Source organism: Halanaerobium congolense (assembly GCF_004366375.1).
Classification (GTDB): domain Bacteria; phylum Bacillota; class Halanaerobiia; order Halanaerobiales; family Halanaerobiaceae; genus Halanaerobium; species Halanaerobium congolense.
This window is the reverse complement of the sequence record NZ_SOEF01000010.1, coordinates 1-57,671: the sequence shown is the minus strand read 5'-3', so window position 1 is coordinate 57,671 and position 57,671 is coordinate 1. Positions and strand designations below refer to the sequence as shown.

Here is a 57,671-nt window from a genome sequence, read left to right as displayed (position 1 = left end):
CCGCTTCTTTTTTTAGTAGAAAAGATGTTATAGGGTAGCCAAAAAAGCCCTGAATAACATACATTGCTGTTGCTAAAACAGCTATCGAAGTTAGGCCCCTTTCGGCGGCTGCTGTTGACATCAAAATAGAAGCTACTACTCCTCCAGTTAATGGTGGGGTTGCTGCTACAACATTTTCCCAGCCAAATAGAAGATTACCAATGGTCATTGTTAAAGTTATAATTCCTATTATACCAGCAAGAGCTATTACCAATGTTTTCCACTGTGCTAAAAGCTCTTTTAAGCTCATTAAAGTTCCCATATGAGTTAAAAGCAAATACATTGATAAATAAACAACTGGAGTCGCAAAAGAACTCTGAGCTACTATGTCACCCGGCAAAATTGTCCAAAAACCAATTATAAATAATACTGCTGAAACAAAAACCGATGGTATCATTGCCTTTGTTTTCATAGATACCAACTCACCAACTGCCAAAATCAACAAAACAATACTAAATGCTTGTGTTACACTAAAATCCATATTTTTCTCCTCCTAGACTACTAAATTCTGATTTGTTACTGATTATAACAAAGTTTATTTATTATGACAATAATTACAAGCTAAATAATCAGGATTTTCAATAATTAAAAATTAGCTAAATAACTACAAATTAATAAAGCTGCTGGCAATTGCCAGCAGCAGTTAAAAAGTTATTTGTTTTCTACAAATTGAATTTTGAGACCATTTGGGTCTAATACAAAGAAAAACTCAATTTTTGGATTCGGCGAAATAGGTCCACTCTGAATTACTATGTTCTTTTCTTGTACAAATTTCATTTTTTCGGCAAGCGAATCAACTTCAAATCCCAGAGATATATCTGCTCCAAGCTCTACTTCAGTCTGATTTTGATCATCAATCAGTTCGACAGCTGTTTGTCCATCTGCAGCTGCTAAAAATACAATTTTTGTCTCCGGGCCAGCCTCAAACCGCCTCTGAACCTCTAAACCAACAATATCTCGGTAAAATTCAACTGATTCTTTTAAGTTTTTAACTTTAATTGTGGTCCATAAAAAACTCAAATTACCAACTCCTTTTTTAATCTTAAATTTATTCATTTTCGAGCCTGGTATATAAATCCATAAATTCCTTTGCCATGTCTCTTAGTAAAATGGCTGTCATTAAATGATCCTGAGCGTGTGTCAGCATTAAACTGCTTTCTATTTTTTCTCCATTAGCTTCTTTTTTTATTAATTCTGTCTGTTTAAGATGAGCATTAATTAATTGATCATCTGCTTCTCGATAAATTTCTTCTGCCTTTTCTGCTTCATCATTTTTCGCATACTTAACAGCTTTTAAAAATTTTTTCTTTACATTTCCACTTAATGAAATAATTTCAATCAAATCATTTTGTAATTCCATCAATATCCTCCTAATAATCTATTATCCTAGAGCAATAAATACCATAATATAATGCAGTATTCCTCCTGCTAAGATAAAGAAATGAAAAATTTCATGAAAACCAAACATCGGTGTAATTTTTGGTTTTTTTATAATATAAAATACAGCTCCTGCAGTAAAAGATAAACCACCAGCAAACATCAAAATCAAATTAGCAGTTGGCATTGTCATAAACAGTTGGTGAAAAGCAAAAATACCAACCCAACCCATTAAAAGATAAACTATAGTATATAAAATTCTTGGAGTTTTAAAATACATAAACTTTAGGAAAAAACCTCCTAAGACCAATCCCCACTGAACTGCAATTATTGTCCACTTCAGCCAGCCTTCTAAATAAAGATAGGCCACTGGTGTGTAGGAACCAGCAATCATTACGAAAATTGCAAAATGATCTAGCTTGCGCCAGATGGAATTTTCATCATCTTCTTTTTTAAAAGCATGATACAAAGAACTGGCTAAGAATAAAAATGCTACTGAAGCACCATAAACTGCAGCTATAATTATTTTATCAGGACTCTCTAAAGCCCTAAATATTAACAGAACTAAACCAATTAAAGCCAGTATAAAACCAACAAAATGAGAATAAAATGAAACCTGCTCTTCTTTTCTCATCTTTAAACCTCCATTCTCTCTACTTTCACTTTTTGATACTTTTAATAATTATTACATTAGAAACAAAAGTATTCAGCTAAGCTTTTTACAATTTATAAATATAATTTAATTAACTTATAATTATCTCTGATAATATTATACCATTTATCGCTTAAAATATCATTAAAATGAACAAAATGTCCTTCGGACAATCTGTAATATAGTAAGGTTAAATTTTGTTGATAGCGGAAATTATGAAACTATAAATATTATCTACAACAAACCATCAGGTATAATTTCCTAGCTAATTAAAAAACTGCCAGTCCAGATAAAGAACTGACAGCATAATAATTAAAATATTTAAATAAAGACTACTCTGCTAATTCTAAAGCAATCTCCATCATATCTGTAAATGTCTTTTCTCTTTCTTCTGAGGTTGTTTCTTTGCCGGTTACTAAAGAGTCACTAACTGTGAGAATACTTAAAGCATCAACATCATATTTGGCTGCTAAAGTTAATAATTCAGCAGATTCCATTTCCACTCCTAAGACTCCATATTCTCTCCACTTTTTCCAGGCTTCATTATCATCATTGTAAAAAGAATCTGAACTTAAAATTGTACCTACTTTAACCTCAGTTCCCTGCTCTTGTGCTGCCTGATAAGCTTTTGAAAGCAGCTTAAAACTAGAAGCAGGTGCAAAATCCTTACCATCAAAACGCATTTTATTAAGATTAGAGTTACTGCAGGCTGCTTTAACCAAAATTACATCTCTAACTTTAGCTTCTTCATTAAAAGAACCACAAGAACCAACTCTAATTAAATTTTTAACTCCATAATCCCTAATTAGTTCATTAACATAAATAGACAAAGAAGGCATTCCCATACCTGTACCCTGAGTTGAAACCCTTTTTCCTTTATACGTTCCAGTAAACCCGTACATTCCTCTAACATCATTATATTGTTTAACATCTTCTAAATAATTTTCAGCGATGAATTTAGCTCTTAACGGATCCCCAGGTAATAAAATTGTTTCAGCAATTTCTCCTTTTTTAGCTCCAATATGTGTACTCATCAATATACCTCCTATTTATTTTCATTTCTACCTATTATTATAATATATGAAGAGGTAAATGACAAAAATTTATAAATAAAGAAAAAAGCCACCCGAAAGGATGGCTTAATTATCAAAATTCATATTAGTAGTTACCTAAATTTTTAAATGCATTCAGCTTTTCTTGATTCTCAGGAGATTCAAGTTTAGCCTCTTTCATAAATCTGAACATGCTATTAAACATATACAATCACCCTTTCTTATAAACTTATTATTATACTTATTATTAGTGATTTACTTATACTTATCATACTACTTACATTATACATCTTTTAAATCACTTGTCAAGATTTTTCGGAAGATTGTTACCTATGCACTTTTTGACCCTTAAGGTTCATTCATTATAATATTTTACCAAAGATGGTGAACACTATCTCTGATGTATTCATTATAAATTTCATCTACTCTTTCCATTACTTTCTCAGAAAGATCATCAGCTTCAGAAGCTGCAGCATTATCTCTTACCTGCCACGGCTTTTTACCACCTGGAATCACACAGCTAACAGCATCATTCATTAAAATCCATTTAAGAGCAAATTGGGCCATTGTTAAACCTTCGGGTTTGATCTTTTCTAATTCTTCCACTGCTTTTAATCCCAGCTCAAAGTCCACACCTGAAAAGGTTTCTCCTTTGTCAAATGCCTCGCCATGACGGTTAAAATTTCGGTGGTCATCTTCAGCAAAAGTTGAATCTTGAGAAAATTTACCTGTCAATAATCCACTTGCAAGTGGTACTCTGCAGATAATTCCTACATTTTTTTCTTTTGCCTTAGCTAAAAATTCATCCCCGGGTTTATGTCTGAACATATTGTATATAATCTGTACAGTAGCCAAATTATCATATTCCAGTGCCTTTAAAGCTTCTTCTACTTTTTCTACACTAACACCATAGTTTTTAATTTTTCCAGCCATAACCATCTCTTCTAAAGCATCGAATACTTCTTCCTGGTAATATACTTCTGTTGGCGGACAGTGCAGCTGCAGTAAATCAATAGTATTTACATCCAAATTCTGAAGGCTGCGGTCCACAAATCTATTTAGATTTTCTTTATTATAACCTTCAGCTATATGAGGATCAAGTCTTCTTCCTGCTTTAGTGGCAATATATATCTTTTGGTTAGTTTCTTTTTTTAGTTTAGCCATTAAACGCTCACTGCGGCCATCACCATATACATCAGCAGTATCGAAAAAGTTAATTCCCTGATTTACTGCTTCTCTCAAAGCTGCCATTGACTGCTTATCATCAACATCGCCCCAGGAACCACCAATTGCCCAGCCACCAAAAGAAACTTCAGAAACTTTAAAACCCGTTTTACCTAGTTTTCGAAATTTCATTATATTTTCCCCCTTAATCATGTAACTAAAGATTTTAAGTGTTTATGTGAAAATTCATAATCTTTATTACTATTATACATTATTTAGGGGAGAATTAAAATATTTGTCTAGATAGAGAGCTTTACTTTTTTATTTTAATTTGCTTAAGTCAAAGGGAGTTTCCTGATATACATAATAATTTAACCAGTTAAAAAACAAGAGATTAGCATGACTGTGCCAGCGCATTAATATTTCTTTATCTGGATCATCATCTCTGAAATAATTTTTAGGAACTTTAATATCCATTCCTTTTTCCAGATCTCTAAAATATTCATCTGCCAAACTTTCTCGATCATATTCTGAATGACCGGTAGCAAATATTTGTCTACCATTTCTGCTTTCTAATAAATATATTCCCGCTTCTTTTGACTCTGATAAAATATTTAACGCTTCTACTTCTTCTATATCTTCTTTTCTTATTTCAGTATGCCTTGAATGAGGAACATAAAACAGATCATCAAAGCCCCTCATCAATTTTATATGTTTTTTATTTTTATAATGCTCAAAAATCCCAAACATTTTTTCTGATAGCGGATATTTTCCCACACCATAATGATGATATAGAGCTGCCTGACTTCCCCAGCAAATATGGAAGGTAGAGTAAACATTATGCAGGCTCCAATCCATAATCTGCTGCAGTTCCTCCCAGTAATCTACTTCCTCAAATTCAAAAGTTTCAACTGGAGCTCCGGTAATTATCATTCCATCATATTTATTTTCCTTAATCTCATCAAATGTATTATAAAACTTAATTAAATGTTCTTCTGCTGTATTTTTTGAAGTATGAGTTACCGGATGCATCAGATCAACATCTACCTGTAGTGGTGTATTCGAAATCAAACGTAGAATTTGCGTTTCAGTCTTTATTTTAGTAGGCATTAAATTCAAAATTAAAATCTTCAAAGACCTTATATCCTGATGAGTTGCTCTAGATTCTTTCATTACAAAAATATTCTCATTTTCTAGTGTCTCTACTGCTGGTAAATCATTTTGAATTTTAACTGGCAATTTTATCACTCCAATCTATGCTTGAGCAGTTTTTAATGCCTGATTTAAGTCATTTTTAATATCATCAATATTTTCAATTCCAATTGAAAGTCTGATTAATTCCGGCGAAATTCCCGTCTTAATTAAGTCTTCTTCACTTAACTGCTGATGGGTTGTACTTGCCGGATGAATAGCTAAAGATTTAGTATCACCAACATTAGCCAGATGTAAAATAAGTTCTAATTTATTAATAAATTTCTCAGCCGCCTTTTTACCTCCTTTAATACCAAAGGCAACCATACCTCCATAACCATTGCTAAGATATTTTTTTGCATTCTGATGTGATTTATGACTTTCTAAGCCAGGATAACTGACCCATTCAACTCTTTCATCCGCTTCTAAAAATTCAGCAACTGCTTGAGCATTCTTGGAATGCTGTTTCATTCTTAAAGCTAATGTTTCCAGGCCGGTGATGGTTAAAAACGAATTAAACGGACTGGGAGAACTACCTAAATCTCTTAGAAGCTGAACTCTGGCCTTTGTAATAAAGGCAGCTTTACCAAATTCTTCTTGAAATTTAACCCCATGATAACTTGGATCAGGTTCAATTAATTCGGGAAATCTACCAGTATCCCAGTCAAAATTACCACTATCAACTATAATTCCACCAATCGAATTACCATGCCCGGAAATGTACTTTGTCGTCGAGTGTACAACTATATCTGCCCCAAATTCAAAAGGATTACAAATATAAGGTGAAGCAAAAGTATTGTCAACAATTAATGGTATTCCTGCCTGATGTGCTATTTCTGCCAACCTTTCAAAATCTGGCACAGCTAAAGAAGGGTTACCAATAGTCTCAATGTAGAGAGCTTTTGTTCGTTCATTAATTGCAGCTTTAAATGATTCAGGATCTTCAGAATCAACAAAACTAACATCTATCCCCATATTTTTGAATCTATGTTTAAATAAATTATGAGTTCCACCATAAATAGAGCTGCCGCTTACTATGTGGTCTCCATTATTACAGATAGTTAGTAGTGCAATTACTTCAGCTGCCTGGCCTGAAGATACTGCTAAAGCTCCCACTCCTCCCTCAAGTTCTGTAATTCTCTTTTCCAGCACTGTATTACTTGGATTTTGAATTCTACTATAAATATCTCCTTCTTCTTTTAAAGCAAATAAATCTGCTGCATGTTCAGTGCTGTCAAATAAGTAAGATGTGGTCTGATAAATAGGAACTGCCGCTGATTTCCTGTTTTTGTCTGCCTCATAACCTGCATGTAGTGCTAAAGTTTCAAATTTTAATTTCATTAAATTTTCCTCCTCTAATTTTTGCTGCTCAAAATTTAATTTAACTAATAATTATAAATAATTTTGCCAATACAGCTGCTCAAAAACAATAAAATCATTGCTAAATAAAAAACCCCACTTCCTAAGTAAATATAGGAGTGGGTAATTTACTTGCTCCTTATCTCTCAGAAATCTTTCTGTTGGAATTAGCACCGGGCAAAATTAACTGCTGGTTGCTGGGCTTCAAAGGGCCAATCCCTCCACCACTCTTGATAAGTTTTATTGTTTTTTATAACTTTAACATAGATTAGTAATCCTGTCAAGAAAATAATTTTCTTTAATTATACAATTTAACTCTAATTAAGAATAAAAAATCATTATTTAATTGTAAAATTTATTTCTTTTTTCGCTGACGTGAACTTTTAATACCTAAAGATTTTCTGTATTTTGCAACAGTTCTTCTAGAAATATCTAATTCATATTTTTTAGCAAATATTTCAGCTAATTTACTGTCACTAAGTGGATGTGAGCTATCTTCAGCCTCAATTTCTTCACTCAACATTGCTTTGATACTAACTGATGAAACACCGTCAATACCACTGTTAAAAAAGAATTTCAAACTAAAAACTCCATGAGGTGTTTGTAAATATTTAGCAGTCGTAGCTCGGCTGACAGTGGATTCGTGCATTTCAATTTCTTCAGCAACTTCTTCCATTGTTAAAACCTTTAAATTTTTTAAACCATTTTCAAAAAAATCCATCTGCTTTTTTAAAATTGCTTGAGCAATTTTTCTAATTGTATTCTTTCTCTGTTCAATACTTTTGATCAGCCAAACAGCAGCCTGATATTTTTCCTTTAAATAATCACTAATCATATCATCATCTTGATTTTTTAATAAATTATAATAGTAAGAACTGATAGTAACAGTAGGATAAGCGGTATTTTTTTCTTCGATATAAAATTTTCCATCTTCTTTTTTTACAATTAAATCAGGATCAATATATTCAGCTTTACAGGAAGCAAAACTGCTGTCATAGTTTATATCTAATTTTTGAATTCTTTGATAAACTTCTGCTATTTCTTCTTTATTAAAACCTTCGGCAGCAAAAATTTCAGCAATCATTTCTAAATCTGTGGTTAGCTCACCTGACTCATTTAAACTGCCTACAATAAATTTCCCAAGTTCAATTTCATCATCACTGAGAACCTCAAAAAGCTGATTTTCTAAATATTCGCAAAAATCCGGCTGATAAGCAACAAAATTTTCATATTCTATATCTTGCTTCTGAACAGAATTAAAACTTGATTCCCTATAATTCATATCCCTTTGTGACTCCATCATCTCAAGTAAAGGATTTTCTTTCATTTCGTCTTCGATATAGTCTTTGAGCTCTAAAGCGCTATATTGAAGAATTTCAATAGACATCTGCAGCTGAGTTGTCATCACCAACTCTTGCTTTTGCTCAATATTTAAACTAAGATCTAACTTCATAAATTACTCTCCTTTAATCACCTAATTATAAGGCTTTATATATTATATATTAAATAATACTTCTACAAAACCTTTTTTTATAATGAATTTAATAACTAAATAACTTAGATAATAAATTTAAGAAATATTATATTCTTTGTTTTTAATAATTAAGAATTATGATAAGATTAATTTAGTCTATTTAAATTAATCAACTTCTATACCCTACTAACATTATAATATTTTTTTAGTCAATAAAAAAGTGGTGAATTAAAATTATGAAAGTTTTTATTTTGGAATATTTTTTAAGTAAAAAAAGAAATAGTATTTTTAAAGAATCTTTTTACAGAGAAGGGAAGTTTATGCTGGATTCTTTAATCAAATCCTTTACTAAGATTGAAGATCTACAGCTGTCTATTTTTATTGCTCAAGAAAATATAGATTTGATTGACCATCAAAATCATGATATAGAAATTATTGTTTCAGATGAGGGCTCATGTGATTCTTATTTTGAAAAACTGTTGGATTTAGATTTAAGCCAAAGTGATTATTTTTTAGTTATTGCTCCGGAAACAGATAATTTGCTTTATCAGATAACTAAAATTATGGAAACAAAAAATATTAATAATTTAGGCTGCAGCTCAAATTGCATTAAAAAAGCAGCCAACAAATGGCTGCTATATCAAAATTTTAAAGACACTGATATTAAAATACCTGAAAGTTATCAAATTAAAAATAACAAGCTTGATTTAAGAAAAGATTTTTTTCCAGCTGTTATCAAAGCCAAATATAGTGCGGGTTCAGAACTTAAAATTATCAAATCAAAAAAAGAATTTTCAAACTTAAATCTTAGTAATTATAAAGGACAGATTATCCAAAAAATTATAACAGGAACACCGGGAAGCTTGTCTCTCGCTGCTAATTCAACAAATTTAAGAATATTAAGCATCAATAAACAGCTGATTAGAGCTGATGATTTTTCTTATTTTGGCTCCATAATTAATCATAGGTTCCCTAATCAACATAAGTTAAAAGAGCTTGCTAATTTAGTCAAAAAGAAATATTCAAACTTAAATGGTTATTTTGGCATAGATTTCATCTGCAATCAAAAAGGATTTTATCTGCTGGAAATCAATCCAAGGTTAAGTTCTTCTTTTATTGGTTTAGCAGAAATATCTGAACCGGCAGAAATAATACTTAATTTAGCTGAAAAGAAAAATTTTATAGGGTCGAATCTCCTTTCCTCAAAAGAGTTCACTTTTTATTTAGATTAAGCTCCGGAAATTCATTATAAAACTCAACTTCATCCGAACTATAATCTAATTTATCAAGCCATTTAGTGATATTGATATTATCAATAAAAAGTTCTTCTTCTGCAGCTTCAACTAGTGGAATCAGAACAAAAGCTCTTTTTCTAATTTCAGGATGAGGAATTATTAAATCCTGGCTCTGATACTCTAAGTTATCATAAAACAAAATATCAATATCGATAGTTCTCGGACCCCATTTTTTTGTTCTAACTCTTCCCAATTCACTTTCTATCTGCAGTATTTTTTCTAGAAGTTTTTCTGGCCCTAATTCTGTTTTTAAACAGACAACTGCATTAATAAAATCAGCCTGTTCTTCATAACCATAAGCTTTTGTTAAATATAATGATGAAGTCTTTTTGATATTAATTTTAGCTTCACTGGATAATTTTATAACTGCCTTTTTTAAATATTCAACTTTGGGCTCAATATTTGAGCCCAGGCCTAAATACACAGTTTTCATTTATATTACCTCAGTTCTTTTTCTGCTCATTTTTACAGCTGCATTGGCTAAGGCGCCTTCAATTGGTACAGCTGGCTTTTTGATTTTTATTTCTATCAGTTCTAATTTAGGAAATTCAATAAATAAATTCTTAATTATATTATAGGCCGCGCTTTCTAAAAGATCATATTTTTTAGCTAGAAAAACTTCTTTAATTTTATAATATATTTCAGCATAATTAACAGTCTGCTCTAAATTATCATTTACTGCAGCCTTACTGTAATCAAGTTCGGCCTTAAAGTTAAGAATAAATCGCTGCCCCAATTCTTTTTCTGAATCTAAAACTCCATGATAGGCAAAAAAAACCATTTCGTTCAATTCAATAATATCTTTACCGGCCATGATTGCCCTCCCATTTTACGGCATCTGTCATAACAGCCACTTTTTTTATTTCAGCTACATCGTGGACTCTTACAATATTAGCACCCTTAAGAATTGAAGTTGAAACAGTAGCTGCTGTCCCAAATAATCTTTCATTTACCTCATTTTTATTAACAACAAATTTTATTAATGATTTACGAGAAGTTCCAATCAAAATAGGGTAATTTAATTCTTTAAAGCTTTCCAATCTGTTTAAAATTTGCAGATTGTGAACTTGTTTTTTCCCAAAACCAATACCTGGATCAATAATGATGTCTTCATCCTTAACCCCTGCTTCTTTTGCAATCTTTATTCCATCCCACAGATATTTTTTAACTTCAAAAATCAGATTTTGATAACTGGGATTATCCTGCATATTTTCAGGTCTGCCCTGAATATGCATAATAATTACCGGGGCCTCAAATTCAGCTGCTGTTGCTGCCATCTTTTCATCAAAACGAAGGCCGCTTATATCATTTACTATAGAAGCTCCTGCCTCCAAAGCTGCCCGCATGACCGAGCTTTTATAACTGTCAATAGAAATTGGTACTGTAGTAACTTTTAAAATTTCCTTTAAAACTGGAATTAATCTCTTTTTTTCTTCTGCAGCTGAGACCCTTTCAGAATAAGGACGGCTCGATTCCGCACCAATATCAATTATATCAGCACCTGCTGTTTCCATTTCTTCTGCTCTTTTGAGTGCTGAATCTAAATCATTATATTTACCTCCATCTGAAAAAGAATCAGGAGTCAAATTTAAAATCCCCATAATCAATGTTTTTCTGCTGTAGTCTAAATCCCCACGATTTGTTTTAATTATTTTCCTTTTTGTCATGGCTGCAACACCTCTTTATTTATTTTTTCTTAACTCAAAAAGTGACCTCCCTAATTCTTTTAAGGAAAGAGAATTCACCTGATTAAGCTCTTCAACCCAATTCTTATTAAATATTCCTATGCCGTTGTATGCTCCAATTAAAGCACCTGTAATCGCTGCTGTAGAATCAGTATCTCCCCCAAGATCAACTGCCGCAGCAAAAGCTTTGGCTGCATTATCCGGAAAAAGTTTAAAAACAGCAAAAGCTGCCGGCACTGATTCATAACTATTGATACCTGTTCCCATCACCTCAGCAATAAAATCTAAAGCTTCAGTCTTATTTAGATCAGCAATATATTCAAGTAAAAATTTTGTTCTCTGATAACTTGAAGGCTGAAAAGTCTGGAGTCCATATTTTTCTCCCTGCTCCATATAATCTAAGGCTGCAGCAAAAATTTGTTCTAAATCACCACCGGCTAAGGCGGCAGCTAATGCGGCATAGAAACCGGCAGCAGCTGAAATTGCAGCATCAGAAAAATGGGAGTAATATGCTAATTCTTCAATTTTTTCTAAATTAGATTTCTGTTCTTCTAAAGGTAAGAAATAGGCTAAAACTGCTGCCTTAAGAGCTAAACCATTTGAAAAGCCTGCTCTTTCTGAAATTGTAAATTTTTCATTACGCATTATTTTAGTCACCGCTCTACCTGTACTGGGACCAATTACTCCCTTTGTTATTAATTTCTGTTCATCAATAAATTGGCCCAAGCTGCTGAAATAATCTTCTTTATTTATCTTGCCTTTGTTCTCTACTAAATATCTGCCCAGATGACTGGCCAAAATTGTATCATCTGTGATCTCAGCTTTTTTTAAATCTCTTCTTAAAAAATGAAAATCAGGAATCTCTACAAAAAAGTTATTATTCAAATCATAGCCCGAATTCTTTTTATGTTTTTTTACATCTGCGCGATTCAGCATCTCAAAAGGCATTCCATGTGCATCTCCAAGAGCAAGTCCAATTAATAAAGCATCAATTTTATCATAGTCAGACATAATTCACACCTCAATTTTAGTTTTATCTAGCTAAAATTATATTCAAAACAACAGATTAAAGTTAGTATTTTTTAATTTAAAGTTTTTATTTAAAAGATCAACCTGATTATTTTTGAGTAAAAATTCAAAGTCTTTGACTGCTTCTGTCTTAATAATTAAACTTTTTAATTCAGGCTGACTCTGCTGATAAAGTATTGGAAAATAGTTATCTAAAAGTTCTGCCTGAACTGCAGTTTCAGCTTTTATTTTTAAATCTTTAGCTATTATTTTTTGTTTAATTAAACAAAAGTTATTAACTCTTAATCTCTGGCCTAGTTCTAAAGCAATACTATCTGAGCTGACATCCCAGGAATGAGGGAGGGGGTCAAATTGCTTATAATAAGCAAGCGGCAAAAAAATATTGATCTTTTTTTTAAAGTTGAAATCTGTTGAAAAAAAAGAAAAGTCATCAAAGTAATCAGAAATTAAATATGAATTTAGTTCCATTGCTGCAATTGCTGCAAAGTGAGAACTGCTTGCCTTTAATTGAAAATTACTGTCATAGCTGCGAACTAAATCAGCAGCCTTTCCCCCACCGGCTGCAATTATAAATTTGTGATTTTCAACCATTTTTAAGGCCTTAATAATCTGCTTGAGTTCTTTTTGCTTTTCTTTATTAATAAAACTACCACCAATTTTTAGTACTGTTAAATCAGTCATTAGCTAACTCCTTTAATTTAGTTAAATCAGTCTTGGTTAATTTTTTAAGCAGAAGAAAGGCAGCTGCAGTAGTAGTTAAAGTATTATCCTTCAGTACTGGTATCAACTCTTCTAAGCTTATAAAATTAAAATCACTTCTCATTTTTAAATCATTCTCAAAGAGAGCAGCTTCCCTATTCATCATCAAAGGTATTTTATAATCTAGTGAAAACCTTGAATAAAGCTGCAGTAATTTAGAATAAATTAATGATATTTCCTGATTGTAAATATAATCAGCAATTAACTGCAGTTGACCAGCAGAAATAGAATTAAGATCAAGACTAATCATCCTTGCAATTCTTGCCGCAGCTGCTTTTTTAGTTTTTTCACCATTATCAGCTGGACTGACAGAATAGTCAGCTGGAGTTATGATATCTAAAAACAGGTGAAGATCTGCGGTAGAAGCAAAATACTCATTTATAACATCTACCATCTGCCCCTGATAAGGAATATTTTTAGTTAAATTACTCAAATTGCTTCTTAACAGCCCTAGATAAATAAGTTCCGCCTCTTTTAATCTCTCTACATCAGTTCGACCACGGGCTGCAATTTGATGGTTTTTAACCGGAATCAAATCAATAGTACTGCTGCCTAAATCAAATAAAACAAAATCAGATTTAAATTCGGCAGCAAAGGCAGCGGAAACTGACCAATTTGCTGCAGCAAGTTCCAGCAGTCTATCGAAATTATTAGCTATCTCTAGAGGATTAAAAAGCTGAGCCTGGTTATTGAAAAAGAAGAGTTTTTTATTGGTAAAATTATTTTTAAATAAATCTACAATAAAATTGATTCCTTCAATTTTTGTAGAAAATCTATCTGCTAGTTCTGCAGTCATAGTTACAGCAAAATAATCTGCCTCAGCTAAATTATGATATATTTCCTGTATAATAGCTTTGGGATTCAGGTTTTGATCCCACATCGGGAAAAATTTACTGACTGATTTAATGGTTTCCAGCTTTTGTTTTTGTTGATTATAAATAATTTTTGTTGCTTTGATATTAGCACCACCAATATCCCAGCCTATAATTTTATATTTTTCCATATCCAATAACCTCAGATCTATTTTTAATAATTTTTCTAATTATTTTTTCTAACTAATTTTGGAGCTTCTGATAAAGCTGATTAATTAATCCAGAATTAATTTTAGAACTGCGGTCATTATTTTCGCAGACTGCACCTCTAAACCCAACAATATCAGGCTTTATTTCTTTTAAAAGTCCTAAATCATCGAAGCTTAAAGAACCGGCAAGTGCACTAAAAACTTCTGCTTTTTTTGCCTGCTGACAAAAGTCTTTAAGTTCAGCCGGCTTTAAAAAATCAAATAAACTTCTGCCGTCTTTATTAATTGTATCAATCATAATCCCGTCTATTTCAGTTTTAAAAGCTAATTCATTTAATAAAAAAGGATTGAAACTATTAATTTCTTTATAATCTCCATAAGCTGCTGCAATCAGCTTAGCTGAAGTACCACTTAGTCTTATTGCATTTTTTGCCTCGTTAATAATTTTTACAGCTGTTTCAAAATCATTAAAATTATAAAAGCCTAATTTTATAAAATTAGGCTTTAAATTAGCAAGGCCAAAGGTAATCTGTGAACTTAAACCTGGTAGTCCAGGCAGATCTCCTCCAGCTGCACTAATAACTCTATTTGGAGATCTTTCTATAATCTCCTTAATCACTCCAGGAAAATTTGCTCCCAGTGAACCTTCCGCAGGATTTTTAATATCTAAAATATCAAATTTGCTATTTTTTACAATTAAAGCTTCTTCCACACTTTTGATGCTGATTAATAATTTCAATTTAACAGCCTCCATCTGAGTCCAACCACTCTTCAGTACTCGTATTATTACAGCTTACAATATAATCCTCATTTATATAATCATTTTCAGCTTTTTCAATTTCTTTTTTTATTTCTCCTATTGTCCCACTGCGTTCAGCATAAACTTCATAACTATGAATTCCCTCATAATTTGTTTGTTTAGCTAAAAAATAGTCATCATCACTTAAAAAATCAAATTCTTTAATTGTCAGAGCTACCATTTCTCGAACAACATCTTCTACAAAGCGCGGATTTAAATGGGCCTTTCTGACAATTTCTAATTCATCAACTCTTTTTAAAAGATCTAAAACTTTACTGCTCATTGAATTTTCTACTATATCTACTAGTTTTTCGGCTTTAATTTTTTTATCACTGCCAATCATTAAAATACCGGTTCCCCGTTGGTTATGTGAAGGCATTGGAATATATTTAAATACCTTTTCCAGCTGTTCTTTTGTAAAACCTTCTTTTTCTAATTTTTCTTCTGCATATTCTTTTATCATCTGTTGGGCACAGGGACAAACTGTCATTCCATTTGTCTCAACTCCAACTAGATGTCTACTTCCATTTTTAGTACTCACTGCTCGCCCCATTATTGTATTTATTTTTTGTGTTTTTTTCTTAGATACTGGTGCCATTTCTTCTACAGGATATTTGGCTTTTATTCTAACTTCTGCTCGATGAGCATGCTGTCTTTTTCTGGCCATTTCTGCCATATAAGTTGCAAAATCTTCTATAACCATCACTTTTTTCTGAATTGTCTCATCTATGATCTGAGTAATGGTTTCATCAAATCTTGACATATGTGCTCCTTTTTGCTGGGGCAGTAAATCTACAAAAATATCAATTGTTGAATAAAATAAGTTTTCTTTTCCATTATTTTTTATTCTAATAATTTTTTGTATATTTTTTACTCCAACTCTATTTAAACCTACAACTAATTGAGGCTTTTCTTTTTGAACATCTCTTTTAAATTGATCCATTTTTTATTCCCCCCCAGTTTGCCCAATTATTTATAATCTTCTTACCAGAAATTAAAATTGTTAAAAATATAACTGCTGCTATAAAATCTGCTGTGGTACCAGGATTAATTTTTTTATCTTTAGAACGTAAATAGTCATCAAATTTTCTTATTTCCTTTTCTCTTAACTGCCTATCTTTAATATTTTTTAGTTTTTCTAGTAAATTATTAGTTTTTTGAGAAATTACAGCTGCAAAATCATAACCCCATTTTCTAGCAATTAAGCTATCAGGATATTCTGCTAAAATTTCTAAATAACTCTGAATTACTGCATCTTCAATCCTGGTAAATTTATTCTGGTTTTTTTTGAAAACCGGATAGGCAAAATCAAATGTCAGCCCAAAATTACTGACATATTCTGCTGCAATTTGATCTCTGCTTTGAGCTAGTTCCATTGCCTGATAAAGAGTCAGATCCACTTGATCCTTAATATCTCCTTCTTCAACCTTATCCAAGTTTCCTGCTTTTGAATGATTAATTGCTTGATAAGCAAGTTCTGCATCCTTTTTGCTTAGTTTCTTTAAGACTGCACTGACTTCCTGCTGCAGAATTTTTCTTAATTCTTCTTCACTTTTTCCACTAATTAAATTTTTTTGTCTCAAACTAACATAAGCTGCTGCCAGGGGAGAAGTTAAAAGCAAAATACCCAAATTAGTATTTGTTCTAATAAAAGAATGGGTTTCTTTGACCCCTTTTAAAATTATTTCTCCCACTAATTTATGCTCCAGATTTAAAAATGCTGGAAAAACAGCAGCTGAACTATATAAAAAATGATGATAATTTAAATCCTTAAAACTTTTATTTGGATAAACATTTCCTGGCTTAGCTGTACTGGCCTCCAACAGAGATGCAATTTGAACTGCCTGTGCTATTTCTATATCACTTAAAGGCATATTCTCCCCCCAAAAAGTCAAGTCTAAATCATTAAATCAACAATTCTATCAGCTATATTAAATTCTGTTACCTGCTGTAAACCATACCAGCCGGGAATACTATTTACTTCAATAATATATGCGTTCTTATAACTACCATTCTCCAAAACTATATCAATTCCTGTGTAATCTAAATTGAGAATTTCTGCTGTTTTTAAAGCCATATCTTTAATATTTTGCGGCAGCTCAATTTTTTTGCTAAAAGCTCCTCGAGCCACATTAGTTTTCCAGCTGGCTCCACACCTTTCAGAAGCTGCAATGATCTCACCTTTACAGACAAAAACTCTAATATCACTTTGTCCGTGCTCAATATATTTCTGCAGATAAAAAACAAAATTATTCTCATCCCAGGCTCTTAAAACTCTATAGGCTGTATCCTCATCTTTTAAACGCACTATTCCCTTGCCGAGAGAACCAAAAATAGGCTTTAAAATCACATCTCCCCATTTTTCACAGTATTCTAAGGCCTGCCTAAAATCTTCAGTCACAAATGTTTCTGGAGTTGGCAGGCCGTGATCAGCCAAAATAAATTGAGTATAGTATTTATCAACTGTTTTTTCAATAACAGAAGGTTTATTAATTATTTTTTTACCAAGAGCAGCCATTCTATTTAAAATATCCATCCTTAAAATTATCTGTTCAAGACTGCCCCCGGGAATTACTCTGACAAAAATATAGTCAAAATCATCTAATATCTTGTCTCTAGATTTCAGCTGAAAGTTAGATGCAATCCCTGCTCCAAGTTCTGTGATTGGGACTCTTTCTGCCTTAATATTTTTTCTATTTAATGATCTTTTTAATTCTTCAATATGCCATCCGTCATCTGATGCAAGAATTACTGCCTGCAATAAATTCCCTCCTATGCTTTTTATATTTTTTTAAGCATTTTCTAAATCATTTATTGCTCAAAAAATGATTTTTCAAGTATCTTATAATTAATTTTACCTGCCTTATAAGTTTTTCCACTTTTTCTATTATTTATTATAACACGCGCAGGGCTAAAAAGCATGGGGTCAATATCATAGAAATTATTATATCTCTTATAAAGATTTAAAAAACTTTCTCCATAATCTTCTGAGGCAGATGCAGGAATATCTACTAAAATTTCTTCTATTTCACTATCTTCACAGTAAACCTGATAATATGCAGTTCCACCGTATAAGACTGCATCATTTGTTCTGCCAATAGCTTTTAAAGTATTATCAGCCGTTGGTGAAATAGGACAAATTCCCCAGGCTGATTCTATTTTTTCTAAATCAAAATCTAATTCATGCATTTTATGCATTCCGGTTTCAATAATTCGGGCACTTATTTGAATCGAACCAACCAATGATTCTGTTGGCGCTGTTAAAATATAGCTGTTGCTGCATGGGGTACACATTTCATCTGCAATATACTTAGCAGTTTTCTCATCTGGAAGTTGGGAACTTTCTAAAACAATTACTGCCGGCGAGTTTCTGCTTTCATGATATCCATTATACTCATCAAATAATTTTTCCTTCGCAGCTAAAATTCTACCCGGGCCAGAAGCCATGGCAAAAAAATCATTCTTTTCAACTTTCCAACCCGCATATTGAGAAAGCATACAGGCTTCTAAAGGATGATCAATTTCCACCTTAACTGCAGGAATCAGATAATCATTAATTTCATAATCAATAAAATCTACTTCTCCTAATCCCCCCAGACAGATTTCGGAAAAGAATGCCCCAGCTCGATAGCCACCCCCAACATCAATCCCACCATCAATCACAACTATTCCATCATTATAATGAACCACATCTATATTTAATAAGATTTTTTCATTGATCATTTCTTTAACCAGCATCACTGCATTTTTGTTGAGGTCTAATCTTTTTTCCATATTAAAATTTCCCCTTTCCCTAATTCAGTATTGTCACCGGTATATCTCATATATTCTGAATTAAAAAACTGATCAGAAATTTCAATTTGATAATCATGCTGAAGATGCTTAAATGCAATATTTAAGAAATTAGGGAAATAGCTTATATTATAGCTAAAAGTAGGCAGAATTTCTAAGTCACTAAAGGTAATAATTGTTCCTCTTTTCATACCTGCTCCTGCTCTTTTTCCACATTTACCAAAAACATAGACAGAGCCAGCTATCATTTGAGCACCCAGCATGTCTCCACAATCACCTTTAATAACAATCTCGCCCCTGCGCATCTTATTAGCTACAAAGTTGCCTGCATTGCCTCCAATATAGATTAAACCCCTATTCATCCCGAGTTTATCACCTCTAAAAGCAGCACCGACATAATTACCAGCATCACCATTTACAGTTATTATACCCCCGGTCATTTCTGCTCCCAGCCAATCTCCTGCATCACCTTTAATTTCTATTTTGCCCCCACTCATCTCTGAACCAACATGCATTCCAATATCTCCATTTACTATAATTGTGCCTGAATTCATAGCAGCACCTAAATATTTAAAATTAGATAAGTCACCATCAATTTCAATCACTTCTGCTGGCTCTCCTTTAATTTCAAAAAAGTCCTGCAGTTGATAAATTTCTTTTCCGGCCCTAATTTCCAGCTCTTTTATCTCAGCCAATGTCATTTTTTTAATCAAATCTGCTCGTATATTTTCTACCTCCACAGGAATTTTACCAATCAGTTCTTTTCCTTTTTTGATTAAGGCTGGATTTTCTTTTTTTAATTTAAGTTTTAGTTTAGTCATCCAGATCACCTCGTAAAATTTCCTTGAGATAAAAGTTTTCTGTTCCAAGATCTCCACCATAATTACCTGCCGTTATTTTAACAACTCCATCTACAGCAGCTGCTTTGATTCCAACTCTCATAGCCTCTGCAGTTGCTTCCACACTTAAACCATCTATTACTATTTCTAAAACTGAACCAACATTCTCCACTAAATTTGACTCTGTTTGTGCTTTAATTGTTGGACAGTATTTAGTATTAGTGGCAGCATTTAAAAATGAATACTTTGATTGAACTTTACTGCCACTGCTGACAATCCCCCCTGGGAAAGGCATAACAACCCCTTCTATTTTCCGCATTGCTTCGACTGCATTCTCCGCAGCATTTAAAGCAGTTTTAGAATCTTCTGCTGTTATAATTATATTGCCTCCACCTATACCTTTTTGAACCCCAAAGCTTTCTTCGATTAAGAATTCGCCCCCCATTATTGGAATTCTCCAGAATCTACGCTCATCGTAAAGCTTTGAAATCTGAAAGCCATCTCCAAAATAACGAATATTTCCACCAACTTTTATCATTTTTTCTGAATCAAGCCCATTAAAACAGGCTGTAGTTGCTGCAGTCATAATTGTTTGACCAATTCTTTTCCGCATCTCTTTTAAAAGTGATTTTTCTTTCATTGTAAAAAATAGTAAGCTGACTCCAGGCCTACCGTCTAAAGTTTCAGCTGGACTTAATTTCTTTTCGATTCCAGCTTCAATCCCACACTCAATGATTGAAGTTGCAAATCCTGTTGCCTCTCTGGCTGCAGTATCAACCCATTTTTCATTATCTGCTGTTACTATAACTCTGGTTCCATACATGGTAAAAGCTTCAGCAAAAGTATCTTCTATTTCTATTCCTTGGTAACGCATGGAATCACCTCAATTTTATCGTAATAATGATCGGTAACTGGATAATTATCTATTGAAATACTGTAGTACTTCTGGAAGTCCTCTCTAATTAACTCAATAATATTTTGATCATATTCGGGTTTTGTAACTAAGGTTTTACCAATTTCTAAGTTATCTAATAGTTCTCCTGCTTTAACAATCATTTTTCCTGATTTGAAAACATAGGCAGGATGAGCAAAAACTTCTGCAATATCATTATCTTCAATATTATTATAGATGGTTATATCTGCATCTGCTCCAACTCCCAGATGGCCTTTGTTTTTTAGTCCAAGTGCTTTAGCTGGCCCCGACCGACTAATTACTGCTATTTCACTCAAACTATATTCTCTATCCAGTGATGATAAATCCGTATACTCATCAAATTTATCATTTAAGTCTGAGATATAATCTTTCCTATAATTTTTATCCATCAGCAATTTTATAATCCAGGGATAAGCAGTAAAAGGACCTGCATTTGGATGATCTGTTGTCAAAAATACCTTCCAGGGATCTTCAATTTTTAAGAATAACTCCATTCCAGTTGCCCACTGAATATCATTAACTAAATTCTTTTTTTTATAGTTCATCGGCACAATTCCTGATCCAGTTTCCATTTCGACATCTGTATTAACCCATTTGTTTCCTGATAATTTATGCAGATTATATTCTAAAATACCGTCTGCAGTCATAGTTGTAGCTTCGCCAAATACAAGCTGGCCGATATCTACTGTTAATTTTGACTGTCTATTTATTTCAGCTGCAATTTCATCTGTAGCCATAGCAAATTTTATTTTTGAATCTTCATTTTTGCCATAACTGCTGAATTGAACATGGGTTATGTGCAGTCTATAATCTTCTAAAAGCTTCATCGTATTGATGGCTGTCTTGTAATTACCAGCTGAACCAAGATCATTTGTATGAAGATGAATCGGATGTGGTAGTTCAAGATCATCTGCAGCTTTAGCTAAAGCGAGCAATATCTCTTTCGGGCTCAAATCAAAATGGGTTCCTTTTTCATCAATCCCCCTCATCCTTTTGCCTTCTTTCCAGGCTTCAACTCCACCTGGATTAACAACTTTTAAGCCAAAAGCTCCTGTTACATTTATCAACCAGGCCAGATAATCTTTTAAAGCCTGCTGGTTATTTTCACTAATAAATTTTAAAACAAAATAGTTGTTGCCGCTTAATACCAAAAATCCTTTATCTATATAGGGTAGATCACCAAATTCTTCATGAATATGTTTGGCCTTCATTGGTGGACCCGCAGCTTCCATTACTGTTGTGTAACCCATTAAGCTGTAGCGATAACCTGTTACATAACTAGATGGAACTGTAGAACCAACACCCGAACGAAGTTTACCCTTACGAGCAACATTATCACGTCTGTGATCTTCAGGTCTTAAAACACGACCAGAGTTTACCTTAGGTCCGGCAATATGAGAATGAATGTCCACCCCACCTGCCATTACAATTTTTCCATTTAAATCGATTTCTTCTAAATCATCAGCAGCTTTTAGTTCTTTTACAACCTCAGGCTTTGGCTCAGCAGCAATTTTTCCATTTTCAATCCAAATATCTTCTTTAACCCCATCTTTATTATTTGTGGGATCATAGATTACTGCATTTTTAAGTCTAAGCATTTTCTATCAGCTCCCCTATTTGTGCTACTGCAGCTGCATCATCCGGCCACTCATCTTCTAAAAAAGATCTCAAATGCAGAGGAACATGATCCATTCGATAAACTGTTCCCGAAGCAGTAATCCCTTTCAAAGCTGAGGGTATTACGACATCTGCAAAATCACTGGTAAAATTCCAGTGTGGGTCAAGAATAATTGTTGGTATATCTTTTAAATGGGCAGCAGCTTTTTTTGGTAAATTACCTGCCGGGTCTGAAGCAATTATAAAAGCAGCATCTACCTCTTTATTAGCCAATAAATCTACTGCAGTATATTCTCCCGGATTATAGCGGGGATAGGCCTTACTGAAATTAACAGCGAAAGGATATCCTGTCTGCCAGGCCATAGTTATTTCACTACCAGCTACATTCCCGTGTCCGCGCATCGGCATCATTACAAATCGCCGCTGGTGATCATTATTTAAGTCTCTAATTAAACTCATCGCTGCCCAGGTGTTCATGTATTTAGCACCGGTCATAGTTAAACCCATACCGTAAAAAATACTTCCATAACGAGCATTTTTTAATTTTTCTGCAGCTGCTTCAATTTCTGCCAATTCTAAACCAGCAACTTTACCAGCTTCAGTTTCAGGTTTTTTACCCTGAATTATTAATCTTAATGCCATTAATAACTCAAAATCTTTTCCGGGTTCCACTCTAATAAATTGATCAGCCATTTTAGCTGTAGGTGTCTTACGAACATCAAAAACAATTACTTCTCGATCTGAACGATTTTTCTTAAAAAGCCCTTCTGAAAGCATAGTGTATCTCTTAGAATGATTTGGATGAGCTTCAACTGGATTTGCCCCCCAAAAAACCATTAGATCAGATCTATTTTTTATTTCACCTAAAGTTGCTGTTATCATACCAACAAGCTGTTTGGCCATTGTTCCAGGGCCATGGCAGACTGAAGATGTACTATCAATATTTGCTCCAGATAATTCAGCCAATTTAACCGCATTTTTTTGAGCTTCAGCAGTAGTACTGCTCAAACCATAAATTAATGGATTTTTACTATTTTTTAAAATTTCTGCTGCTTTCTCAATAACTTCCTGATAGGTACTTTCTTCTCCATTAATCATTGGACTTGTTCTGTCTTTTAAAGCATGCTCATATTTTTTTCTGGAAATTGCACAGGCATTTTTGAGTTCTTCAATTTTATTATCTTTTACTTTAACTTCAATATTATCACAGAGTGCACCACAAAAAGTACAGGTTATGTTTTTAAAGGTTTTTAATTCTGTCAATTAGTCTGCGCCTCCTTTCGAATAAGTTTTACCACATTGCTTTTGGAATTAGGCATCCCGGTCCCGCCAGTATCAGTTCCAATTAAACTATTAGCGATACGGCCATAAGGCATAAATACTATATCCTCTTCTAAATCAGCTGCTTTACAACTTACTTCGACACTACCGGCCTCACTTTCTAAAATAACAGTTTCTCCTTCTTCAATGTTCATTCGCTGGAGCACATTTTTACTAACTTCAACATAAGAAGTTTCTTTTTTATAATTATCACTTTTTTTGCCAGAGACTGAAGCCATTCCCTGCTTTATTGTTCTACCAGTTATTAAAATAAAATTATTATCAGACAAAATTAATCCTCTCCTTTCTTAGAAACAAATTCAATATATCTTAAATAAAATATTTTTTAAACTCAGAAAAAACCAAATTTTTTATTGATAAATAATCATTTTTGTTTTTAGATTTAATAATTAAACTAAAAACAGGATCATCTTTTTTAAAAAATTCCCCTTTTTTCGGTAAATCTTTAATTTCAATTTTAGATTCGGCAAGTATTCTAGGGGGGATTTCTTGTTTTATTATTTTAAAAATTTCAGACAAAGTTTTTTTTAACTTAAAATTATGGTCAGTATAATAAATTACCTTAGCAGAAAGTCCTAAATCTCTTTTTAAATATTTTTTTAAATAATCAGCTGCTAATTCATTTTTTAAATAAATGTTGAGAAGTTCTTCTCGATAAATATCCTTTATTAATTCTACAGCAGCTGTAAAACGTGGATTTAATTCTATAAAAAATATACCCTGCTCATTTTTAATATAATCAATTCCATTAATTCCCTGCAGTGAATATTTTTTAACAAGCTCATTAATAAAAGTGCTGATAATGTTTCTTGATTTCACATCTTCTTTGGTCAAAATATTTCCTGCATATTTAAAACTATTTTTAAACTTAGGATTTACAGCATCCGCTTTTAATTCTTGGGTAAAAGAAAGTATTCTCGCTTTTTTACCATCTGCAGCAAATTGACAGGATCTATTATTTCCTTTAATAAATTCTTCGGCAAAAAAGCTTCCGTTTGCAGTAAAATTATCTTTTAAAACTTTTTCTTTGGCAGTTCCAGCTTTAATTAATTTTAAATCTAAACCACCACCACTTTGATATGGTTTTATTATCAAATCTTTATCAATTTTATCTGAAAAATAGTAAAAATCGTTTTTATTCAAAAATAAATCAGGGGTTTTAAATCCAGCTTTTTCAGCCAGCTTAAATAAATTTTTTAAAGTCTCTTTTTGATTTAATTTCGAAATTACTGCAGCTGAATTACCCCTGAGTCTTAGATTTTTAATTTTTTCTAGTTGGTAAAGCAGTTCAGGATGATTATCCCAAGCTGAAGCATAAATTAAATCATATTCTTGATTCTGATTTTGTCTTAGAAATTTTTTAACAGCTTCAAATAACACCTCGGTTTTAAAATTATGCTTATTTTCTTTGAGCGAATAAGAATAATCGACAATTTCTTTTAAATCAAGATCCCCAAAATAATCAAAGGAATAAATTTTTAAATTTTTCAAAGTCGAAAAACAGTCTGCTGCGGCTCTGGTTGAGAATGATGTTAAAATTAGATTTATATTTTTATAGTTTTTCATTTAATTTATATACTTCCACAGCATTTAAACTTAGATCGTTTGTTTTGAATAATTCTGCAACAGCTTTTTTATGAAGTTTCATCTTCAAACTACCAATGCCTAAGGCACCAAAAACTTTTATACCATCAATTGTATCACCATCTGCAGGTGGCTCGATCCCCTCTATACCAGCTGGACTAACAGCATTAATATCAGCCATAACTTTTATTGAATCCTCATTTTTCCACATTTCACGACTAATAAAATTAATCCCGGGAGGTCCTGCTGATAGAATTACTTCTTTATTTTTCATAGCTTTTATAAAATCTGCATCAGTTTTTGCTTCAACTCCCTTTATTTTTTCTAGATCATATTCTTCTTTTATCATTTCAGCTTTTTTATCAGCTTTTTCTTGACTGCGGGAAGTTATAGTTACTGAAGCACCCTCCATTGCAAAAAGAGCGGCGGCTCTAACACCAACTGGTCCAGTACCTGCTAAAATCAATACTTCACAACCAGCTAAATCTATTTCTTCTTTTACCTTTAAAACTGAGGCTGCAGCAGTCGTATTTGATCCATTTGAGTCCAGCATTACAGAAACGCGAAAATTTGCAAAAAATACATCCTCTACCGCTTCCATAATCTTTTCACCTTTTTCAACATCTGATCCACCAATAAAAACCGCGGTGTTTTTCATTTTTTTAGGTGAGCGGGTAAATATAGCTCCATAGATAATATCTTCTACTTCTTCTTTAGTAATTTTCGAATGAATTATTAAATTATCTGCACCCGCATCATAGGCTACTACCTGATCAAAAGTACTTGCTCTTTTATCAGTATCTAACTGAATTAATAATTTTTTCATTTTTCCACCCCTATATAATTTGTGAAGACAGTGGATTATCCACTGTCTTCAACAAACATTTATTTAATTAGACTAGTGTTGTATTTTATTAAACAGTATCCTTCCAATTACAGTGCTTATGCTTCTTAACATACATACAAACTGCACAGTCTTTACAGTAGCGTGCTGGTGCAACTACTGAACCAGGATCTAATGCAATAATGTTAGTCATTAAAGTAGCAGTAACTGGCTCACTTGTCAATAGACATGGGAAATCAGCAAGACGCATTAAGGATGAGAATTTAACAGAAATTGAACAAGCTGGATAAGCATAGTCCTGTGTATTTTGAAGTACATAGCTTTCTTCAATTGGACTAAAGTCAATATCTATACCCTTAACTTTACAGCCGGCACCTATTGGCTGATCATCAATAATCTTGTCACCACGGTGAATCATATCCATAAAGTCAACATTATGGAGCTCTGCTGCCTGACCTCTAGCTGGATTTAAATTAACATAATTGTGGAATCTCTTTGTTAAGAGATCTATAATCATTGGGGCTGTAAATCCTTCATCCCATAACATTGAACTAACTGCTGCAGCTGTTGAACCTGTTGCAACACTTAAAATATCATAGAGGCTGTCATAACCTTTATCTAATCCTCTTTCAAGAGTATTCTTCATTACATTAGATACAACTTCTACTATTTCCATGGTAACATCATCTTTAAGCATGTTAAATGTTGATTGGGCGATATGGTGACCAACATCACCAACACAATAAGCAGGAACTACAACAATATTAGCTGGATGAACTCCAGCTTCTTTAGCTGCTAAAACAAATGGTTTCATCCATTCTTTGTAGCGCTTCATGTATTCTCTGCAGTCAAATGAATCCATATCTGCATCTTCCATTAATTTAACCTGTGCATCTACAGGAGTATCATAAAGCATCTGCATTGTTTTTACTTCAGCTTCTGCTGCTTCTGCTGCTGTCTTACCTGCTTCTACAGCTTCAGTAAAGGCGCCACCAATACCATAAGAAGTATTCATACCCCATGATTTTGCTGCAAGTATTGTTTTTTTGTAGTCACCATCAATATCAGTATTTTTTAATACTTCATTGACAACATTACTAACTGAGCCAGGGCTGAAAGCAAAGTCTACTACACAAGTTGGTCCATACATTCCACCATACCTGCGCATTGATTCTCTAGCAATTAAAGCCTCATCATTTTTTAACTGCTCCATAAACTTCTCTGCTGCTTTGCGGAAATCTGGATCTTCTTCATATAAGATTTCTAGAATTGGAGGTGTTTGATAATGTTCTACAAAAGGGTCATCTTTTGGTGCTATTGTATCTGTTAAATCTTTAAGTATTTCATAATGAGCTTTCACTGACTCAACATGTAAGTCTATAACTTCTTTTGACTGGCCTTCAATAGCTTTCATATTCTTAACTGCATCTACATAAGGCTTAGCATCACTAATTGTGAACTTTGCCCCTCTTTTTTCTTTAAATACACCAACATCAGCCATTTGAGCCGCTACTGCCTCATCAATCATCTTTTTTGCAATTTTTTTATTAGCTGCCATAAAACATCCTCCTTTTAGTTTTAAAATAATCTTTTTCAAAATTTTGTTTAAACTTTCATTCTAAAATGCCCAAAAAAATCTACTCTACGATTTTCCTCCCCCCCTTTTTTATTATTAAAAATTAAAACAAACAAAAATGGAGATAGTAACATATTTCTAATTTCAAGATTTAGAAATAAATTCAATTAAATAAATGTTATAAAACAGCCTTAATTAACGAAAGCTTTAAATTTCATATGTTTTATCTCCATCTATATTATAATGCATAAATTATACCAATGAGCTTGTTTTATATTAAAAAAACTAAGCCTATTCTGACGGGGATATTAAGTTTTATTAATTGTGAATATTTAAACAATTAAAATTATTTATTAAATATATGTATAGTTTTAATACAGTGTTTATATTTTATACACTTTTTGTAATTTCAGCTCCATTATTTGCCGCTTTTGTGATATGAATTTCGTTTATCTTTTCTGATAATTTTTCCTGTAATTTTAGTTTAATTTTTTTAGCTTTTTCTTTATTTTCTACTAAACCATACAAGGCAGGCCCCCAGGAACTCTGACCACGAGCCAAAACACCCTCATTAACCATAAGATCAATGATTTCTTGAGCATGTTTTGAGCTGTACTTCCCTCCTTGAGCTTTGGAAAAATATTCAGATACATTATCTTCTATTATATTTAAGTGACTGCTGAATTTATCTATATTATTTTCTTCGACAGCTGGTAACATTCCTAAAAGCAGATGATGTGCATTTTCCGCACATTTTTGTACTGACATTTTTTCAATTTCATTAAATGCTTTAATTTCCTTTTTTCCTGCTATTTTTTCTTTTTTAAAATGAGGAATTATTATTAAAAATCTCCATTCAGATGGTAATTTATTCTGATAGACTATTGGAGGTAAATATTGATCATTATTTTTATCTGAAATTGGTCTACCAGCATCAACAATAAATCCTCCCTGATAAAAAGCACCAAATCCTATTGCTGAGCGGCTGTGTTTACGGTCAACTATCTGAGCCAGTTCTTTAGGCTCTAACTTTAAGTCATATAGTTTATTTATCCCTTCGGCTACTGCCAAGCCAAACTGAGTCCCTGAGCCCAGTCCATAATGGGCAGGAAGCAATGATTCTATTATTATTCTAACACCTTGATTTTTAGTTAATAATTTTCTTTTCTTTAAATCAGATAAAAATTTTTCAATAATAAGTTTCTTTTTTTCTTTTTTTAAACCTTCAACTTCTAATTTACTGTTTTTTTCAACTTTGATTAAAGTATATGGTTCTACAATTGCTGCTCCAGAACCACCATAAATTCTACCTAAATCTCCATTTAAATCTAATTGACCAAAATGAATTCTAGCTGGAGTTTTAATTTGAATCAAGAATACCACTCCTATTGTATTGTAATTATTATTTTAAATATTTCTTTCAAGGAATTTTAAAAGCTCTTGAGTATTTTTGTCTCCTGTTTTATTTATCACTTTTCGATTTTGATTAATAAACTGCACCAAATCATTTTTTGTTTTTGTAATTCCTATTCTAGAAGCTATCACAGCCGCTTCTACTAATAAATTATTTGCTCTGTTAAAACCAATATATTTTCGGTTTTCTTCAGCTTTAGTGATCTCTACCTTAACCAAATATTTTTCTGCTTGTTCTTCAATATTTATTAGTTTAAATTGATAATAGCTACAGCAGTCAGTTAAATAATATAAATTTCTTTTTTCTATTTTTGAAAAATCTATTTTTGCTGATCCTAATGCAGCTTTTAGTAAATATTCTGCTTTATCAACTACATTTATAATGCCAGAATCTTTATTTTTTAAATTAGAAAAAGTATGACTTTTTTTATAAAGATTAAATACCGCTTTTTGCTGTATAAATTCTACTCCTACTGCTGCAAAATGGGGTTCATTATCCTTATTAACTGTGCTGACCACCGTTTCAATTATCATTTTTTTTCTCCTTAAATTTTTCTGATTTAAAATTAGAATTTAAATATCCCCAATCAAGTTCATCTTCCTGTCTATAATTTTTAGATAAATTTAAGGCTGTATAAGCTTTCTGTAATTCTTTACCTAAATAAAAAGCATGTGAAGGCTCATTAGTATTTTTTAGTTCAAAAAATAGCTCACTGATATCTCTGCCTCTGTATTCTTCTTCTGCATTAAAAATATTTATTGCTTTTCCATCATTTAAAATTCTATAATTACTGTCTGTAATTGAGTTTTTAATTTCTTTAACTTCTTCCCTGGTATAATTCCTATCTTTTCTATCTTTAAGATTAAGCAGCAAATTAGACAAGTTATTGGGTAAACTGTTTTCTTGCTCGGCGTGTGAAATAATTTTAAGTGCTAAGTCTAATTCTTTTACTGCTCCGCGGGTTTTAAAAGAAGCTTCAGTAATTAAGAGATATTCAATATTTAATTCCACCGCTAAAGCTGCTGCAATAAAATTTAGACCTGTACTATCACAATCACTTAATTCAATTAAATTTCCAACTCCCATCATCATTTCCTGTTTTAATTTTTTGTCTTTAGCTAAACTCAAGTACCTAAAAAGCGATTCACTAAAACCAAAATTAATTGGATCTAAAATTGGATCTACTATATAATTTTTAATCCCCTTTTTCTTAACTTTTTTTATATTTTTATATAATGATTTTAGATTTCCTGATTCCGGATCTGGAATAATTACAGGTAAATAATTTACCTCATAATTTAAAACTTCAAGATTATGACTATTAATACTTAATAAATAATCAATTCCTGTTTTGGAAGCTCTAATTATTTCATCTTGGTCAAAAGTATCTATACTAAGCTGATAATTTTTTTCTTTTAATGAATAAATCACTTCTTCTAGATGGGGAAATTCTCTTCCATTCACACACCCTAGATCAATTATATCGGCTCCATTCTGATGATAGTAATCAGCTATTTTTATTATTTCATCTAAATCCATTAGAGAAGCTTCATTTATTTCTGCAATGATTTTATGGCCTCTTTTTTCTTGTTCAAAATCAATTTTTGCTGTTTTTTTTCCAAAAAATTCTGGTAAATCTATTATCTCATCAGGCCCTTTTTGAAATTCAAGCAGTTCGTTTTTTAATTCTTTATTAATTATTTCTATTTCTGCTTGAGAACGTCCCGGCAAAATTATTTCTAAATTTTCTGCAGAACTATGAATTTCAGCTTTTTTTAAATTTCTGATGATAAAACTGCTGTCCATTAAAGCAGCAACTGTTATTGGCATTTTTAAAATTTGATAATCAAAATCTAAATTTAACCTTGCCAATGTTTTTTTTAAAGAGGAATATGCCAGCTTACCAGTTAAAAAAATTTTTTTAGGCATGATTTCACCTCTTTTGGCTCAGAAATAACACTTGTATCAGCTAGTTGTGATAATTTTTCTGTATTTTTTAAATCAATTTCTCTAGGAAAAACATCAACTTCTTTACCAGGAGCAGCTGAAACAAGATTTTGATCAATATCGGTTGGTAAAACTACAACTGGCAGTTTTGTTTTACCGGCATGGGCCAGCAAATTACTCACCAGAGTATCGGAAATGCCTAATACAAATTTGGCAGTGGTATTAGAAGTCGTAGGAGCTGAAACTAATACATCATAATAACCTTTATAAATTTTACCGATAATTGGAGAACTGGCAGAGTTATCTTTGTAAATTTGACAGCCCAAATTTTCTAAACGCTGATAGAATTTATAAATTTTTAAAACTTCCAAACCGGCCTTACTTAGATAGATATCAATTTTTAATTTACTATTTTCTGCAAGAAGTTCTTCAATCTGATCAATGCTTTCCCGAAGCAGATGACCGGCTCCTGTAATACACCAGGCAATTTGATACAAGATATCATCAGCTTCAATTAATCTTACTTCTTTTTCGCCGAGTGAACCGTTGTGAAATGCTGAAGCAATTAAAACTCCAGAAAATTGTAACCGCTTTAATTTTTTAATATCTCTATAATCTTTAACTCCCCCACCGGTAATCAGATTTAATTCTGGAAATTCGATTTTGAGCTCTCTAATATATTTTGAGATACCTGAAGCTGTACCAACATTGGCCAAATCAAGTATAATAAAATTTTGAAAACCTAATTTTTTTATTTCATTTACTATATTTTTCAAAGTTTTATTCTGCCATTTTTGAATATTATGGATCAAACTACCTGTTTTTAAGTCCATACTAATAATAATTTTAGCTTTATAATCTTTTAATTCATTTAAAAAAGACAAATTTTTAATTGTTTCAGTTGCTATAACTGCATAATCCAGAAACTCTTCTAAATAAGGAATTGGAGAATTATTTCTATCAAATGCTGCATCAAGAATTATTTCCAGATCAGGATACTCATTTTTAATTTTTTTAATCATTTTTATATTATTAGTATCTCCTAAAATTGCATCTAAATCAGCAATATAAATTTTTCTTATGCCTAATTTTTCATAAAATGCAGCTGCAACAGCTAAAGGGGTGATTTCTCCATCTTTTAAAATTCTGCTTTCAACTGCTTGATACTCATTTCTTTTCCCTGCCACTGCCCTGACTACAATAGAATCTTTAATATCGATTACTGCAACTGCGTCCATTTTTTCACTTCCTTTCTATATTATATTTATTTAATTTATTATATAAAGTAGCCCGACTGATATTTAATATCTCTGCAGCCTTTGATATATTATAATTACTTTTTTCTAAAGCATTAATAACTGCAGTTTTTTCAGCAGCTTCCAAACTCATTAAATCTAGTTTTTTTTCTTTAGTATTTTGTGAGTTTATTAATTCTCGCGGCAGATGTTTTGGTTTAATTACCTCATCATCTAAAGCAAAAGTTATAATTCCTTCAATCATATTTTCTAGTTCTCTAACATTTCCAGGCCAGTTATATTCTAAAAAATATTTTTTGCTTATTTTTGCAACCTTTTTAACTGGAATCCCAAATTTTTGACAGTGAATTTTTATAAAATTATTTACTAAAAGCATTATGTCATCTCTTCTATCTTTTAAGTTTGGGATGGGAATTCTAATAACATTGAGTCGATAATATAAATCCTCTCTAAATTCTCCTTTTTTGACTTTATCAATTAACTTTGACTTTGTTGCAGTTATTATTCTGACATCTATTGGCAGTGCATGTGTACCACCAATTCTTGTTACTTCTCGTTCCTGAATTACCCGCAGTAAATTCTGCTGAGCAGAAAGTGTCATCTCTTCTATCTCATCTAAAAATATTGTACCTCCATTTGCTAATTCAAATTTACCTGGGCGTCCACCTCTTCGAGCTCCGGTAAAGGCACCTTCTTCATATCCAAAAAACTCGCTTTCCACCAAATCTTTGGGGACAGCTCCTACATTCACTGCCACAAAAGGACTGTTTTTACGGTGATTATAGTTGTGAATTGCCTGGGCAAACATTTCTTTACCTGTACCGCTTTCTCCGGCCAGCATTACTGTTGAATCATTTCTAGCTGCAATTTGGGCCACTTCAATTGCTTTTTTCATATTTTTAGAATTTGTTATGATATCAGCAAAAGAATATCGGGCTTTGGATCCTGTTTTAGGAGCTGATTTGTCATTCTTACTTTTTAAAATTTTATCAGCAGGTATTTTATCTGTTAAAGTAAAGGCAAATAATTTAATAATCATTTCTAACAAATTATTATCCAATTCAGCTGTATAAAAAGCAGCTATACAGCCCTTTAAGTTGTTGTATTGGTCTAAAATTGGATAAGCTGTTGAATTATAGGCTGTTAGATATTTAAAATAATGTTCTTCAGCTTTAACAGTAGCCGGTTGATTAGAATAAAGGGTTAAACCAGCTGCATTTGTCCCCAAATAAAACTCACTAAAATTTTCACCTTTTTTTAAGTTTACAAACTCATTAAGATGATTTTTAGCAGAGAGAACATAACCTTCTTTATCTGTTATAAAAAAAACTGCAGAAATCTCACCAATGTTTTCTCTAAACTCTGAAAATATTCTATCAAATTTATCGTTAAAATCTTTATTTTTGCTTATTCTTAGTTCTATTTCATTTCTATTTAATAAAACTTTGTTTTTAAAGTTATTAGTTTTTAAACCATAGTTACTGCTTCTATTCCACGATTCTTTAATAACTTCTCTCAGAGGAGTATATTTTCGATCAATATTTGTGATTAGACTTTGAAGATCTGAATTATCTGCTGTCATCTAATCCTCCTTTCCTACATATATTTGAATTATGCTATCTATATAATTCTCTAAATATAATTTTTATCCTTCTTAAAAAGAAAAAACTTCGCAAATAATTGAAGTTTTAAGGCAAAATTGATTTTCATATGGATTCACTTAGTCTTTTCACTTTGAGTTTGAGTATTCTCTTAACAGATTCCTTAATTCTTTTTTTTGTAATTTCTCCATTTTTAACAGCTGCAGTTACTGCTGCTAATGCTTCTTTTTGCAGATCATAGCTGTGAGAAATTAAAACAATGTCACTGCCAGCTTTTATTGATCTAACTGCTCCCTGAACTGTACCAAAGTTTTTTGTAATTGCCCCCATTTCCATATCATCAGTGATAATTAAGCCCCTGAAGTCTAATTCTTCTCGTAATAGATCAGTCAAAACTGCTTTAGATAAAGTTGCCGGAATTCCAGCTTCAGTTTCAATAGCGGGAAAATATATATGAGCAGCCATTATTACTTCCACTCCGACTTCTATTGCTTTTTTAAACGGGTATAATTCTACCGCATCAAGTCGGGCTCGAGAGTGATTGATTACTGGAAGAGCAGTGTGAGAATCAGTTACAGTATCACCATGACCAGGAAAGTGTTTCGCAGCTGCTATAATTCCTTCAGATTGGAGTCCTTTAATATAAGCTGCTCCCATTTTGGCAACAAGTTCTGGTTCTGCTCCAAATGATCGCTCTCCAATCACCGGATTATTTGGATTATTATTTACATCCAGTACTGGCGCCAAATTAAGATTTACTCCTACACCTTTTAATTCCCTGGCAGTTACTGCAGCAGTTTTTCTTGTTCTTTCTTGATTACCAGCAGCTCCTAAAATTTGATTAGCCGGAAAATAACTTAAATCTTTAATTCTCCTTACTTTACCACCTTCCTGATCTACAGCTATAAAAAGTGGTATCCCGGCACCATTGTTTAAGGCCAGCTCCTGTAAATCTTTAGATAATTTTTGCAGCTGCTCTAAATTTTCTATATTTCTAGTAAAATAAATTACTCCTCCTACGTGATAATTTTCAAGTAAATCTTTAATTTGTGAATCAATAGTTTGAGAATGAAATCCTACTAGAAAAAGCTGGCCCACTTGTTCTGCTAAAGTCATATTTTCTAGTTTATAGTCTATTAAATAATCTGCACCTGAATTAAAAAATGTAATTAAGTTAAAAGTTTTAGAGGGAGACTCTGCTCCAATAAAAGCAGAACATGAAAGAACCATTAGTATGACTAAGATAGTTAAAAATATAGTTTTTGGCATCATTAATCAGATCCTCTGTTAGTCAATTTTAAATTGTTCTACACTTTCTCGGGTGTTTTTTAAATAATTACTAATCTTGCTGAAATCATTTTTAGCAAAGGCCACAAATAAAATATCAACCGCTGTCAACTGTGCGATTCTTGAAGTTATAGCACCAAGTCTTAAGTTCTTTTCGCTACCAGCTACCTGCAGTTTTATATCAGCAATTCTATTTAAAGGATTATCTCCGTATTTGCTGATAGCAATTGTTTCTGCACCTCTTTTTTTAGCAGTTTTCAAAGCCTCATAAACTTCTAAACTCTGACCACTATAAGAAATCGCTATTGCTAAATCTGTATTTTCCATATTGGCAGCTGAAGATAGTTGGGCATGTGTATCTGAATAGTAAATAACTGTCTTTTTTATCCTCATTAACTTATATTCTAAATCCTTTGCCACCAGTCCTGATGCTCCAATACCAAAAATATAAATATTGTCTGCTTTTTCAACTGCAGCTACTGCCCTTTTTAGTTCATCTACTGATAATAGCTTAATAGTATTTTCAATAACTTTAATATTATCATAGGCGAGTTTATCCATTATCTCTTCAATCTCATCGTCAACAGCTATATCATCATAAATTTTTGTCCTGCTTTGGTTATCATAATCCTGGATATCTTTAATTAAAGATATCTTGAAATCTTGATAGCCTTCGTACTTTAATTTTTTACAAAACCTAACTACTGATGCAGGACTGCTGTCAGCCGCCTGAGCAAGTTCTTTAACCGATAAATTGCTGATTTCCATTTTATGATCTAAAATATAATTCGCTATCTTTTCTTCTGTTGTGGTGAAATCATTAAACATTTCTTTTATTTTCAAAATAACCTTCATTATTAATCACCTTTTATTTTAAATTTAAATTTCTCTCCTTCTTTTATTTTTTCAATAAGCACTGCTGCTTTTCCTGCATCAGCCACAACATTTATTCTTTTATCAGCAGGATAGTCTTTTTTTAAAATATGAAGATCACCTTCATATCTCTGATATTTATAGTTATCATTTGTTACTGCATATTTAAATCTTTCACTAGTATTTTCAGCTTTTATTTTATTTTTTTTATTTTTTCTGGCGGTTTCAGAACGAACAATATATTCTCCGGGATCCTGTCGATTCTGATGTGTTAATTTTAATAACTTCTTTTCTACAGGAAGCAGCTCCTTAACAATTTCGATTGGAATAATCGTTATTTCATTATTTACAGCAGAAAAATCTTCTAATTCCTTTGAAGACGCCATACTATCTCCAATATATACTTTATCAATTCCAAGTTTAAATAAATCTTGGGCAGCAACCAAGGGAGATAAATATCTGTGTTTTTCTAAAGTTGGCAGGCCTGCTTTTATTGGTGCTCTTTTTTTATATTCAGCAGGAACAAAAGCAGATATTTTTAAATTATATTTTTTTAATAAGCTATTTTTTCTGATTAATAATTCTTCTGCTAAACCTGTTTCTTCTCGGGGATAATAATTATGAGATACTTCAATATTTTTTAAATCAGCACCATTAGCCGTTATTGATTTTAAGTCTGCTTCAGTTAAAGTACTGGCATTGAGATTCAGTTTGAACTTATTATTCTGACTTAATTCAGCAATTTCTTGATTTGCAAAACCAAAATCAAGCCGCAATTGATCAATTTTATATTTATTTAAATAAGGACATTTGTCCGCCCCTAATCAAGTTCGACTAACAAAAGAGTTTGATATAAGATATAGTTAAGGGGGGACAATCAATGCCTAAAACTGAACTTGATCGTGTAAAAGTTAAAACTTTAGATAGTCAATTTGAATACATTCTTAAAGAACTATTTGAATATTCACCGCGTGAAGCAAAAGCAATTGTAGAAGCTGCTAATGAAGTTTACCAACTTAAACATTATGATCCATCATATCATGAAAGTAAAGATAAAATAGTTAAGACTGTAATCTCTAAGAAAGCAAAACACGGTCCAGTTCTAGAAGATTTACCAAAGGTTCAGGTAACCCTGACTAAATCAATAACCAAAGAGGATAAAAAACTCTTTAGAATAGAGAATAAATCAGCTCTCAGAAGAGTTAAAATACTGAGAATGACAGAAGAATCACTCGATCAGAGTGGTCTTTTAACCCAGGAAGATCTGGCTGATATTCTGCAGGTATCCCCCAGAACTATCAGACGTGATATCAAAAAACTTAAAGATCAGGATCTTAATGTCCCAACCCGAGGTACATATCAGGATATAGGACCCGGAGTATCTCATAAAACTAAGATAATCAAACTGTATCTTGAATATAATACCTACTCTGAAATACAGAGGAAAACCAGGCATTCTCCTGGAGCAATTAAGCGATATATCAATGATTTTGGTCGTGTATTGCTGGCAATAAAGAATAAGCTTTCAATTAAAGAAACAGCTCATATAGTTGGTATTTCAGAAAGACTGGTTAAAGAATATACCGAACTGTATTTTAAATATAACAGCTCTGAATATAAAGAGCGTATTGCTGATATAGTTAACATAGCTGAGAAAAAAGCTTCAGTAAAAACTGAGGCAAAAAAGGGGGTCATCAAATGAGACAGGACCCTTTTGCTAACCTGGATAAAAAGACATTCAGGCAGGCTATCATTGAACTTTTAGAGAGTGAATATAAACTACTTGGCAGCCATAAAATACTGGAACTAATAGCTGATGATATAGTAGAACTGGAGTATAAATATCATCCCCGTAAAAAGACCAATCAATTTGGCAGTTTAAGCTGGGTTGCTACTTCCGAGCAAAACAGTAAGCCAAAACTGGGTCAAAAACGTGAAGAATATAAACAGGAAGTTATTGAACTTCCCTATGTTACCGAGGAAGATATAGAACTTAAAAGACAGAATGTATCCAAAACAGAACATGATATGATCCGTATTGCCAGACTGACCAAAGCAGCTAAAAAACAGGGTGCTATGTTAACTGTTGAGGAACTGGCAGCAATAATGAACCGTTCTACAGTAACGATTTCAAAGCGTATTGGTGAATACCATAATAGTCATGATGATGTGTTACCTCTTAAAGGTTATATACTGGATATGGGTCGTGGAACCACTCACAAAAAAGCAATAATAGAGCTTTATGAGCAAAAGGTTCAGCCACCTGATATAGCCAGAAAAACAAATCATTCATTAAATGCTGTTGATAGATATATCAAGGACTATGAACGCGTTAAATTCCTTATCAGATGCGGTATAAGCACAACCCAGATCAAACATATGACAGGCCGAGGAGCTTCTGTTATCAAACAATACAGGAAGCTGATAGAAAAATATCATCCTGAATATTTTGATTCTGATAACAATAAATAATAGATCAATTTGAAATACTAAGAATCAGGAAGAATAGGACCGGACAAATGTCCTAAATGTAAATTTAGTTTTTCGAAATATTTTTTAGAAATATCTGCTGTAAGATTAAAGTCCAACTTGTTAATTTTTAAAATTAATTCTTTAATTTCTTCAAAAAAGCTTTCATTAGTCTCCGGTATATGGAGGGATAAAAAAACATTTTTTATTCCTAATTTTTTTGCTTTTTCTAAATAACGAAAATTATCTTCTAAACTTATATCTAAACCTGCATAAACTGAGATACCTAACATAATATTAACTCCTTTTTTAGAATTTGAATACAAAGGCTCCCCTAGTTTATTAGAGGAGCCATCAAAAAAATTACTATTCTAATTGAGCAACTTCTTCATCTTTGATAAAGAAGTGTGTAACCACAAATCCACCTATATATGCAATAACAAGTCCCATGAAATAGCTGAGCATTGAGCCCGGCTGCATCAATGGAATAGCTGTAATTCCAGAAGGACCCCAGGCACCTGCCATCACATTTTGCAGCATAACAAAAGCACCACCGAATCCTGCACCTAAGCCAGCTGTTATAAATGGTTTACCAAGTGGCAAAGTAACACCATAAATTAAGGGTTCACCAATTCCTAAAATACCGGCAGGCAGAGCCCCAGATATAATCTGTTTTAGTTTCATATTATCGGTCTTTTTAGCTTTGAGATAGATTGCTATTGCAGCACCAACCTGTCCTGCTCCTGCCATTGCTAAAACTGGGAATAAAGAAACTCCACCCATATTTTCCAATTGAATAGCATACAAAGGAATCAAACCGTGATGCAGTCCCAGTAAAACCATTGGTAAAAAGACAGCTGCCAGCACATAACCAGATATTACACTAACAATTGGATTTTCAGAAGCTACCAGCAGAGTTAAGCCTCCAACTAACCAGTCAGAGATAACACCTGACAAAGGCATGATTACAAAGATCATTGCCAAAGCCATAATCAGCATTGTCACTACAGGAGTCACAATTAGGTCTAAAACATCCGGCACAGTTTTTCTAACTCTTTTTTCAATTATTGATAACAAATAAACCCCAACAATTACTCCAATAATTCCACCTTTACCGGTTAATAAAATTGAATTCAATGCTACATCTGGATCATACATTCCAAATATTTTTGAAATCTCGGTGATCTGACTCATTATAGTTAAAGCACCTAACATTCCACCTAAACCTTCTGTAGCACCAAACTGTTTAGCAGCATTGATACCAGTAAAAATTGCTAGATAACCAAGAAATGATCCTCCAAGAAGCGATAATATTAATTGAGCTGAGTTCCAAAAATCACTTATTGCCAAACTACCTGTATTTTGTAAATTAGTTATTAAACCAGCAAAACCATTAAATATACCAGCTGCAATAATAGCTGGAATCAAAGGAATAAATATTTTAACTATAGTTTTTAATCCCTTTTTAAAGCTGCTTTGTTTTTGTCCACCTTTGACAGCTTCTTTATTTTTCTTCCAATCTCCTCCAACTTCTAAATTTGATGAAACATTGTAATCACTTTTAAGTATATCCAGACATTTTTTTGCTTTACCAGGGCCAACAACTATCTGCAGAGTTTCATCTTCAACAACACCCATAACTCCTTCAACAGCTTTTAATTCTTTTATATCAATTTGAGAATTATCTTTTATATCAATTCTTAATCTTGTCATACAGTTTGAAGCTGCTTGAATGTTTTCTTTTCCACCTAAGTTCTGTACAATTTTTTTAACAAGATCTTGATTATTCATTGTACTCCTCTTCATTAATATACTTATAATATTTAAATATAAATTTATAGAAATGTGTTTATTTAATATATTATTAGTTTATTAATTTACTTTTTATTAAAAATTAAATAATTACTTATTATTTTGAATAGCTTCAGCTAAACGTCCCTCATATTTTTCTAATTCTATTCTTGCTTTATCTTTTTCCAAACCACTATTAAGCATCATGATTGCAAGTTTTACATTATAATCAGTTTTTTCTAAATATTCTTCTGCTGTTTTATAACTCACCTCACTTACTTCCATAATCATATTTTTAGCTCTTTCAGCTAATTTATTGTTTTTTACCTGAAGGTCAACCATATAATTCTTATAAACTTTTCCTAATTTAATCATTACAGCTGTACTAAGCATATTCAATACCATTTTTTGAGCAGTACCAGCCTTCATTCTAGTAGAACCAGTTACAACTTCCGGGCCAACAACTGGAGCAATTGAAATATCAGCAACTTCTGCAATTTTTGAATCAGGATTACAGCTTAAAGCAGCAGTTTCAGATCCCAAAGATTTTGCATATTCCAATCCTCCTACTACATAAGGAGTAGTTCCACTTGCAGCAATTCCAACTAAAAAATCTTTCTTACTAAATTTTATATTTTTAAGATGTTTTATTGCTTCTTCTTTGCTATCCTCAGCATTTTCAATTGAGTTTCTAATTGCTTCTTCTCCACCTGCAATTAAACCCTGCACCAACTCATTACTTACACCATAAGTAGGAGGACATTCAGAAGCATCTAAAATTCCCAACCTTCCACTTGTTCCCGCACCCATGTAAATAAGCCTACCACCATTTTTTAAAGCATCTGTAATAGAATCAACAGCTTTTGCAATTTTATTTTTTTCTTTTTCTACTGCGAAAGCCACTTTTTTATCTTCATTATTAATAATTTCTATCATTTCTTGAGTGCTTACTCTGTCAATATTTTTTGAATTCTCGTTTATCGATTCTGTAACTAAATTGTTCAAATTATTTTTCATATTATAACCTCTATTCAAAATATTCATTCATTTCTTAATTATAATTCTAACATTTATGAAATTATATTTCAAGTATTTTTTAAAATTATGAAAAATAATTTCATAAAAGCTAATAAAAATCCCCTTGCTGGAAGATAGATCAATAATTTAATCTACCCACCATAAGGGGATAATTATATAAGGAGTTCGAATTTTTTCTATTTTTAATTAAACAATCAAATATTCTCTTTTTATTCCCTGATGATAGGGAGCTTTTTCTTTAATGTAGTTAAATAAAGATTTAGCTTCTTTGTTTTTGCCTTTAGCTATTAATGATAAGCCCATTAAATATTTGCAGTGAATTTTATTTTTTTCTTCTAAATCGGCATCAAAAACAAGAAAATTCGGTAATGAAACTGCAAAATAATCAATTTCTACTTCATCAAAGAAATGTTTTTCTCCATAATCATAGAGTGCATTAAACTTAGACTTTGCCTCTTTTTCTTCTCCAAGTTCTCTTAATGCAAGCCCCTGATAGAATATCATATGAGCGGGTTGATCATTATAATAAAGGGTATCTGACATATCTTCAGAGCCTGCTGCTGCTTTTTTGAAATACTCCTCTGCTTTATCATTTTGACCAAGTTCTCTATAGACAACAGCTGTATAATAATCAAGATCATTTTCTTTTGCTATTGGAAGTTTTCCTTCACCTAAATTCTTGGGGTAAGTTCTGGCAGCATTAATTAAATCAAGTGCTTTTTGATATTTACCAGATTCTATTTTTTCTTTAGCAAGTTCTAAGTTAGCAAACTTATATTGAGAAGTAACCTTCCCCTCTCCACCTTCCCAGGGATTAAAATTACGTTCAGACAATAGCTTTAATGCGTCTTTATGATTACCAAGATTATTTTCTAAGGTGATATATTCTGTATAGAGATCATCTCTTTCTTTAACAATCTCAAATTTATCATCCAAAAATTCTTTTCTTTTTTGATTTGAATATCCTAATTTTTTATATAGCTGATCTAGTTCAAATAAAACTCTGCTGTCTTTTGGGTTAAGTTTATAGGCTCTTTCTAAAAGTTTTTTGCTTTTTTCTTTTTTTGATAATTTATTGTAATAAGCCAGCGCGAGATTTCGATGTACTGTCGGAAATGAACTATCGATTTCAGCAGATTTTTCCCATAGTTTAACTGCTTTTTGATACTGCTTTTTATCATATAATAAGTTACCGAGATAATAAGGTGCTTTTGAGTCTTGGGGATTTTTATTTATAGCTGACTGCAGCACATTTATTGAAGTTAATTTATTTGGAAAACAATAGTCAGAATTTGCTGCTGCTGCTTTTCTAAAATATTTTTTAGCCTTAGTTTTATTTTTCATTTTTAAATAATAATAAGCTAAATAATAATAAATCATCGGGTATATTGTAAACTCATCATCTTGATTATTTGACAAATAAATTTCTAAAATGTCTACTGCTTCTTGGTATAAAAAGGCATTACCATAATCAACAGCTAATTCTAAAAAGTTATGCTGGTCATTTCTTAAAACCTCTACCATTTCTTGCTTTAATTCTGCTGCAGTTTGACTTTGACCGGTGTTTTCTTTGATAAAATATAGTTCACTTCTAGCAGCAAAATCTAATTTATCAATTTTTAGAGTTTCTTCTGCCAAATTTTCAGCTTTTGTGAACTTCTTCAGTTTTCTTAAAATAGCTGTTTTTAAATTTCTGGATTTAGGACTGTGATAGTTTTTTATTATAGACTTCTCGATATATTCTAAAGCATCTACAATTTCACCTTTTCTATAAGCTAAAGCTGCAAGTTCATAATAACCTCGATCGTGAAATTCACCAGACCAAATTGCTTTATGAAAAGCTGAAAAAGCCTGATCATATTGTTCCTGGTATTTTAAAGATAAGCCTAAATTATAATATGCTTCACTATCATAGGGGTTCGGATTTTTTTCAGTTAACCTCTCAACAGCTCTTCTAAAATGTTTCTCACTTTCAGCAAAAAGCCCTCTTCTCATTAATAATCTTCCATAAGCATTATTAATTCTAATATCATCGCGATCTCTTTTTAATCCTTCTAGATAATATGGATCTGGATCATAAGTAGCATGTCTGTACTGCTCTAAATGAAAAGCTGTTAAATATAGTTCTTCATTTGTTTGTACTGCTTCTGGTTTTTCGGCAGCCTCTGCTGGATCAGGTGTCTTTAATAAACTCTCTGCAGCAGGTGAGTATGATAATAAAAGAGAGCCAGAGCTATCTAATACTTTTAAAGTATAATCTGATTCATTCAATTTTTTATCTATCTTTAACTCCTGGCTGTAGATATCTAGTGGATCTATATTAACTGTTTCGTTTAATATGATTTGATCAGCTTCTTTTAAAATAACTTTCACATCATTGTATTTAGAAGTTGCATAGATAGAAATCTCTGCTTTATCATTTTTAAACTCTAAATTAATCAAGAAATCTTTGCTTGCATTTTTTACCTGTTCCAAACCTTTATAAGGTAAGAAATACTGTTTAAATGTCTTTTCTTCGTGAGGCTGAATCCAGGTAAAATCAGGCTGATTATCTGTATAAACACCTGTCATAAGCTCGATATATTCACCACTACCGTAATCACTTAAATTCTGATACCACCTCTGGCCAAAATCTCCGGTTCCCCAGGTCCACTGTTTTTTGCCGGGAGATATATGATGATTTGCTACATGCAGTATTCCAGCCTCTTCCGAGTAATCATAACCTCCGACAAAATTATAGTCAGAATGGTAGGCCATGTAAGAAGTAGGCACAGGAATATTTTTATATTTAGAAATATCTACCCCAGCAGAATAATCTACTTTATAATATTCTCCTGTTGCAATTGGAAATTTTGAAACATCTCTTTTCCCATGGTCAAAAACCGCATTAACATCCGGCGGAAAAATTGATTTGTAATCTTCATTGACAGCAACAGCTGGATTGGCCCACCAAAGAAATGTCTGTGGAAGTTCAGTTTTGTTATAAAGTTGGCCAATTATTTCTAAATAGGCCTTATCAGGGTAGAGCTTAAAACCAGCCATTCCTTTTGTCCCATACATCCTATCAATTTCACTGACCCAGACAACTGCACTACCATCATCATTGGTTTCATATGAATATTCTGCAGGACTATAAGTTGAAGGACGGTGATGCTGGGGCCAGTTGAACTCAATCCCTCCTGCAATCCAGGGGCCTGTAAGGCCAACTAGAGCTGGTTTAATCACAGGATTATAGTAGACAAAATCGTAGCCATTTGTTTTATCATAAGCCCTCTGAATTCTGCCACCTAATTCTGGTAGAATTTCTATTTTTAAATAATCATTTTCTAAATAAATCATCTTATATTCTTTCATGATTTTATCATCATAAATTTTTTCAGTAACTGGAAGAGGATAAACTTTACCTGAACTCCCCTGATAAACCCTTTTATCTAGAAACATTGGGTTTTTATCAGCATTTCCTACAGGGTATGTTTCAATTTCTACTATTTCCTCCCACACTTTCACACTAGATTTTTCAGACAAGTTTATCATCCTTTCTATAAATTTGCATTATTTATTTGATTATTAAATCTATCGAAAAATTATATTCAGCACCAGGATCAATAATATTAACTTTTTTATTTTTTAAGGCAAGATTAATAGAATCATAATAGCCATCTGTTGGTTCAAAGGCAAAGTTATAATCTCCCATAAATCCGCCTTCGGTCAGCCAGAAGCCAAGATAAGGTAATTTTTCTGCATCATATTTAATTATAAATTTTGCAGCTTGAGCAGGATAATAGGCAGAAATTTTTCCATTATGAATTTCCCCAGAACCATAATATTTTTCTGACAAGATACCGCCTCTATTATTCACTCGATTTAGTTTATATTTATCTCCATATTTATCGTTTGTAATTGGAAAATTATGTTCAGTCCCTTTTTCACCTAAATAATTACTTTCCTGTACATTTATAACTTTCTTTAAATCAAACGGGAAATTCAACTCTAAATTTTCCTCATAATTTAACAGACAATGCAGAGTCCAGATAGCAGGGAAAGCAGTTTTTAAATTATTTTTGATTTTATAATTAAGACTTATCTTATTTTTATGCAGTTCTATTGTTTTATGATAATCATATTTAAAAAATGGACTATGGTAATCTAAAATTATTTTTCCTTCTTTAATCTGATAATCAAACTCTGCTGACCAAATTTCCCCGTGATCAGGATAGACATATTTCTGAGAATTAATTAATAATTTAGATTGATCAACATTTGGAAAACAGTCATCAAAACCGGAACAATCATAAGCTGCAAAGTCAGCTCCAAATTCTGCTTTTTGGTATTTATCTGCTTTATTTTGAAAAATAAATTCAAAATCCTTTTTCTTACTAAAAATAGAAGCTATTTTTGATCCTACTTTTGGAAGAATTATAATTGAAAGATATTCATTTTCAACTTCAACTGCAGCTGTATTTTTAAATTTAAATTCTTTAAATTCCATCTGATAACTCCTTTAAATAGACTACTTACTGCGCTGTTTAAGGATATCTAAGTAAATCGCAATTAATAAAACTGACCCTCTAACAACATACTGATAAAATGTTGCCACATTCAGCAGATTTAAAGCATTAGAGATCATTCCCATAATCAAAACTCCAACAACTACCCCACTCATTGTTGCTATACCACCGTTTAGAGAAACACCACCAAGTACACAGGCAGAGATTACATCAAGCTCCAGTCCCTGAGCTGCATTTGGCTGACCACTTGTCATTCTTGAAGCCAAAATAACACCTGCAAAACCAGCCATAAAACCCTGGGCAGTAAAGATAATAATTTTTGTTAGATCAACATTTATACCAGCAAGTTCAGCAGCTTTGGTATTTCCACCGATAGCTAAGGTGTTTTTACCAAAAACAGTATTATTTAATAAAATACCGAACAAAACAAAAAAGGTTACCATGATTACAATTGGTGTCGGGATACCAAAAATCATACTGTTTCCAAGAGTAAAAAATCCAGCTTGAGAAATACCGACTGCTCTACCATTAGAAAATATAAAAGCCATTCCTCTAAAAATCATCTGAGTTGCAAGAGTTGTGATTAAAGCATTTAATCCTAATTTAGCAATTGAAAATCCATTAATCAGACCAACTAAACCACCAGCTAAAACTCCAACTAAAATTCCAATACCAACATTTCCGGTATTATTGATTATCACGGCTGCAGTAATACCTGAAAATGCTACAGTAGAACTTACAGATAAATCAAAATCTCCACTTGCTAATGCAAACATCATTGTATTAGCAATTAAACCAATTGTTACAACTGAAAGTGCAAGCCCAACCATGTTACGCCAGGTGAAAAAATATGGAACAAAAATTGAGAGTAAAACAAACATAATTAAAAATATCAAAATAATGCTGTAATTAGTATATAAATATTTAATTTTACTTTTTGTAGTATCTGACATGATATAATATCCTCCTATCCATAATTAAGAAACTGGTAATGCCATTGATAATATTTTTTCTTCTGTAAATTCTTCTCGATCTAATATTCCAATTATTTCTCCAGATCTCATAACAACCAGTCTATCGGAAACTCCCATTACCTCTGGTAAATCACTGGAAATAAATAAAATCCCCTTACCTTCTGAAGCTAAATTATACATTATTTTATAAATTTCATATTTTGCCCCAACATCAATTCCACGGGTCGGCTCATCCATTAAAAATACATCAATGTCTTCACTTAACCACCTAGATAAAATTACTTTCTGCTGATTACCACCAGATAAATTTACAGCAAGTTGGTTTCGAGAAGGTGTTTTTATATCTAAATCGTTGATAAACTTATCTGCTGTTTCCTTCTCAGCTTTCTTATCTAAAAAGAAATTATATTTCAAATGATGTCTGCGGCTGCTGACATTTATATTTTCGCTAACAGATCTAATTCCAATTATCCCCTCATCTTTTCGATCTTCAGGTAGTAAGCAAATTTTATTTCTAATAGATTCTTTGGGGCTGTTTAAGGAGACTTCCTGACCCCTAACTTCTATCTTTCCGGCTTCTATATTTTCTAAACCATAGAGCAGTTTAAAGAGTTCAGTTCTACCTGCTCCAACAAGGCCAAAAATCCCAACTACTTCTCCTTCTTGGACAGTTAAATTAATATTTCTTTTAACTCCTTTACCCCTGATATTTTCTATTCTAAATATTTCTTTTCCTTTTACTCTTTCTTCATAGCCATAAATATCATTTAATTCTCTGCCAACCATTTTCTTAACAATTAAATCATGATTAACCTCTTCCATTTTTCTAAATGTCTCGATATGCTTTCCATCTCTAAAAACTGTACAGGTATCACAAATTTCAAATATCTCTTCCATTCTATGTGATACATAAATTATTGCTTTCCCTTCATTTCTAAGCTTTTCTATTATTTCAAATAGATGTTTTATTTCTCTATCTGATAGAGAACTTGTTGGTTCATCAAAAGCAATAATTTTTGCATCCTGCATTAAAGCTTTACCTATCTCTATCATCTGTTTTTGAGCAATAGATAGTTCTTTTACCTTAACTTTAGGATCAAAATCTTCCATCAGCATTTTAATCTGGGCCTCAGCTTTTCTTCTTAATTCTTTGTGGTCGACAAAGCCTTTCTTATTTGGATAATTGCCGATCATTAAATTTTCTGCAACTGTCATATCAGGCACCAAATTTAATTCCTGATAAATGACTGCAATCCCAGCATCTAAGGCATCTTTTGTATTAGAGAAATTCATGCTTTGATTATCAATCAAGATTTCTCCCTGGTTAGGAACTAAAGCCCCACTTAGTGTATGTAGAAGGGTTGATTTACCAGCCCCATTTTCTCCAACCAGCCCATGAATACTACCACTTTTAACTCCAAAAGAAATTTGGTCAAGTGCTTTTACCCCGGGAAAGGTTTTAGTAATATTTTTGAATTCTAAATAATAACTCATAGATTTATCTCCTCTCTAAATAATCTAGAGTAATAGAGGGGAAATAAATCCCCTCTATTGTAAATCAATTTATTCTAGTTCTTCATAATTTTCTCTTGTCATAATTTGACCTGTTGTCCAGGTAACTTTTGGAGGTTCTTCTCCATTTTTGATCCAGTTATACATTAACTCTGTAGTTTCATAACCATGTCTTCTTGCACTAAGTTTAACTGAAGCATAAAATCCGGTGTCTTCTTCTTTCTCAAATTCGTTAATTACAAAATTAGAACCATTAATTCCAATACCAATAACATTGTCTGCACCAAAGCCCTGACCTTCAAGTGCTCTAATTGCTCCAATTACAGAAGAGTCATTACCTCCAGCAACTATCCATTTTTCGAATTCTGGATGTTTTGTTAAAGCAAAGTTAGCTGCATTGAATGATCCTTCGGTATCTAAAGTCTGCATTGGACTTTCAAAAACCTGATCTTCAGGAAATCCATTTTCTAATAAAACATCTGTTGCACCCTGTGTTCTTTCAGTTATTGTTGGAAGCTGATCAAAAGTCATTACTAAATAACCAATTTCTTCGTAGTCCCAGCCTCTTTGGTCCATTTGTTCTACCAAAGTTTCTCCAACTAATTGACCTATGTCATAAGCTGAAATTCCCATATGTGGTACTTCTTCCATTGGTTCTCCATCTGAACCAACAAATCTATCATCAACAGACATAACTTTTAAACCATTCATATCTGCTTTTGCTTTGATTGCTGGACCTAATTTAACATCAGGTGTACAAATAATAAATCCTTGTGCGCCCTGAGAAGCTAAATTATCAATAGCAGATAAAACTTTCTCTCCATCTGTACCACCAATTTTAACTAATTCAAAACCATAGTCATCTGCAGCTTCTTCAGCAAATTTCCATTCGTCTTGGAACCAAGCTTCTTCTGGCTGTTTTACCAAAAATCCAATTTTTACATCCTGAGCTGCTGTAACAGCAACCATACCCAAAATCATAAACAGAGTCAACATTAAAATAATTGTTTTTTTCAAATTTCTCTCCTCCTTAAATTTTTTGGAAATTAAAATGGAATTACAGTTCTAATTTCACCTCCTTCTTAAAATTTTGCTTGAAAAAGACATAAAACCCCCTCTAAACAGCATAACTGTTTAAAGGGGGCCTTCATGACCACAATTTATTCTGCCGACCATCAGCAGAATAATATATACTTTCTTTTAAGTATAACATTAATTTTTGCAAAAATCAAACATTTTGCCATTTTCATAATATTGGTTTTTTATGCCGGAATATTAAACAAAATTATTTAAACTTTTTATCAGCTTCAATTATTTCTTTAGCTATTACTATCATCTTTTTATTAGTATCATTGCTCTTTTTTTGTAAAAATTTCATTGCTTTACTTTCTTTGATACCTTTTCGATCCATAACTATTCCTTTTGCCTTTTCGATAATTTTACGGGCTTCTAAGGCTTTTTGGCTGCTGTCTAATTCTGATAAGACTTTTTGGAATTCTTCAAATCTGGCCCAGGCAATATTGATTGCTGGTTTAATATCATTAACGTCAACTGGTTTGATTAAGTAAGCAAATGCCCCAGATCTAGACGCTCTACTAATTAATTTTTCATCATTATAGCCGGTTACTATTATTGCTGGTACAAACTTTTCTTCATTTATTTTTTCAACTGCCTCTATACCATCCATCTTGGGCATATTAATATCTATAATTATTAAATCCACTTCTTTTTCCAAAGCTAATTTAACGGCTTCTACACCATCATAGGCCTGAGCTATGACCTGATGGCCAAGACTTTCAATATTTGATTTAATACCCATTAAAATAATTGATTCATCTTCTGCTAATATAATATTTAATGATTTTTTCATTAAAATTAATTCACCTCTCTTATTCAGGTATAGTAATTTCTACAATAGTACCAGGTCCTTTTATATTTTTTTTTAAACTTATTTCCCCTTTAAACTGCTGTTTTATAATCGAATATACTATTGAAAGGCCAAGGCTGTCCTGTTCCTCTATCTTAAAATCTTTTTCTATTCCCTTACCATTATCTTTAACAATTAATTTTATTTCATTGTTCTTTTTATAAGATGAAATTTCTATAATTCCAGTGTCTTTATTTTGAAAAGCATGTTCAATACAGTTACTTAATATTTCATTAAAAACTAAAGCAATTGCTGATGCTTTTGCATATGAAATAAAAATATCATCAATTTTAACTTTAAACTCTATTTTGCTGCTGTTTAAGAATTTAATGATCACATCAAATATATCATGCAGATTAATGATACTCCTGCCTAAACTATCTTTTGATAATAAATCATGAACTGCAGCTATACTTTTAATTCTACAGATAATATTAGTTAAAATTTCATCTGTATTTTTAGGATTTTTATTAATAAAATCTTTCTGTAAACTGATTAAGCTTATAATATACTGCAGGTTGTTTTTAATTCTGTGATGGCTCTCCTGCAGAAGTGTTGATCTCCCCATTAATCTTGTATCCTCAATGGCAATAGCTGCCTGCTTAGCTAAAGTGTTAAGGTAGATACTTTCTTTTTTGGAGTAATTATATGATTTCTTATAACTAAATGACAGCTGAATTACTCCACTAACCTGAGATCTAATCAATACGGGAATAATAATCACTGATTTGACATCTCTACTTTTTTTAACGAAAATATCATTAAACTCAGAATCATCAATAGTTGAAAAAAATATTTTTTCATCTTTGGTAATTGCAAATAATTTTTCTTTTTTTATTTCACTTTCCAAACCGCTTTCTTTTTCATATTTAAAAGTGTCAATAAAGGTTTTAGTGTTTTCATCAATTAACTTAATAATACAGTTATCAGCATTGGTGAAATCACTGCTGTATTCAGCTAATAATTTTAAAACATCTTTCAACTCATAATTTGATGTCAAAAATTCAGTTGCCTTAAATACAGTATTTAGTATTTTTTGAGTTTCATCCTCTAATAATGAATTAGATTTTTTATTATAATTCCCAAGCATTAAGTTAAGAATTTTATTCTGATTTAAATTAGCTTCAGATTTTGATAAGGTATCTATAATTGTTCCCATATATAAGACTGATATTCTATCCGCTATTTTTAAAGCATCTTTCCACTGTTTGGTAATATAAATTACTGAGCCTCCATTGGATTTATATTCATAAATATGATCATAGAACTTTTTAATAGAGTCCACACTTAAGCTATCAGTTGGTTCATGCATTATCACAATTTCAGGAGAATTATAGAGAATTTTTGCAATTGAAAGCTGCTTCTTTTCGTCTTTAGATAAACTCGAAACATGATTTTTTAAATCTAAATTTAGATCCATAAATTCTAAAATTTTTACTGCATCTTTTCTTGCTTTAATTTTATTAATAAAAGGAATTAATTTAAATTTAGGATAATTATTTAAACAAATATTATCTGCAATACTTAACTGATCAATTAGTGATGAACTTTTAAATAGAAAATCAACTCCATTATCTCTTAAAACACTAATCTTATTTTCTATTAATTCATTCTTTAAATAAAGACTCCCCTTAACCTCTATTAATCCGGCTAAGGCCCTGCTTAAATGTTTTTTGCCAGAACCCTCAAGGCCGATAACTGCGTGGACTTCTCCTTTTTTTAATTCTAAGTTTAAATTATTCAGCTTAGAATTTTTTTCTCGAGGAGTGCTTAGATTGATAATTTCAAAAACTGGTTCTGACATAATATCACCTCAAATTGATTGAACTAAATAGATTTGTCTAAATTTTTCTAGCACCTGCAGCTGGATTACTGATATAAACTTCAGCATCTATATCGGTTTCTTTCTTGTATTTTTCTTTAATTATTTTAATAAACTGTTCTGTACGGTCTTTTTTGACTAAATTAACAGTACAGCCGCCAAAGCCAGCTCCGGTCATTCGTGCACCGGTTATATTTTCTTCAGCTGCTATCTCAACTAAAATATCTAGTTCCTTACAGCTGACCTCATAATCTTCACTCAAACTCTTGTGGGAAGCATACATCAGCTCACCAAATTTATGCATTTCATCAGACTCTAAAGCTTTTTGGCTTGCCAAAACCCGGTCATTTTCACTAACTACATGGTGGGCTCTTTTATAAACATTTTCTGGAATTTCTTCTTTATATTTTTCTACAGTTTTTAGTTCTACATCTCTCAAAGCTGTTATCTTTTCATTTTCTTTCTTTGCAAAAAATTCAACCGCCTGATTGCACTCATTTCTGCGCTGATTATATTCCGAATCTACCAGACCTCTTTCTACTTTAGAGTTACAAATTACTATCTGATAGTCATCATTCTTAAAGGGAACCAACTGGTAATCATTTGAGCGGCAGTCAATTAAAAGAGCATGGTCTTTTTTGCCGAGGCGAGAAATGTACTGGTCCATAATTCCACACTGGACTCCAACAAAATTATTTTCTGCTCGCTGTGCCAGCAGAGCCATCTCAACTCCATCAATTTTAATTTTATGTAAATCACAAATGGTCATTGCAGTTACTACCTCTAAGGCCGCTGAAGAACTAAGCCCAGAACCCTGAGGGACATTTCCCGTAAACATCAAATTGAATCCCTGCAGCTTTTTACCTAATTTTTGAATTTCATCGACAACACCTAAAAGATAATTTGCCCAGACATTTTCTTGATCATATTCTAAATTATTCAGATCATATTCCACCAACTGATCATAATCAAGAGAATAAAATTTAATTTTTTTGTCAGGTCGCAGTTGAGCCAGCATTGTAATTTCTTTTTCTATTGCCATCGGCATTACAAAGCCATCATTATAATCTGTGTGCTCACCAATTAAGTTAACCCGTCCTGGTGCTGCATAAGCTCCATTTTCTAAATCAAAATCTCTAAAAGTGCTGTCAAATTTATCCCATAACTCCTTTTTATTCATTTTAACACCTCTTTATTAAATTTTATTATAGTCTTCCCCAGCATTTTAATTTTGCTGAGATAATATTATTAATATATTTAATAGGCCCGCTGATTAAAAATTAACTGCTCTATTTATCTGGTTATTCTCCAAATCCTCCTGATTTGTGCCACTGCCAGGCTGTAGATATTATTTTTTCCAATTCTGGAAATTCAGGCTGCCAGTCTAATTCTTTTTGAATTTTTTCTGAACTTGCAATTAAAACTGCTGGATCTCCAGCTCTTCTATCAGAAACCTCAACTTCAAAATCTTTTCCAGTTATTTCTTTTACTGTTTTAATAACTTCTTTAACCGAATACCCTTCACCATTACCTAAGTTATAGACTGCACTTTCCCGACCGGAAGCTAATGCTTCTACTGCCAAAAGATGAGCAGCCGCCAAATCACTAACATGAATATAATCTCTAATACAGCTTCCATCTCTGGTTGAATAGTCATCACCAAAAATATATATTTTATCTCTGATTCCTAAAGCAGTCTGCAGAACAATGGGAATTAAATGTGTTTCAGGATCATGGGCCTCACCAATTTTAGCTTCTGGATCAGCTCCGGCTGCATTAAAATAACGCAATGAAGTATATTTAATTCCATATACATCATCATATCTTCTTAAAGCTTTTTCAAAAAATAATTTACTTTCTCCATAAGTGCTTGTTGGTTCAGTCTTATTATTTTCTTTGATTGGAATTTCATCTGGTTCACCATAAACAGCTGCTGTGGATGAAAAAACAATATTCTTTACTTCATTTTTTACCATTGCTTCTAAAAGATTAATTCCATTAGCAAAATTATTCCTGTAATATTTGCCCGGCTTTTCCATTGATTCTCCAACAAGGCTGTCAGCTGCCAGATGAATCACAGCTTCAATTTCATTTTTCTGCATAATTTCATTTAGTAATTTCTGATCAGCTAAATCTGCTTCTATAAACTTACCCCCGGTTACAGCTTCTTTGTAACCTTTTTGCAAATTATCTAATGTTACCACCTGATGACCCTGATTAAGTAATATTTTTACCACATGACTGCCAATATAACCTGCTCCTCCAGTAACTAAAATATTCATAAACTGCCTCCTAATTTTTGATCAAATTATAACTTGATAATTTTAGAAATATTCTAATTTTTCATTTCAAAAAAATCATTCAATACTTTTTCTGCAGCTCCTACTGCTCCTGCTAAATTTTGATAATAAGCTGTTGTAATATCTAAATTATTAATTACCTGATTTAAAGAATCTTCCTTAATCTTTTTATACAGCTTTGTTAGTAATAGCTCTTCATATTCAGCAAATAGACCGCCTATAATAACGGCTTCTGGATTCAAAATATTTAAAACAACCGAAATTGCTCTTGCAAAATATTTTAAGGCATCATTAATAACCAAATTTGACTCAATCTCTCCTGCCTGATAGGCTATCATAATATCTGAAAAACTAATCTTTACTTCATTATTTTTTAAATTTTGATAACTAGAAATAATACTTTCTTTAGAAGCAAATGACTCTAAACATCCATATTTCCCACAATAACACTTAGGGCCATCATCTGCAATTTTAAGATGACCTAATTCTCCAGCTGCATAGTTATTACCGTAATGAATTTTTGATTTAAAAACCAGAGCTGCACCGATTCCTGAACCAGTATTAATAAAAATAAAATCATCTCTTCCCTGCCAAATTTCTCCGGCAGCCATCATTCTAACATCATTATCAATAAAAATTGGGTAATTATATTTTTCAGCCAAGATACTTTTAATATCAACTTCTCCCCAGTTAAAATGAGGTGTAAAAACCGAATAACCCTTCTCAGGATTTACTAAACCATGAATACCAAAACCTATACCAATAATTTTACTTGAGTCTTCCAGCTTTTTATTGTATTGTTTAATTAAATTAAAACTAACTTCTTTATATTCTTCAAAGCTATTATTATCCATTTGTATCTGATCATCTAAAATAATATCTGCTTTAAAGTTCAGCAAAACTGTTTTAATTGAATCGATTCCCCATTCTATTCCTATAGAATAAGCTCCATCAGCTTTCAAATTCAGCAGCATTGGGCGCCTGCCACCTCTAGACCTTCCAAGATCGGACTCCTGCACCAGCCCATAATTAATTAATTCCTTAACTAAATTGGTTACTGTGGCCCTGGATATTTTAAGTTTTTCAGCAATTTGAGCCCTAGAAATACCACCTTCATCTTTAATCAAGGCTAATATATTTTTTTGATTTCTCTTTTTCATATTTTTAAAACTTCCCTTTTCCATATTGCTCACTCATTTCTTTGTTAATTAAATAAATTAACTAAGTTAATTATAACATTTTATAATTTTTAAGTAAAGAAAGAAAATTATAGAGTTTCCCCAAAATCACAATTAATAACCTTTTGATATCCTTAACATTGCTGCAAACTGAACAGGTTAGGCTGTTGTGATCTTTTAAATTTGATATTTGAATTTAAAAAACTTTTTATTCCTGTGCGGCTCTTTTTTAAAATTTCAAATATACCATCTGCTATAGCGTAATAATCAAAGTTGGGAATATCATATATTCTTTTAGCTAATTTTGATATCCATAAACTCAATTTAGTAGTATTTCTTTTTTCTGAAAGCATAGCAATAAAACCGATTAAAATTGTTAAAATCAAATCCATTGTTCTGATACTATTTAAAGATCTCACCCTAATATTTTCTAAATCAAACTGCTGTTTTTTGAATCTGAAATATTCTTCAACCTTCCAGCGTTTAATATAAACTCGAAGTATTACCTCAGTCAATTTTTTAGATTCAGGTTTTAAATTACTAATCAAAAGCATTGGTTTTTTACCCAGTCCTCTGACTATAACCAGGGTTAATTGCTTGTCTGGAATTACAGGTAACTTTATTTTAGCATAGCTAAATTTAACCTTTTTACTCTTACCATGTTTATCCTTAAAATAAGTAACATATTTACCTTTATAAAGATTGGCTACATCCAGGATATTCATACTTTTATTTTTATAAATAACATTTCTGTTCATCTTAGCTCTAATTACAAATTTACGTTCTGCATTTTCTTTAGTAAATTCTTTAAAGAAAAAATTGTTGTCATACCAGCGGTCAGCAGTATAAATACCTCTGTTACCAAAATGTTTTTTAACAAAATTTAAACCCTTTAATGTTTCTATATTTTGACTTTTAAAATCTTTTTCCAGTGTAGAATAAATATGAGAATAAACCGAAACAGGCATCTCATGTTTACTGGTTAAGGCAGCAACCTCAAAAGTATCATAACCATCTTCAATTTTACCGGTACTGCCGTCTCGTACTCTATCAAGTAACTCAAGTTCTTTACTGGCAGGCTTGACAATATCAGATTTGTCACAGCAAAAGATAGTATCATCATCAATAAAAGATTCAATTGTATTGATATAATTTTCCTTAATTTCATCCTGATTATCAAAATTTTTTAAATTTCTTGACAGGCGATCAATAGTCTTTTTTAACGAAATTTTTTCTTTTAAAGCGCTGGAAATCTCACTTAATAAAACAGTCTGATTTTCTAACAATCCATATAAGACTTGAAAGAAAAATTTGCTTTTAGGTTTAGTTAGATTTTTAGTAATTTTATTTGAAAAAGTTGATAAATTTCGTTTCAATTTATAGATAAGTCTGCTATAATTAATCATAGGTGAAACAACTCCTTTTTGGTTTTTTGTGGTGAATTAATTATACCAAAAATCGGAGCTTGTTTCACCTTTTTTGCGTAATCTGTTGATAACTAATTCTCATCAGTTTTGAAGGAGAATTATCCACAAATTTGCCTGTTGATAACTTTTGATTTGTTTCTAAATAAAAAATAGGGAAACTCTATAGAAAATTCAATTTACTAAGCAGTCTCTTTTTTAGTTATATATTTCAAATAAGATGTTATTAATAGATCTGCTGCCAAAGCAATAACTAAAATAAAAAATCCGGCTCTTATACTGATAAAATCATTAACAAAACCTATAATCCAGCTGGCAAGAACTGTAGAACCAATCATACCTGCAGTTTGGGCAAAGCCAACAACTTTAATTCCACTGCTGTCAAAACTATCTAAGATTGCAGCCTGAGCAGTAGGAACCTGGGGTGCCAGAAAAATTCCTGAAAGTGGTATTAAAATAGTAAAGCTTCTACCGCCAATTAAAGCTGCTGTAATGGACAGAGAAGCAGCACCAGCAGTAAAAATAATAAAATTAAAATATCCTATTTTTTCGACCATAAAACTTGCTAAGAGCCTGCCGATAGTAAAGGTTATAAAAAATAGAGCTATATAAAAACTAATTTCCAAATCAGATCTATCCTCAACATCTTTTAAAAAAGGCGCCAACCAGGTTATAATAGAAAATTCTACCCCTATTTGCAGAAATACAATTAAAGAAAATAAAATTACTTTAATATCTTTGAGCAGCTCTTTAGTGCTCCGCATAGTTTTATTTTTACTTGCTTCAATTTCTGGAACAGCAGCTGTTTTAAATTCAACAAAAATAATAACAACACCACTTTACAACTTTTTATCATGCAGCATCCCTGAATGAAATAAAGCTGTGCAAACAATCCTTTAAATTCCCATAAATTTTGGTATTTTCGAA

The 57,671-nt window shown here is 32.0% G+C and carries 54 protein-coding genes, 1 pseudogene and 1 riboswitch (1 of these 56 running past the window's edge); of the genes and pseudogenes, 3 read left to right on the top strand and 52 right to left on the bottom strand.

What is annotated here, in order from left to right:
• The 9 genes from C7954_RS05180 to C7954_RS05140 form a co-directional block, all read right to left on the bottom strand.
• Positions 1-520, bottom strand: the beginning of a protein-coding gene (locus C7954_RS05180; RefSeq protein ID WP_089716800.1) for a hypothetical protein. It extends 662 nt beyond the left edge of the window; 520 of the gene's 1,182 nt are visible here — the first part of the coding sequence; it begins with the start codon at positions 518-520; the stop codon falls past the left edge of the window.
• 170 nt (positions 521-690) lie between these two features.
• Entirely contained in the window at positions 691-1,059 is a 369-nt protein-coding gene (locus tag C7954_RS05175; protein WP_089716832.1) for a VOC family protein, read from the bottom strand.
• A gap of 28 nt (positions 1,060-1,087) precedes the next feature.
• Positions 1,088-1,399 (bottom strand): PTS sugar transporter subunit IIA, encoded by a 312-nt coding sequence (locus C7954_RS05170; RefSeq protein ID WP_166635235.1) that lies wholly within the window; start codon positions 1,397-1,399, stop codon positions 1,088-1,090.
• A gap of 21 nt (positions 1,400-1,420) precedes the next feature.
• Complete coding sequence (gene trhA, locus C7954_RS05165) at positions 1,421-2,050, bottom strand: PAQR family membrane homeostasis protein TrhA (RefSeq protein ID WP_089719400.1); 630 nt, start codon at positions 2,048-2,050, stop codon at positions 1,421-1,423.
• A gap of 350 nt (positions 2,051-2,400) precedes the next feature.
• Positions 2,401-3,102: a purine-nucleoside phosphorylase gene (gene deoD, locus C7954_RS05160; RefSeq protein WP_089719398.1), complete on the bottom strand. Its 702-nt coding sequence runs from the start codon at positions 3,100-3,102 to the stop codon at positions 2,401-2,403.
• Between the two features lie 390 nt (positions 3,103-3,492).
• Positions 3,493-4,476, bottom strand: a complete 984-nt coding sequence (locus C7954_RS05155) for an aldo/keto reductase (RefSeq protein ID WP_073160048.1) — start codon at positions 4,474-4,476, stop codon at positions 3,493-3,495.
• Positions 4,477-4,605: 129 nt separating this feature from the next.
• Positions 4,606-5,523 carry a homoserine O-acetyltransferase MetA gene (gene metA / locus C7954_RS05150; protein WP_134058961.1) on the bottom strand — a complete coding sequence of 306 codons (918 nt, stop codon included), beginning with the start codon at positions 5,521-5,523 and terminating at the stop codon, positions 4,606-4,608.
• Positions 5,524-5,538: 15 nt separating this feature from the next.
• Positions 5,539-6,816, bottom strand: a complete 1,278-nt coding sequence (locus tag C7954_RS05145) for an O-acetylhomoserine aminocarboxypropyltransferase/cysteine synthase family protein (RefSeq protein ID WP_073160044.1) — start codon at positions 6,814-6,816, stop codon at positions 5,539-5,541.
• A 154-nt stretch (positions 6,817-6,970) separates the two neighbouring features.
• A riboswitch (SAM riboswitch) is annotated at positions 6,971-7,074 on the bottom strand.
• A 115-nt stretch (positions 7,075-7,189) separates the two neighbouring features.
• Entirely contained in the window at positions 7,190-8,287 is a 1,098-nt protein-coding gene (locus C7954_RS05140; RefSeq protein ID WP_089716795.1) for an RNA polymerase factor sigma-54, read from the bottom strand.
• 257 nt (positions 8,288-8,544) lie between these two features.
• On the opposite strand from C7954_RS05140, the gene C7954_RS05135 reads away from it, so the two are divergent.
• Positions 8,545-9,540 carry an ATP-grasp domain-containing protein gene (locus C7954_RS05135; RefSeq protein WP_134058958.1) on the top strand — a complete coding sequence of 332 codons (996 nt, stop codon included), beginning with the start codon at positions 8,545-8,547 and terminating at the stop codon, positions 9,538-9,540.
• Here C7954_RS05135 and folK read toward each other — a convergent pair.
• From folK to C7954_RS14020, 28 genes and pseudogenes are all read right to left on the bottom strand, one after another.
• A complete protein-coding gene (folK, locus tag C7954_RS05130; RefSeq protein ID WP_089720590.1) occupies positions 9,521-10,036 on the bottom strand; it encodes a 2-amino-4-hydroxy-6-hydroxymethyldihydropteridine diphosphokinase in 516 nt (171 codons plus the stop codon). The genes C7954_RS05135 and folK overlap by 20 nt on opposite strands.
• Complete coding sequence (gene folB, locus C7954_RS05125; protein ID WP_073160036.1) at positions 10,037-10,417, bottom strand: dihydroneopterin aldolase; 381 nt, start codon at positions 10,415-10,417, stop codon at positions 10,037-10,039.
• Complete coding sequence (gene folP / locus C7954_RS05120; RefSeq protein ID WP_134058955.1) at positions 10,407-11,270, bottom strand: dihydropteroate synthase; 864 nt, start codon at positions 11,268-11,270, stop codon at positions 10,407-10,409. Before folP ends, folB begins: the two co-directional genes overlap by 11 nt.
• Positions 11,271-11,285: 15 nt before the next feature.
• A complete protein-coding gene (locus tag C7954_RS05115; RefSeq protein ID WP_073160033.1) occupies positions 11,286-12,299 on the bottom strand; it encodes an ADP-ribosylglycohydrolase family protein in 1,014 nt (337 codons plus the stop codon).
• Positions 12,300-12,341: 42 nt separating this feature from the next.
• Positions 12,342-12,998 (bottom strand): amino acid kinase family protein, encoded by a 657-nt coding sequence (locus tag C7954_RS05110; RefSeq protein ID WP_073160031.1) that lies wholly within the window; start codon positions 12,996-12,998, stop codon positions 12,342-12,344.
• Positions 12,991-14,079 carry a hydantoinase/oxoprolinase family protein gene (locus tag C7954_RS05105; protein WP_134058952.1) on the bottom strand — a complete coding sequence of 363 codons (1,089 nt, stop codon included), beginning with the start codon at positions 14,077-14,079 and terminating at the stop codon, positions 12,991-12,993. The genes C7954_RS05110 and C7954_RS05105 overlap by 8 nt, the downstream gene beginning before the upstream one ends.
• A gap of 52 nt (positions 14,080-14,131) precedes the next feature.
• Positions 14,132-14,836 carry a (5-formylfuran-3-yl)methyl phosphate synthase gene (locus C7954_RS05100; RefSeq protein ID WP_089656017.1) on the bottom strand — a complete coding sequence of 235 codons (705 nt, stop codon included), beginning with the start codon at positions 14,834-14,836 and terminating at the stop codon, positions 14,132-14,134.
• A 1-nt stretch (position 14,837) separates the two neighbouring features.
• On the bottom strand, positions 14,838-15,839 hold the full coding sequence (gene mptA / locus C7954_RS05095) for a GTP cyclohydrolase MptA (RefSeq protein ID WP_133505866.1): 1,002 nt from the start codon (positions 15,837-15,839) through the stop codon (positions 14,838-14,840).
• Entirely contained in the window at positions 15,826-16,770 is a 945-nt protein-coding gene (locus tag C7954_RS05090; protein ID WP_073160023.1) for a triphosphoribosyl-dephospho-CoA synthase, read from the bottom strand. Before C7954_RS05090 ends, mptA begins: the two co-directional genes overlap by 14 nt.
• 23 nt (positions 16,771-16,793) lie before the next feature.
• On the bottom strand, positions 16,794-17,657 hold the full coding sequence (locus C7954_RS05085) for an ATP-grasp domain-containing protein (RefSeq protein WP_089656014.1): 864 nt from the start codon (positions 17,655-17,657) through the stop codon (positions 16,794-16,796).
• A gap of 50 nt (positions 17,658-17,707) precedes the next feature.
• Entirely contained in the window at positions 17,708-18,670 is a 963-nt protein-coding gene (gene mch, locus C7954_RS05080) for a methenyltetrahydromethanopterin cyclohydrolase (RefSeq protein WP_073160020.1), read from the bottom strand.
• Entirely contained in the window at positions 18,655-19,509 is an 855-nt protein-coding gene (locus C7954_RS05075) for a formylmethanofuran dehydrogenase subunit C (protein ID WP_073160019.1), read from the bottom strand. Before C7954_RS05075 ends, mch begins: the two co-directional genes overlap by 16 nt.
• Entirely contained in the window at positions 19,502-20,401 is a 900-nt protein-coding gene (gene fhcD / locus C7954_RS05070; RefSeq protein WP_073160018.1) for a formylmethanofuran--tetrahydromethanopterin N-formyltransferase, read from the bottom strand. Before fhcD ends, C7954_RS05075 begins: the two co-directional genes overlap by 8 nt.
• A complete protein-coding gene (locus C7954_RS05065; RefSeq protein ID WP_089716791.1) occupies positions 20,383-22,059 on the bottom strand; it encodes a formylmethanofuran dehydrogenase subunit A in 1,677 nt (558 codons plus the stop codon). The genes fhcD and C7954_RS05065 overlap by 19 nt, the downstream gene beginning before the upstream one ends.
• Positions 22,052-23,341, bottom strand: a complete 1,290-nt coding sequence (locus C7954_RS05060) for a formylmethanofuran dehydrogenase subunit B (protein ID WP_073160016.1) — start codon at positions 23,339-23,341, stop codon at positions 22,052-22,054. The genes C7954_RS05065 and C7954_RS05060 overlap by 8 nt, the downstream gene beginning before the upstream one ends.
• A complete protein-coding gene (locus C7954_RS05055; RefSeq protein WP_073160015.1) occupies positions 23,338-23,688 on the bottom strand; it encodes a molybdopterin dinucleotide binding domain-containing protein in 351 nt (116 codons plus the stop codon). Before C7954_RS05055 ends, C7954_RS05060 begins: the two co-directional genes overlap by 4 nt.
• A gap of 40 nt (positions 23,689-23,728) precedes the next feature.
• On the bottom strand, positions 23,729-24,910 hold the full coding sequence (locus C7954_RS05050; protein ID WP_166667680.1) for an ATP-grasp domain-containing protein: 1,182 nt from the start codon (positions 24,908-24,910) through the stop codon (positions 23,729-23,731).
• Positions 24,911-24,971: 61 nt separating this feature from the next.
• Positions 24,972-25,829, bottom strand: a complete 858-nt coding sequence (locus tag C7954_RS05045) for an NAD(P)-dependent methylenetetrahydromethanopterin dehydrogenase (protein ID WP_134058946.1) — start codon at positions 25,827-25,829, stop codon at positions 24,972-24,974.
• Between the two features lie 88 nt (positions 25,830-25,917).
• Positions 25,918-27,405, bottom strand: coding sequence for a DUF2193 domain-containing protein (locus C7954_RS05040; RefSeq protein ID WP_073160009.1), 1,488 nt, complete (start codon positions 27,403-27,405; stop codon positions 25,918-25,920).
• A 408-nt stretch (positions 27,406-27,813) separates the two neighbouring features.
• On the bottom strand, positions 27,814-28,806 hold the full coding sequence (locus C7954_RS05035) for a beta-ribofuranosylaminobenzene 5'-phosphate synthase family protein (RefSeq protein WP_243833645.1): 993 nt from the start codon (positions 28,804-28,806) through the stop codon (positions 27,814-27,816).
• A 24-nt stretch (positions 28,807-28,830) separates the two neighbouring features.
• Positions 28,831-29,370, bottom strand: a complete 540-nt coding sequence (locus C7954_RS05030; RefSeq protein WP_089716788.1) for a DUF447 domain-containing protein — start codon at positions 29,368-29,370, stop codon at positions 28,831-28,833.
• Entirely contained in the window at positions 29,360-30,766 is a 1,407-nt protein-coding gene (locus C7954_RS05025) for a DUF6513 domain-containing protein (protein WP_134058943.1), read from the bottom strand. Before C7954_RS05025 ends, C7954_RS05030 begins: the two co-directional genes overlap by 11 nt.
• Positions 30,745-32,022: a HisA/HisF-related TIM barrel protein gene (locus C7954_RS05020; RefSeq protein WP_073160000.1), complete on the bottom strand. Its 1,278-nt coding sequence runs from the start codon at positions 32,020-32,022 to the stop codon at positions 30,745-30,747. The genes C7954_RS05025 and C7954_RS05020 overlap by 22 nt, the downstream gene beginning before the upstream one ends.
• Positions 32,023-32,026: 4 nt before the next feature.
• Positions 32,027-33,622 (bottom strand): sigma-54 interaction domain-containing protein, encoded by a 1,596-nt coding sequence (locus C7954_RS05015; RefSeq protein WP_134058940.1) that lies wholly within the window; start codon positions 33,620-33,622, stop codon positions 32,027-32,029.
• 124 nt (positions 33,623-33,746) lie between these two features.
• Positions 33,747-34,913, bottom strand: coding sequence for a beta-N-acetylhexosaminidase (nagZ, locus tag C7954_RS05010; protein WP_134058937.1), 1,167 nt, complete (start codon positions 34,911-34,913; stop codon positions 33,747-33,749).
• A gap of 15 nt (positions 34,914-34,928) precedes the next feature.
• Positions 34,929-35,783 (bottom strand): MurR/RpiR family transcriptional regulator, encoded by an 855-nt coding sequence (locus C7954_RS05005; RefSeq protein WP_134058935.1) that lies wholly within the window; start codon positions 35,781-35,783, stop codon positions 34,929-34,931.
• Between the two features lie 2 nt (positions 35,784-35,785).
• Positions 35,786-36,187 carry a DUF871 domain-containing protein gene (locus C7954_RS14025; RefSeq protein ID WP_276330791.1) on the bottom strand — a complete coding sequence of 134 codons (402 nt, stop codon included), beginning with the start codon at positions 36,185-36,187 and terminating at the stop codon, positions 35,786-35,788.
• Positions 36,167-36,592: pseudogene (locus tag C7954_RS14020) on the bottom strand (MupG family TIM beta-alpha barrel fold protein); the annotation flags it as partial. The gene C7954_RS14025 and the pseudogene C7954_RS14020, both read right to left, overlap by 21 nt.
• An 89-nt stretch (positions 36,593-36,681) precedes the next feature.
• Between C7954_RS14020 and C7954_RS04995 the strand changes: the two are divergent.
• Together C7954_RS04995 and C7954_RS04990 are read left to right on the top strand one after the other, a co-directional pair.
• Positions 36,682-37,503, top strand: coding sequence for a DUF1670 domain-containing protein (locus C7954_RS04995; protein ID WP_134058929.1), 822 nt, complete (start codon positions 36,682-36,684; stop codon positions 37,501-37,503).
• Positions 37,500-38,273, top strand: a complete 774-nt coding sequence (locus C7954_RS04990; protein ID WP_134058926.1) for a DUF1670 domain-containing protein — start codon at positions 37,500-37,502, stop codon at positions 38,271-38,273. Before C7954_RS04995 ends, C7954_RS04990 begins: the two co-directional genes overlap by 4 nt.
• 17 nt (positions 38,274-38,290) lie before the next feature.
• Here the strand turns inward: C7954_RS04990 and C7954_RS04985 are convergent, their stop codons facing one another.
• The 15 genes from C7954_RS04985 to C7954_RS04915 form a co-directional block, all read right to left on the bottom strand.
• Complete coding sequence (locus tag C7954_RS04985; protein WP_134058923.1) at positions 38,291-38,563, bottom strand: MupG family TIM beta-alpha barrel fold protein; 273 nt, start codon at positions 38,561-38,563, stop codon at positions 38,291-38,293.
• A gap of 73 nt (positions 38,564-38,636) precedes the next feature.
• A complete protein-coding gene (locus tag C7954_RS04980; RefSeq protein WP_134058920.1) occupies positions 38,637-40,061 on the bottom strand; it encodes a PTS transporter subunit EIIC in 1,425 nt (474 codons plus the stop codon).
• 111 nt (positions 40,062-40,172) lie between these two features.
• A complete protein-coding gene (murQ, locus tag C7954_RS04975) occupies positions 40,173-41,078 on the bottom strand; it encodes an N-acetylmuramic acid 6-phosphate etherase (protein WP_134058916.1) in 906 nt (301 codons plus the stop codon).
• Positions 41,079-41,285: 207 nt separating this feature from the next.
• Positions 41,286-44,624, bottom strand: coding sequence for a DUF5107 domain-containing protein (locus C7954_RS04970; RefSeq protein WP_134058913.1), 3,339 nt, complete (start codon positions 44,622-44,624; stop codon positions 41,286-41,288).
• A 31-nt stretch (positions 44,625-44,655) separates the two neighbouring features.
• The gene (locus C7954_RS04965; protein WP_134058911.1) at positions 44,656-45,588 is read right to left on the bottom strand and encodes a DUF5107 domain-containing protein; all 933 of its coding nucleotides are present in this window, start codon (positions 45,586-45,588) and stop codon (positions 44,656-44,658) included.
• 21 nt (positions 45,589-45,609) lie between these two features.
• The gene (gene araH, locus C7954_RS04960; protein WP_134058908.1) at positions 45,610-46,560 is read right to left on the bottom strand and encodes an L-arabinose ABC transporter permease AraH; all 951 of its coding nucleotides are present in this window, start codon (positions 46,558-46,560) and stop codon (positions 45,610-45,612) included.
• Positions 46,561-46,584: 24 nt separating this feature from the next.
• Positions 46,585-48,075: an L-arabinose ABC transporter ATP-binding protein AraG gene (gene araG, locus C7954_RS04955; RefSeq protein WP_134058905.1), complete on the bottom strand. Its 1,491-nt coding sequence runs from the start codon at positions 48,073-48,075 to the stop codon at positions 46,585-46,587.
• 69 nt (positions 48,076-48,144) lie between these two features.
• Positions 48,145-49,110 (bottom strand): arabinose ABC transporter substrate-binding protein, encoded by a 966-nt coding sequence (locus C7954_RS04950; RefSeq protein WP_134058902.1) that lies wholly within the window; start codon positions 49,108-49,110, stop codon positions 48,145-48,147.
• Positions 49,111-49,378: 268 nt separating this feature from the next.
• Positions 49,379-49,963: an ANTAR domain-containing response regulator gene (locus C7954_RS04945; protein ID WP_134058899.1), complete on the bottom strand. Its 585-nt coding sequence runs from the start codon at positions 49,961-49,963 to the stop codon at positions 49,379-49,381.
• A 19-nt stretch (positions 49,964-49,982) separates the two neighbouring features.
• Positions 49,983-51,824 (bottom strand): ATP-binding cassette domain-containing protein, encoded by a 1,842-nt coding sequence (locus tag C7954_RS04940; RefSeq protein ID WP_134058896.1) that lies wholly within the window; start codon positions 51,822-51,824, stop codon positions 49,983-49,985.
• Positions 51,825-51,861: 37 nt separating this feature from the next.
• The gene (locus tag C7954_RS04935; RefSeq protein WP_134058893.1) at positions 51,862-53,022 is read right to left on the bottom strand and encodes a galactokinase; all 1,161 of its coding nucleotides are present in this window, start codon (positions 53,020-53,022) and stop codon (positions 51,862-51,864) included.
• A 121-nt stretch (positions 53,023-53,143) separates the two neighbouring features.
• Positions 53,144-54,124 carry a UDP-glucose 4-epimerase GalE gene (gene galE / locus C7954_RS04930; protein WP_073159992.1) on the bottom strand — a complete coding sequence of 327 codons (981 nt, stop codon included), beginning with the start codon at positions 54,122-54,124 and terminating at the stop codon, positions 53,144-53,146.
• Between the two features lie 53 nt (positions 54,125-54,177).
• Positions 54,178-55,302 carry an ROK family transcriptional regulator gene (locus C7954_RS04925; protein ID WP_243833643.1) on the bottom strand — a complete coding sequence of 375 codons (1,125 nt, stop codon included), beginning with the start codon at positions 55,300-55,302 and terminating at the stop codon, positions 54,178-54,180.
• A gap of 152 nt (positions 55,303-55,454) precedes the next feature.
• Positions 55,455-56,726, bottom strand: a complete 1,272-nt coding sequence (locus C7954_RS04920; RefSeq protein ID WP_134058888.1) for a transposase — start codon at positions 56,724-56,726, stop codon at positions 55,455-55,457.
• Between the two features lie 200 nt (positions 56,727-56,926).
• Complete coding sequence (locus tag C7954_RS04915) at positions 56,927-57,508, bottom strand: MFS transporter (protein WP_208320672.1); 582 nt, start codon at positions 57,506-57,508, stop codon at positions 56,927-56,929.
• Between the last annotated feature and the right edge of the window lie 163 nt (positions 57,509-57,671).

Excerpts from the sequence above, each read along its gene's own strand:
- C7954_RS05170 (WP_166635235.1), bottom strand. The coding sequence starts at position 1,399 with ATGGAATTACAAAATGATTTGATTGAAATTATTTCATTAAGTGGAAAT.
- trhA (WP_089719400.1), bottom strand. The coding sequence starts at position 2,050 with ATGAGAAAAGAAGAGCAGGTTTCATTTTATTCTCATTTTGTTGGTTTT.
- deoD (WP_089719398.1), bottom strand. The coding sequence starts at position 3,102 with ATGAGTACACATATTGGAGCTAAAAAAGGAGAAATTGCTGAAACAATT.
- C7954_RS05155 (WP_073160048.1), bottom strand. The coding sequence starts at position 4,476 with ATGAAATTTCGAAAACTAGGTAAAACGGGTTTTAAAGTTTCTGAAGTT.
- C7954_RS05145 (WP_073160044.1), bottom strand. The coding sequence starts at position 6,816 with ATGAAATTAAAATTTGAAACTTTAGCACTACATGCAGGTTATGAGGCA.
- C7954_RS05140 (WP_089716795.1), bottom strand. The coding sequence starts at position 8,287 with ATGAAGTTAGATCTTAGTTTAAATATTGAGCAAAAGCAAGAGTTGGTG.
- C7954_RS05135 (WP_134058958.1), top strand. The coding sequence starts at position 8,545 with ATGAAAGTTTTTATTTTGGAATATTTTTTAAGTAAAAAAAGAAATAGT.
- folK (WP_089720590.1), bottom strand. The coding sequence starts at position 10,036 with ATGAAAACTGTGTATTTAGGCCTGGGCTCAAATATTGAGCCCAAAGTT.
- folB (WP_073160036.1), bottom strand. The coding sequence starts at position 10,417 with ATGGCCGGTAAAGATATTATTGAATTGAACGAAATGGTTTTTTTTGCC.
- folP (WP_134058955.1), bottom strand. The coding sequence starts at position 11,270 with ATGACAAAAAGGAAAATAATTAAAACAAATCGTGGGGATTTAGACTAC.
- C7954_RS05115 (WP_073160033.1), bottom strand. The coding sequence starts at position 12,299 with ATGTCTGACTATGATAAAATTGATGCTTTATTAATTGGACTTGCTCTT.
- C7954_RS05110 (WP_073160031.1), bottom strand. The coding sequence starts at position 12,998 with ATGACTGATTTAACAGTACTAAAAATTGGTGGTAGTTTTATTAATAAA.
- C7954_RS05105 (WP_134058952.1), bottom strand. The coding sequence starts at position 14,079 with ATGGAAAAATATAAAATTATAGGCTGGGATATTGGTGGTGCTAATATC.
- mptA (WP_133505866.1), bottom strand. The coding sequence starts at position 15,839 with ATGGATCAATTTAAAAGAGATGTTCAAAAAGAAAAGCCTCAATTAGTT.
- C7954_RS05090 (WP_073160023.1), bottom strand. The coding sequence starts at position 16,770 with ATGCCTTTAAGTGATATAGAAATAGCACAGGCAGTTCAAATTGCATCT.
- mch (WP_073160020.1), bottom strand. The coding sequence starts at position 18,670 with ATGGAAAAAAGATTAGACCTCAACAAAAATGCAGTGATGCTGGTTAAA.
- C7954_RS05075 (WP_073160019.1), bottom strand. The coding sequence starts at position 19,509 with ATGACTAAACTAAAACTTAAATTAAAAAAAGAAAATCCAGCCTTAATC.
- fhcD (WP_073160018.1), bottom strand. The coding sequence starts at position 20,401 with ATGCGTTACCAAGGAATAGAAATAGAAGATACTTTTGCTGAAGCTTTT.
- C7954_RS05065 (WP_089716791.1), bottom strand. The coding sequence starts at position 22,059 with ATGCTTAGACTTAAAAATGCAGTAATCTATGATCCCACAAATAATAAA.
- C7954_RS05045 (WP_134058946.1), bottom strand. The coding sequence starts at position 25,829 with ATGAAAAAATTATTAATTCAGTTAGATACTGATAAAAGAGCAAGTACT.
- C7954_RS05040 (WP_073160009.1), bottom strand. The coding sequence starts at position 27,405 with ATGGCAGCTAATAAAAAAATTGCAAAAAAGATGATTGATGAGGCAGTA.
- C7954_RS05030 (WP_089716788.1), bottom strand. The coding sequence starts at position 29,370 with ATGATAATTGAAACGGTGGTCAGCACAGTTAATAAGGATAATGAACCC.
- C7954_RS05025 (WP_134058943.1), bottom strand. The coding sequence starts at position 30,766 with ATGCCTAAAAAAATTTTTTTAACTGGTAAGCTGGCATATTCCTCTTTA.
- C7954_RS05020 (WP_073160000.1), bottom strand. The coding sequence starts at position 32,022 with ATGGACGCAGTTGCAGTAATCGATATTAAAGATTCTATTGTAGTCAGG.
- C7954_RS05015 (WP_134058940.1), bottom strand. The coding sequence starts at position 33,622 with ATGACAGCAGATAATTCAGATCTTCAAAGTCTAATCACAAATATTGAT.
- nagZ (WP_134058937.1), bottom strand. The coding sequence starts at position 34,913 with ATGATGCCAAAAACTATATTTTTAACTATCTTAGTCATACTAATGGTT.
- C7954_RS05005 (WP_134058935.1), bottom strand. The coding sequence starts at position 35,783 with ATGAAGGTTATTTTGAAAATAAAAGAAATGTTTAATGATTTCACCACA.
- C7954_RS14025 (WP_276330791.1), bottom strand. The coding sequence starts at position 36,187 with ATGGCGTCTTCAAAGGAATTAGAAGATTTTTCTGCTGTAAATAATGAA.
- C7954_RS04995 (WP_134058929.1), top strand. The coding sequence starts at position 36,682 with ATGCCTAAAACTGAACTTGATCGTGTAAAAGTTAAAACTTTAGATAGT.
- C7954_RS04990 (WP_134058926.1), top strand. The coding sequence starts at position 37,500 with ATGAGACAGGACCCTTTTGCTAACCTGGATAAAAAGACATTCAGGCAG.
- C7954_RS04985 (WP_134058923.1), bottom strand. The coding sequence starts at position 38,563 with ATGTTAGGTATCTCAGTTTATGCAGGTTTAGATATAAGTTTAGAAGAT.
- C7954_RS04980 (WP_134058920.1), bottom strand. The coding sequence starts at position 40,061 with ATGAATAATCAAGATCTTGTTAAAAAAATTGTACAGAACTTAGGTGGA.
- murQ (WP_134058916.1), bottom strand. The coding sequence starts at position 41,078 with ATGAAAAATAATTTGAACAATTTAGTTACAGAATCGATAAACGAGAAT.
- C7954_RS04965 (WP_134058911.1), bottom strand. The coding sequence starts at position 45,588 with ATGGAATTTAAAGAATTTAAATTTAAAAATACAGCTGCAGTTGAAGTT.
- araH (WP_134058908.1), bottom strand. The coding sequence starts at position 46,560 with ATGTCAGATACTACAAAAAGTAAAATTAAATATTTATATACTAATTAC.
- araG (WP_134058905.1), bottom strand. The coding sequence starts at position 48,075 with ATGAGTTATTATTTAGAATTCAAAAATATTACTAAAACCTTTCCCGGG.
- C7954_RS04945 (WP_134058899.1), bottom strand. The coding sequence starts at position 49,963 with ATGAAAAAATCATTAAATATTATATTAGCAGAAGATGAATCAATTATT.
- C7954_RS04940 (WP_134058896.1), bottom strand. The coding sequence starts at position 51,824 with ATGTCAGAACCAGTTTTTGAAATTATCAATCTAAGCACTCCTCGAGAA.
- C7954_RS04935 (WP_134058893.1), bottom strand. The coding sequence starts at position 53,022 with ATGAATAAAAAGGAGTTATGGGATAAATTTGACAGCACTTTTAGAGAT.
- galE (WP_073159992.1), bottom strand. The coding sequence starts at position 54,124 with ATGAATATTTTAGTTACTGGAGGAGCAGGTTATATTGGCAGTCATGTG.
- C7954_RS04925 (WP_243833643.1), bottom strand. The coding sequence starts at position 55,302 with ATGAAAAAGAGAAATCAAAAAAATATATTAGCCTTGATTAAAGATGAA.
- C7954_RS04920 (WP_134058888.1), bottom strand. The coding sequence starts at position 56,726 with ATGATTAATTATAGCAGACTTATCTATAAATTGAAACGAAATTTATCA.
- C7954_RS04915 (WP_208320672.1), bottom strand. The coding sequence starts at position 57,508 with ATGCGGAGCACTAAAGAGCTGCTCAAAGATATTAAAGTAATTTTATTT.